A 56,359-nucleotide genomic window follows, 5' to 3' on the forward strand; every position below is an offset into this window, starting at 1 on the left:
TGACCGCCCAGGACGCCGGCGTCGCGTCCGTCGCGCTGCACGGCCGCACCGCCGCCGACTACTACTCCGGCACCGCCGACTGGGACGCGATCGCCACCCTCAAGGAGGCCGTGACCGACATCCCCGTGCTCGGCAACGGCGACATCTGGTCCGCCGAGGACGCCCTGGCGATGGTCGCGCACACCGGCTGCGACGGCGTCGTCGTCGGCCGTGGCTGCCAGGGCCGCCCGTGGCTGTTCGCCGACCTCGCCGCCGCGTTCGCCGGCTCCGACGAGCGCATCCGCCCCGGCCTCGGCGAGGTCGCACGGGTCGTGCGCCGTCACGCCGAGCTCATGGTCGACCACTTCGGCGAGGAGTCGAAGGCGCTGCGCGAGATGCGCAAGCACATGGCCTGGTACCTCAAGGGCTACGTCGTCGGTGGGGAGACCCGGGCCGCGCTCGGGCTGGTGTCCTCCCTCGCCGAGCTCGACGACCGCCTCGCGGGCCTCGACCTCGACCAGCCGTACCCGGGCGACGCCGCCGAGGGCCCGCGCGGGCGTGCCGGCTCCCCGAAGCGCCCGATCCTGCCCTACGGGTGGCTGGACTCGCGCGAGCTGTCCGAGGACTTCCGCCGCGACCTGCACGAGGCCGAGCTGTCCGTCTCCGGCGGCTGAACCGGCCGCCTCACCGGGAACGGACCTCGACGCAGCCGGCGAGAGCCGCGACGGCCTGCGCGCTCGCCCCCGGCGCGCCGAGCCCCTCCTGCCCGACGGCCAGCGCCCCGGTGGCCGCGGCCCGTGCCAGCGCCCCCGGCACGGGCACGCCCGTCAGGGTGGCCTGCAGCAGCCCCGCCACGAACGCGTCGCCGGCGCCCTCGGCGTGCACGTCGCCGTCCACCGGGGCGGTCCCGACCTCGAACCACCGCTCCCCGTCGCCGTCGTGCGCCAGCGCGAGAGCCCCGGCGGCGCCCAGCGTGCACACGGCCAGGCGGGCGCCCTCGGCGACCCGGGCGCGCAGGTACGCGGCCGGGTCGTCCAGGCGCACGGCGCTCGCGACGACGACGTCGGCCGCCGCCGTGAACGCCCGCGCGTACCCGTCGGCCGCGCCGTCGTCGTCGTGCACGTCGCACCACAGCGGCACCCCGCGCCCGCGGGCGGCGACCAGCAGCGGCCGGCTGTGCTCGGCCAGGTCGGCGACGGCGGCGCCGGCACCGTCGAGCGCCGGCCCCAGGTCGACGGGCCGCACGGGTACGGCCGCCTCGGGAAGCGTGAGGTAGAGCGACACGCGGCCGCCCGTGGGGTCGAGGAGGTTCAGGTGCCGCTCGGTCGCACCGTCACGGGCCGGCAGGGCGTGCAGCGTCAGACCCGGCCGGTCGAGCGCGGCCCGCACCCGCCGGCCCGCGTCGTCGTCGCCGAGCAGGGTGCGCAGGTGCACGTCCACGCCCAGCGCCGCGAGCGTGACGGCCTTGCCGGCCGACGTGCCGCCGAGCCCGTCGGCCCATCGCTGCGCGAACGCGGTGTGCGGTCGGGGCTCGGGCAGCCGCGCCACGTGCACCACCGTGCTCCACGACGCGGGACCGGTGACCAGGACGCGGGGGAGGGCGCTCACGGGGGCGGGCCGAGGATCGTCCGTCATGCGCGCCGGCGCCGGTGGCAGCAGACTCGTCCCTCATGCGGACCGTGGGCGTCGAGGAGGAGTACCTGCTGGTCGGGGCGGGCGGAGAGCCGGCGCCGGCGGCGGACGAGGCGCTGGCCTCCGACGGGCGGACGCACCCGGAGCAGCGCGACGACGGGCGCCCCGGCGGCGTCCTCGAGCACGAGCTGAAGGCCGAGCAGCTGGAGACCGGCACGCACCCGTGCACCGACCTGCCCGCGCTGCGGGCCGAGCTGCGGGAGGGCCGGTCGCGGGCCGCCGCGGCCGCGGCCGACGCCGACGCCCGGCTCGCAGCGCTGGCGACGTCGCCGCTCGCGGGGGAGTCGCGCACCACGCCCGGGTGGCGGTACCACCGCATGGTCCGCGAGTACGCGGTGGTCGCGCGCGAGCAGCTCACCGGTGGCTGCCACGTGCACGTGGGCGTCGCCGACGACGAGGAGGGCGTGGCCGTCCTCGACCGGATCGGCGCGTGGCTGCCCGTGCTCCTCGCGCTGAGCGCGAACTCCCCGTACTGGCACGGCGAGGACACCGGCTACGCCAGCTACCGCTCGCAGGTGTGGCACCGCTGGCCGACCGCCGGCCCGACGGCACCGTTCGGGTCCGCGACGGCCTACCGGGGCGTCGTCGACGCGCTGGTGACCAGCGGCGCGGCGCTCGACGAGGGGATGGTCTACTTCGACGCCCGGCTCTCGCACCGGTACCCCACGGTCGAGGTGCGCGTCGCCGACGTGTGCCTGCGCGCCGACGACGCGCTGCTCGTCGCCGCGCTGACCCGAGCGCTCGTCGAGACCGCGGCGCGCGAGGCGGCCGACGGCGTCGCCCCGGCGACCGACCGGGAGGAGCTCCTGCGCGCCGCGACCTGGCGGGCCGGCCGGTCGGGCCTGACGTCCGAGCTCGTGGTCCCGCCCGCCTTCGCGCCGGTCAGCGCGCAGGCGGGGGTCCGTGCGCTGCTCGACCACGTGGGCCCGGCCCTCGACGACACCGGCGACACGGCGCTGGTCGCCGACCTCCTCGGCGCCGTCTGGGTGCGGGGCACGGGCTCCGCCGAGCAGCGCCGCTGGGCCCGCGACGGCGGCCTGTCCCGCGTGGTCGAGCACGCGGTCGAGGCCACCGTCGCGTGACACGGTCACGTCAGTCCTGCGCGCGCAGCCACACGGTGGTGCCGGCGGGCAGCCGCGGGTCCGCTGAGGTGCCGCCGAGGGGGTCGGAGGTCAGCAGCACCTGCGCGCCCGCGGGCAGCGGGTGGTCCTCCTCGGAGAGGTTCGCGACCACCACGACGTCGCCGTTGCGGAACGCGAGCACGTGCTCGTCGGTCACCTCCGGCAGCCACGCCATGCCGCCGCTGCCCAGCGCGCGCTCGCGGCGCAGGCGCAGCGCGGCCTTGTAGAGCTCGAGCGTCGACCCCTCGACCCCGCGCTGGCGGTCGGCGGCGAGGTCGGCCCACGCCGCCGGCTGGGGCAGCCACGTCGCCCCGGTCGGCGAGAAGCCCAGGCCCGGCGCGTCGCCCTCCCACGGCAGCGGCACCCGGCACCCGTCCCGGCCGCGCTCGGCACCACCCGTGCGGAAGAACGCCGGGTCCTGGCGCAGGTCGTCGTCCAGGGACGTGTGGTCGGGCAGGCCCAGCTCCTCGCCCTGGTACAGGTACGCCGACCCCGGCAGGCCCAGCATGAGCAGCGTCGCGGCCCGCGCCCGGTGCAGCCCCAGCGCGGCGTCGGGCTGCTCGTCGCCCGCGCCGATGCCGTTGGGCCGGTGCGTCGGGTCCGACAGGCCCAGGCGCGACGCGTGCCGCACCACGTCGTGGTTCGACATCACCCACGTCGTCGGCGCACCCACCGCGTCGTTCGCGGCGAACGACGCGGCGATCACCCGGCGCAGCGACGGCCCGTGCCACCCGGCCGCGAGGAACGCGAAGTTGAACGCCTGGTGCATCTCGTCGGGGCGCACGTACCGGGCCAGCCGCGACAGCGGCTCGACCCACGCCTCCGCGACCATCGCGCGCCCCGCGTACCCGTCCAGCACCGCACGCCACGCCCGGTAGATCTCGTGCACGCCGTCCTGGTCGAACATCGGCCCGTGGTTGCCGGACCCGTCGACCGCCTCGGTCGCGTCCGCGTCGTCGGTGCCCTCGATCATCGACACGTGCCCGTGCCAGTCGGGCAGCCCCGGCTCCTTGACCATGCCGTGCGCGACGTCGACGCGGAACCCGTCCACGCCCCGGTCGAGCCAGAACCGCAGCACGTCCTCGAACTCGGCACGCACCTCGGGGTTCTCCCAGTTGAGGTCCGGCTGCTTGGCGTCGAACAGGTGCAGGTACCACTGGCCCGGCGTGCCGTCGGGGTTCGTCGTCCGGGTCCACGCGGGCCCGCCGAAGATCGACTCCCAGTTGTTCGGGGGCTCGTCGCCGCCCGGTCCGCGGCCGTCGCGGAACAGGTAGCGCTCGCGGGCCGGCGACCCGGGGGCCGCGGCGAGCGCCTCGACGAACCAGGCGTGCTCGTCCGACGTGTGGTTCGGCACGAGGTCCACCACGACGCGCAGGCCGAGGGCGTGGGCGCGGGCCACGAGCGCGTCGGCGTCGGCGAGCGTGCCGAACAGGGGGTCGACGTCGCGGTAGTCGGCGACGTCGTACCCGGCGTCGGCCTGCGGCGAGCGGTAGAAGGGGGACAGCCACACGGCGTCGACGCCGAGGTCGACGAGGTGGTCGAGGCGGGCGGTGATGCCGGGCAGGTCGCCGACGCCGTCGCCGTCGCCGTCCGCGAACGAGCGCGGGTACACCTGGTAGATGACGGCGTGCCGCCACCAGGGGCTGTCGTCACCGTCCGGGCGGTGGACGAGCGTGTCGGGGAGGGTCTGCGTGGTCACGGGGGACGTGCCTCTCGTCGGGTGCGGGGAGGGTGCGTCGCCGGGACGGCCGGGTGCGCCGGCCGTGCTGGGGCGTGCGGGGGCTGGGTCTGGGGACGCGGTGCGGGTGGTCGGGCGGGCGTGCGGCTCAGGCGGTCGCGTCGGCGGTGGGCGCGGCGGCGTCCTCGCCGGCGGGGGCCGGGGCGGCGCCGGTGGACCCGCGCACCACGAGCTCGGGGTGGAACAGCAGCTCGGCCCGGGCGGCACGGTTGCCGGTGATCTCCGCGACCAGCGCGGAGACGGCGGCGTGGCCCATCGCGGCGACCGGCTGGCGCACGGTCGTCAGGGGCGGGTCGGTGAAGGCGATCAGGGGCGAGTCGTCGAACCCGACGACCGACACGTCCTCCGGCACGGACAGCCCCATGCTGCGGGCGGCGCGCACGGCGCCGAGCGCCATGAGGTCGGACCCGCACACCACGGCCGTGTGCCCGGACGCGAAGAGCTCGGCGGCGGCGGCCTGCCCGCCCTCGACGGTGAACAGCGTCGAGACGACGTGCGCGTCGGGGTCGCTCACGCCCAGGTGCTCGGTGAGCAGGGCGACGAACGCGTCGCGCTTGCGCCGGGACGGCACGAACCGGGTGGGGCCGACGGCCAGGCCGATCCGCCGGTGCCCCAGCTGGTACAGGTGCCGGAACGCCTGCTGCATGGCCGCGGCGTCGTCCGTCGAGACCGACGGCGCGTCGACGCCCTCGGCGAACCCGTTGACGAGGACGACCGGGATGCCGCGCCCGCGCAGGCGGTGGTACCGCTCCTTGCCGGCGGACGTGTCGGCGTGCAGCCCCGACACGAACAGGATCCCGTCGACCCCGTGCTCGAGCAGCAGCTCGACGTACTGGTCCTCGGTGGTGCCGCCGGGCGACTGCGTGCACAGCAGCGGGGTGTAGCCGCGGTCCGTGAGCATGGTCTCGATGACCTGCGCGAACGCGGGGAACACCGGGTTCGTCAGCTCGGGGACGACGAGGCCGACGAGGCCGGCCGAGCGCATCCGCAGCTTCTCGGGGCGCTCGTAGCCGAGCACGTCGAGCGCGGCGAGGACCGCCTGGCGGGCCTGCGCGGACACGCCGTGCTTCCCGTTGAGCACGCGCGAGACGGTCGCGGTGCTCACGCCCGCCTGCTCGGCGAGGTCGGTCAGTCTGGTCCGCACATGCGGCAGCGTACTGGGGTGCACCGAACCTCCTCGTCCTCGTCCGTGGGTGTCGGGCCGTTCTCGGTCCCGCCGGGGCGTCCGGCGGGCCGACGAGGACGTCGGGCCCCGCTGCCGGATCGTTACCGTAACGACTTGCAACGGCGTACGCAACGCCGTTACGGTCCGTTTCATCAGGCCAGCGTCGGCCAGGCCCACGGGCCGGCCGCACGGGGCGAACCACCGTGAACCATCCGGGAGACACACGATGCGACGGAGCATCCCGACCACCGCGGCGGCGCTGGGGCTCACCCTCGCCCTCGCCGCCTGCTCGTCCGGCTCGGGCGAGGAGGCGGAGGCGACCACCGAGGGGGCCGCCACCGCCGAGGGCACCCTGACGATGTGGGTCGACGACACCCGCATCACCGAGATGGAGCCCGTCGTCGCGGCGTTCACCGCCAAGACCGGTGTCGAGGTCGAGCTCGTGCAGAAGGCCTCGGGCGACATCGGCAAGGACTTCGTCGCCCAGGTGCCCACCGGCGAGGGCCCGGACGTCATCGTCTCGGCGCACGACGGCCTCGGCGAGTGGGTCAACAACGGCGTCGTCGCGCCCCTCGAGCTCGGCGACCAGGCGGCCGCGTTCTCCCCGGCGGCGATCGCCGGCGTCACCTACGACGGCGCGACCTACGGCACGCCCATCTCCATCGAGAACATCGCGCTCGTCCGCAACGACGCGCTCGACCCCGAGACCACCGCCACGACCTTCGACGAGCTCGTCGCCGAGGCCAAGGAGGCCGGCACGGACTTCTCCGTGCTGATCCAGCAGGGCGACGCCTCCGACCCGTACCACCTGTACCCGCTGCAGACCTCCTTCGGCGCCCCGGTGTTCGAGTCCACCGCCGACGGCTCCTACACGGACACCCTCGCCCTCGGCGGCGAGGCCGGCGACGCCTTCGCCGCCTACCTGGCCAAGCTCGGCCAGGAGCAGGTCCTCGACCTCGCGATCGACGGCGACAAGGCCAAGCAGGCGTTCCTCGACGGCCAGGCGCCGTACATCATCACCGGGCCGTGGAACACCTCGGCGTTCCTCGAGGCCGGCATGGAGATCTCCGTGCTGCCGGTGCCCAGCGCCGGCGGGGAGCCCGCGCAGCCGTTCGTCGGCGTGCAGGGCGTGTTCGTCTCCGCCAAGTCGGCCAACCCGGTGCTCGCCAACGAGCTCGTCGTGAACTTCCTCGCCACCGAGGAGGCCCAGGACATGCTCTACACCGAGGGCGGCCGCATGCCGGCCCTGACGGCCTCGGCCGAGAAGGTCGACGACCCGATCCTGCAGGGGTTCAACGAGGCCGGCGCGACCGGTGCGCCGATGCCCGCGATCCCCGCGATGAGCTCGGTGTGGGCGTCGTGGGGCGCCACGCAGGCGCAGATCGTCGGCGGCCAGGCCGGCGACCCCGCCGCCGCGTGGGAGGCGATGGTCGGCACCATCCAGGACGCGATCGACCAGGCCTGACCGGCCCGACCCGGCCCGCGGGACACGACGTCCCGCGGGCCGGGTCGTGCTCGGGGCGCGCACCGACGCCCCGACGACCGGCTCCTTCCCCCGCACACGCCCCCGCACGCCACCCCTCGCACGCCCCGCGCGCACCGCGCCCGCCCGGAGGACCCGCATGAGCGACCCGCAGGCCGTCACCACGGCCGCGCCCCCGCCGACCCTCGGCGGCGGCACCGTCACCCCGCACGCCCGCCGACGGCCGAGCCCCGGCTTCTTCGTCAAGCTCGCCCTGGTGGCCACCGTCGACGCCCTCGGCGTCTACGGCGTCCTCGCCGCTGCCGCGGTCGCGTCGTGGGGGATCGTGACCTTCCTGGTGCTGGCCCTCGTGGTCGTCAACTGGGCGTACTTCTCGCCCCGGGCGCTGCCGGCCAAGTACCTCGTGCCCGGCCTGGTCCTGCTGCTCGTGTACCAGATCTTCACGATGGCCTACACGGGCTGGGTCGCGTTCACCAACTACGGCGACGGGCACAACTCGACGAAGCAGGACGCGATCGCCTCGATCGCCGAGCAGAACGAGACCCGCGTCGAGGGGTCGCCGACCCTGCCGCTGAGCGTCGTGGAGCGGGACGGCGAGCTGGGCTTCGCGGTCGTCCAGGAGGGCGTCGTCGAGGTCGGCACCGCGCAGCAGCCGCTCGCGCCCGCGCCCGACGCGAACGTCGAGGCCGGTCGGGTCACGGCCGTCCCCGGGTGGGACGTCCTGCAGTTCGTCGACGTCGCCGGCCGCCAGGACGAGGTGACGGTGCTGCGGGTGCCGTTCTCCGACGACCCCGCGGACGGCTCCGTGCGCACCCAGGACGGCTCGACCGGCTACGTGTTCCGCCCCACCCTGGAGTACGACGAGGCCACGGACACGTTCGTCGACACCGTCGACGGGACCACCTACGCACCGTCGGACGGTGGGAACTTCGTCTCCGCGGACGGCACCGTCCTGACACCGGGCTGGCGGGTCGGCGTCGGCCTGGACAACTTCACGCGCGCCTTCACCGACTCCCGCCTGTCCGGCCCGTTCGTGCAGATCACGGCGTGGACGTTCGCGTTCGCGTTCCTGTCCGTGGCCACGACCTTCGCGCTCGGGCTGTTCCTCGCCATCGTCTTCAACGACGGCCGGGTCCGTGGGCGCAAGGTCTACCGGTCGCTGCTGATCCTCCCGTACGCGTTCCCCGGGTTCCTCTCGGCGCTCGTGTGGCGCGGGATGCTCAACGAGAAGTTCGGGTTCGTCAACGAGGTCCTGCTCGGCGGTGCGCAGGTGCCCTGGCTGCAGGACCCGTGGCTGGCCAAGGTGTCGATCGTCCTGGTCAACCTGTGGCTCGGCTTCCCGTACATGTTCCTGGTCTGCACCGGGGCGCTGCAGTCCATCCCGGCGGACACCGTCGAGGCGGCCCGCATCGACGGTGCCGGGCCCGCCCGGATCCTGCGCTCGGTCACGCTGCCGCTGCTCATGGTGTCGGTCGCGCCGCTGCTGATCTCGTCGTTCGCCTTCAACTTCAACAACTTCTCGCTGATCTACATGCTCACCGGCGGCGGCCCGAACTTCGTCGGCACGCCCGTGGTCGTGGGCCACACCGACATCCTCATCTCGATGGTCTACTCCGTGGCCTTCGAGAGCGGGACCAAGCAGTACGGGCTGGCCAGCGCCCTGTCGATCCTCATCTTCGTCGTCGTCGGGGTCGTGTCCTGGCTCGGGTTCCGGCGCACCCGCACCCTGGAGGAGATCTGATGTCCCGCACCGCGTCCGCACCGGTCCTGCGGGGGAGGCGCTGGTGGGCCGAGGTCGGCTGGCGGCACGTCGTCGGCGTCGTGATGATCGCCGTCTGCGTGCTGCCGCTGGTGTACGTGGTGTCGGCGTCGCTGAACCCCGGCGGCACGCTCACCGGCTCCAACGACCTGTTCCGCACCGTCGACCTGCGCAACTACGCCGACCTGTGGGGCCGGGGGTACGGCGGCTGGTTCGTCGGGTCGCTCGTGGTGTGCACGGCCACGTCCGTCGGCACCGTGCTCATGGGCTCGGCCGCCGCCTACGCGTTCTCCCGGTTCCGCTTCGCGGGGCGCCGCGGCGGGCTGACGTTCCTGCTGCTGGTGCAGATGTTCCCGCAGATGCTCGCGTTCGTCGCCGTGTTCCTGCTGCTGCTGTCGATCGGCGACGTGTTCCCCGCGCTCGGCCTCAACAGCCGGCTCGGCCTGGTCGCGGTCTACCTGGGCGGCGCGCTCGGGGTCAACGCGTTCCTCATGTACGGGTTCTTCAACACCGTCCCGCGCGAGCTCGACGAGGCGGCGAAGATCGACGGCGCCACCCACGGGCAGATCTTCTGGACGATCATCCTGCGGCTGGTCGCCCCGATCCTCGCGGTCGTCGGGCTGCTGTCGTTCATCGGCAGCTTCGGCGAGTTCATCATCGCCAAGGTCGTGCTGCAGCGCCCGCAGGAGTACACGCTCGCGCTCGGTCTGTACTACTGGGCCGCCGACGAGCGGACCGCGCGCTGGGGTCTGTTCGCCGCCGGTGCGGTGCTGGCCGCGATCCCCGTGGTGCTGCTGTTCCTCTTCCTGCAGAAGTACATCGTCTCGGGCCTGACCGCCGGGTCGGTCAAGGGGTGAGCGCCGCGCCCGTGCCCCACCTGCTCGACGACCCCCACCACGACGGCTCGGAGATCTACGTCCCGCCCGGCACGCCCGCCCTGGGCGACGAGGTGCCCGTGCGGGTGCGCGTCCCCGCGGGCGGCACCGAGCGGGCCGTGTGGGTGCGGGTCGTCGAGGACGGCGAGCCCCGCGTCGTGCCCGCCCGCCTCGACCGCGCCGACGCGCACGAGCGCTGGTACGTGGCCACCGTGCGCGTGCACAACCCCGTCACCGGCTACCGGTTCCTGCTCGACGAGCCCGGCGGGTACCGGTGGGTCGACCAGCGCGGCGTGCACGCCCGCGACGTCACCGACGCCCACGACCACCGCCTGTCCGTGCACGCCGCCGCCCCGGCGTGGATGCACGACGCGGTGGTCTACCAGGTGTTCCCCGACCGGTTCGCCCGCTCCGCGCACGCCGACGCCCGCCCCCTGCCGGACTGGGCCGCACCCATGGGCTGGGACGACGAGCCCGTCGCCACCGGCGACACGGGTCGCCAGCTCGCCGGCGGCGACCTGCGCGGCGTCCAGGACCGCCTCGACCACCTCCAGCGCCTCGGCGTCGACACCCTGTACCTCACCCCCGTCTTCCCCGGGCGCTCCAACCACCGCTACGACGCGACGAGCTTCGACCACGTCGACCCCCTCCTGGGCGGCGACGACGCGCTCGTCGCCCTCTCGGCGGCCGTGCACGCGCGCGGCATGCGGATCGTGGGGGACCTGACGACCAACCACACGGGCGCGGGCCACGACTGGTTCCGCCGCGCCCTGGCCGACCCCGCGAGCGAGGAGCGGTCCTTCTACTACTGGACCGCGCAGGAGCCCGGCTACGTGGGCTGGCTCGGGCACCGCTCGCTGCCCAAGCTCGACCACGGCGCCCCCGGCCTGGCCCGGCGCCTGACCGCCGGCGACGACTCGGTCGTCGCCCGCTGGCTGCGCGGACCCGTCGCGCTCGACGGCTGGCGCATCGACGTCGCCAACATGACCGGCCGGTACGGCGCCGACGACCGCACCCACGAGGTCGCCCGGACCATCCGCGCCACCATGCGCGCGGTGAACCCCGACGCGGTGCTCGTGTCCGAGCACTTCCACGACGCGGGCACCGACATGACCGCCGGCGGCTGGCACGCCAACATGAACTACTCCGGGTTCAGCCGCCCGGTGTGGACGTGGCTCGCCGACCCGGCCGGCGGCACCCCGGCGCTGGGGCTGCCCGTCCCGCTCCCGCGCCGCCCCGGTCCCGACGCCGTCGCCGCCATGCGCGACGTCGACGCCGCCGTGCCGTGGGCCGTCACCACGCACCAGTGGAACCTCCTCGCGTCCCACGACACGCCCCGCACCCGCACCGTCGTCGGCACCCGCGCGCTCCAGGAGGTCGCCGCCGGCCTCCTGCTCACCTACCCCGGCACGCCGGTGGTCTTCGCCGGCGACGAGGGCGGCCTGACCGGCACCACCGGCGAGCACGCGCGCGTGCCCATGCCCTGGGCCGACGTCGACGCCGGCGGCGGGCCGCGGTGGGACGCCGCGACGTTCGCGACCTACCAGCGGCTGATCGCGCTGCGCCGCTCCTCGCGCGCCCTGCGCGAGGGCGGCATGCGGTGGGCCGTCGTGGCCGACGACGCCCTCGCGTTCGTCCGCGAGACCGCCGACGAACGCGTCCTCGTGCTCGCCGCGCGCGCCCCCTGGGCCGGGGCCGAGCTGCCCGCGTGGCTCGCCCCCGACGGAGCGGAGAACCTCTACGGCGGCGCCGCGCTGGACCGCGTCGAGGGCACCGGCCCGGACCGCGGACCCGTGCTGCGCCTGCCGGGCGACGGCCCCGGCGTGCAGGTCTGGCGGCTGCGCTGACCACGGTCGACGCCGCCGGACGCCACCGGGCGCTCCGGCGGCGAGCCTCTACCCTGGGCACGTGACCGCACCCGACCGCACCCGACCGGGCGTCGACGGGTACGCCGACGCCGACCGGGAGCGCTGGGTCGAGGAGGGGCGCAAGTCCGGCGCCCGCACCCCGTTCGAGCGGGACCGGGCGCGCGTCGTGCACTCCTCGGCGCTGCGCCGGCTCGGCGCCAAGACGCAGGTCCTCGGACCGTCCTCCGACGACTTCGTGCGCACCCGTCTCACGCACACCCTCGAGGTCGCCCAGGTCGGCCGCGAGATCGCCAAGGCCCTGGGCTGCGACCCCGACGTCGTCGACACCGCGTGCCTCGCGCACGACCTCGGCCACCCCCCGTTCGGGCACAACGGCGAGCGCGCCCTGGCGACCGTCGCCCGCGACGTCGGTGGGTTCGAGGGCAACGCCCAGACCCTGCGGCTGCTGACCCGGCTCGAGCCCAAGGTCGTGCACGCCGACGGCACGTCCGTGGGCCTCAACCTCACGCGTGCCTCGCTCGACGCGTCCGTGAAGTACCCCTGGCGGTTCCGGCAGGGGCCCGTCAGCCCGGCGTCCGGGCGCCCCACCCACAAGTTCGGCGTCTACGAGGACGACCTGCCCGTGTTCGCGTGGCTGCGCCAGGACGCCCCGGACGGGCGCAAGTGCCTCGAGGCGCAGGTCATGGACCTCGCCGACGACATCTCGTACTCCGTGCACGACGTCGAGGACGCGGTCGTCGGCGGCCGGTTCGACCTCGACGTGCTCACCGTCCCCGCCGAGCGTGCCCGCGTCGTCGACGCGATCGAGACCTGGTACGGCGACCAGGTCGGCCCCGGCGACCTGGAGGGGGCGATGGACCGGCTGCTCGCCGCGCAGCTGTGGCAGCCGCGGTTCGACGGGTCCCGGCGCGCGCTCGCGGGGCTCAAGGACGCGACGAGCCAGCTCATCGGCCGGTTCGCCAAGGCCGCGCAGGTCGCCACCCGGGAGCGCTACGGGCCGGGGCCGCTGACGCGGTACGCCGCCGAGCTCGTCGTGCCGCCCGAGACGGTCGCGGAGATCCACGTGCTCAAGGGCCTGGCGGTCGCGTACGTCATGGCGCCGCGCGAGCTCGAGCCGCTGTACCACCGGCAGCGCGAGGTCCTCACCGACCTGGTCCGGTACTTCTGCGACCGGGGGCCGGACGCGCTCGAGCCCTCGCTCGCCGCGGACTGGCACGCGGCCGCGGACGACGCGGCCCGGCTGCGGGTCGTCGTCGACCAGGTCGCGTCGCTGACGGACGTCTCCGCGCTGGACCTGCACGCGCGGCTGGTGCGCGGCCGGGGCTGACGCGCGGGTGCCGCGGGCCCGCCCCGGCCGGGCGTCACAGGCCCAGCGGCCAGACGGGGCGCACGTCGATGCGGCCCGCCCGGGCCATGGGGTGGGCCGCGGCGACCTCCAGCGCCTCCTCCAGGGTCGCGCACTCCAGCACGTCGAACCCGCCGATGACCTCCGCGGCCTCCGCGAACGGACCCTCGGTCACGAGCGTGGCGCCGCCGCGCCGGCGCACGGTGCGCGAGTCCGCGCCGGGACGCAGGCGGTCGCCGGCCAGCCACACGCCGCGCCGGTCGACGTCGGCTCCCCACTCCTCGATGGTCAGGTCGCCGGGCGCCGCCGGCTCGCCCTGCGGATCGGTGCACACGAGCATCAGGAACTGCACGGGAACCTCCTCGTCCGTGGGGTGCGGCACGTCGCCGACCCCGGCACCGGCACGACGCGCGGGCCGGCCGGATCTCGACACTCCCGCACCCACGGGTGCCGGGCACGTGCGCCGGTGCCATCGTGCCGGGGCGTCGCCCGGGCGCACGGACCGGCGCGCCCGGACGACGACCTAGACTCCAGGGCGTGGCAGGACGCATCCGGCGGGAGGACGTGGAGGCCGTCCGCGAGCGCGTCCGGATCGAGGAGGTCGTCGGCGCGCACGTCGCCCTCAAGCCCGCGGGCGTGGGTTCCCTCAAGGGCCTGTGCCCCTTCCACGACGAGCGGTCCCCGTCGTTCCACGTGCGCCCCCAGGTGGGGCGCTACCACTGCTTCGGGTGCGGCGAGGGCGGCGACGTCCTCGACTTCGTGCAGAAGGTCGACGGGCTCGGCTTCACGGACGCGGTCGAGCACCTCGCCGCGCGGGTGGGCCTGCAGGTGCGGTACGAGGACGGCGGCCCGACCCGCCCGGGCGAGGAGCCGGGGCGTCGGCGGCGGCTGCTGGACGCGCACGGTGTCGCGGAGGAGTTCTACCGCGAGCAGCTGCTGACGCCGCAGGCCGCGGTCGCCCGGACGTTCCTGGCCGAGCGCGGCTTCGACCGGCAGGCCGCGGAGGACTTCGGCGTCGGGTTCGCGCCGCAGGGCTGGGACGGGCTGCTGCGGCACCTGCGCGGGCGCGGGTTCACCGAGGCCGAGCTGACCGCGTCGGGCCTGGTCAGCCAGGGGCAGCGCGGCGTGTACGACCGGTTCCGCGGGCGGCTGGTCTGGCCGATCCGCGAGGTCACGGGCGAGACCGTGGGGTTCGGTGCGCGTCGGCTGTTCGAGGAGGACTCCGGGCCGAAGTACCTCAACACCCCGGAGACGCCGCTGTACCGCAAGTCGCACGTGCTGTACGGCATCGACCTGGCCAAGCGCGAGATCTCCCGGGCCAAGCAGGTCGTGGTCGTCGAGGGGTACACGGACGTCATGGCGATGCACCTGTCGGGCATCCGCACGGCCGTGGCGACGTGCGGCACCGCGTTCGGCGCCGACCACGCGCGCATCGTGCGGCGTCTCGTCGGGGACGCCGGGGGAGCGGGCGGCGTGCAGCTCGCGGCCGGCACCTCGGTGGGCGGGGAGATCGTCTTCACGTTCGACGGCGACGCGGCGGGGCAGAAGGCCGCGCTGCGGGCGTTCGGCGAGGACCAGTCCTTCAGCGCGCAGACGTTCGTGGCGGTGGAGCCCTCGGGCATGGACCCGTGCGAGCTGCGCCAGGCGCGCGGTGCGGACGCCGTGCAGGCGCTGGTCGCGTCCCGGCAGCCGCTGTTCGCGTTCGTGATCCGCTCGACGCTCGACGCACACGACCTGCGCACGGCCGAGGGGCGGGTCGCGGCCCTGCGTGCCGCCGCACCGGTGGTCGCGGGCATCCGTGACACGGCGCTGCGCCCGGAGTACGAGCGGCTCCTGGCGGGGTGGCTCGGCATGGACGACCAGGCCGCGGTGCGTCGGGCCGTGGCGGGGGCCTCCCGTCGTCCTGCCCGCCCGTCGGCCCCGGGCCGGGAGCCCGACCGCCGCGGGGGCGCGCGCGACGCCGCGCCGGAGCCCGTGCCGGTGGCCCGCATGGCCGCCCCCGACCGCCGCGACCCCGTCGCGCAGGTGGAGCGCACGGCCCTCGAGGTGGCGCTGCAGCACCCCGCGCTCGTGCCGGAGGAGTTCGACGCCCTCGCCCCGGACGCGTTCGCGGCGCCCGCGTACCGCGCCGTGCACGAGGCCGTGCGGGCCGCCGGCGGCGTGGCGGCCGGGCGGGCCCTGGTCGCGGCCGCGGGCGGCGAAGACGCGTCCGGGTGGGTCGGCGCCGTCCTGGAGGAGGCCGCCGAGCCGGTGCGCCCCCTCGTCACCGAGCTGTCGGTGGCGCCGATGCCCGAGGACCGGCCCGAGATGGTCGGCGGCTACGTGCGCGGCGTCGTGCTCCGCCTGGTCGAGATCGGCTACACCCGGCACATCGCCGAGCTGCGCGGCCGCCTGCAGCGCATGGACGCCACCGTCGACCCGGTCGCGTACAACGCCGCGTTCGCCGCGCTGCTCGACGTCGAGACGCGCCGCCGGTCCCTGCGCGAGAGCGCCTGAGGGGCGGCCGGTCCCGGCGCCCGGGGTGGTGACCCGGACGCCGCGGTGGTCGGGCTGCTCAGCGCAGCGCGACCAGGCCCGTCCCGTCGTCCTGCACGCGCGCGTCGGTGACGGCGGTGACCGTCATCGTGCGCAGGCGCAGGCTGCCGCCGTAGTACGAGAGGAACGCCGTGTCGGTCGCGTCCCGGCCGGTGGCGATGCGCAGCATCGTCGGGCGCGGGGCGAGCCGGGTCGCGTCGACCACGTGCCACGCACCCTCGACGTACGCCTCGGCGACCGCGTGGAAGTCCATGGGCCGCAGCCCGGGGGCGTACACCGCCGCGAGGCGCGCGGGCACGTCGAGCGCCCGGAGCATCGCCACGACGAGGTGCGCGAAGTCCCGGCACACGCCGCGCCGCTTGAGCAGGGTGTCCGTCGCACCGTCCGTGGGCAGGCTCGACCCCGACAGGTACGTGACGTGCCGGGCGACCCACTCCACGACCGCGTCGAGCAGCTCGGCCCCGGCCAGGCCGCGGAACTGGTCCCGGGCGAAGGCCAGCAGCCGGTCGGAGTCGGCGTAGCGGCTCGGCCGCCGGTACTCGACGAGGTCGAGGTCCTCCACCGGTGCGGGGCCGGCCTGGCCCGTCACCGTCGCCTGGTAGTCGACGACCACGCGGCCGGCGGGCGCCAGGACGCGGTGCACACGTGTCCCCGTGGGGCCCTTGATCTCGGTGACGTCGAGCGGCTCGTCGTCGGTCCGCACGAGCATCTGCTCCGAGCGTTCGTACGGGCCGTCGGCGACCGCGACCGCCAGCAGCATCTCGAGGGGTTCACGCACGTCGAGGGTCAGGTGGCAGGCCACGGAGCGCAGCACGGACGACGCTTCCTTCTCCGGCCGGCGGCCGGTCAGCGGGGCCACCGCGCCGACCGGGTCGTCGACGTCGTGGCAGAGCGGGAGGGGAGGGCGGTGCAGGGGTCGGGCGACGCCGGCGCGGGGCCGGTGCAGGGTCGTGCGGGGTGCCGTGCGAGGTGCTGTGCGAGGGTGCTGCGGTGGTGCGACGTGCGTGCTGCGGGACCGTGCGCGCCACGCCTGGCCCGGGGGTCGTCAGGGCAGCACGAGGTGGGGTGGAGCACGTGGTGACCCTCCGTGGCGCGCGGAGGTGAGGCAAGTGTGAGGCCGATGCGGTCGTTCGTCCAGCCCTCGGACGGGCGAAGGTGTCCTCGCAGGTCAGAGGTGGGTTCGACCGGTTCAGGCAGGCCGTGCGGCGGGCCGCGCGCCACCGTCGCCGCGGCGCTTCTCGCGCAGCACCAGGAACGGCAGGAAGAACGTCGCGAGCGCGGTCACGAGCCACACCACGAGGGAGGCGAGCACCCAGGTGCTGACGCCCTCGATCGTGAGCCCGTCGGTCAGCGCGGAGGCCAGCAGCAGCGCCACGAACGCGGACAGCAGCCCGATGCCCCCGAGGAACGCCGGCGCGTACCGGTTCGCCATCTTCGCGATGAACGGCGCGAGCACCGACTGCGCGAGGGCGAACACCAGCACCGCGACCACGAACCCCGACGGGTGCACCTCGAACCCGTCCAGCAGCAGCGACGCGGCCAGCAGGCCGAGCGCGGCGGAGGCGAGGAACACGACAGCCCGCAGCAGGAGGCGCACCATGAGGTCACGGTAGACCCGTGTGACGTCGGGCACATCCGGACGCGTCGGGGCCCTTCGGGCGGACGAGGCGCCCGCCGACGGCTCCGCGCCCGCGCCGCCCCCCATCGGACGGGAGCCCCGTCACGGCGTCCGGGAACGGCGAAGGCCCCGACCGTGGTGCATGATCGGGGCCTTCTGACGCTCCCTCGACTGGACTCGAACCAGTAACCGTCCGATTAACAGTCGGATGCTCTGCCAATTGAGCTACGAGGGATCGTGCGGGCAGAAACTCTAGCAGCAGCGCAGCCGTGCCCGTGACCACCTGCTCAGCGCAGCCCCGCCTCCTCGCGCACGCGCCCCTCGCCGGCCTCGACCGCGCGCCGCACGTCCGGGTCGTCGAGGTCCACCGTGCCCGCACCGAGCGTCTGCGTGAACAGCGTCCCGTCCTCCGCGCGTCGCAGCGCGACCCGCACCACGACCTTCTCGCGGTCGTCGACCGGCACGTGCACCACGTGCACCACCGACTGCTGCACGCGCTCGCGGAACACCTGCGCCAGGTCCCGGCTGGCCCGCGAGTCGTCCGCCAGCACCAGGTCGGTGCGCGCCCCGCTGACCCACCGCACCGTGAGCGTGCGTGTCTGAGCGTCCAGCGACCCGTGGTCCACGTCCGCCCACGCCGTCCGCGCAGGCGCCGCGTCGTCGCGGACGAGGTGCAGGGCCCGCCGGCTCGCCACCACCCACCCCGCGGGGCTCAGCGGTGCGGCGGCCAGCACGGCGTCGCCGCCCAGGTCGAGCCCGCGTCGCACGTCGTCGGGCAGGCGGTCACGGCGGGGGAGCAGGCGCACGCCGCCACGCTACCTCCGGCGCAGGGGTGGGCGCGGGGTGGGCCTTCTCGGCCCCGGGTGGGCCAGGTGGGGCTTGAACCCACGACCGACGGATTATGAGTCCGCTGCTCTGACCGGCTGAGCTACTGGCCCGGGGCGCCGCGGCGCCGCGTCGAGACTAGCGGCCCGACCGGCGCGCGCGGCGTCGTCGTGGCGGTCAGCGACCCCGCACGATGTGGTGCAGCACGACGTCGTGCACGTGCCGCGCCTTCTCGACCCCGCGGAACTCCGCCTCGTGCACGGTCCCGCCGGCGTCGACCGCGATCGTCGCGCCGGAGAAGAACCCGCCCGTCCAGGACTTGTCCGTCACGATCGAGACCGAGCGGACCTGCTTGTACGGGACGGACGTGATCGCCGTGCGCTTGCCGACGAAGCTGTTGTCCTGGAACACGATGCGCAGGTCGGTCAGGCCGACGAAGCCCGTGCCCGTCCCCGTGCAGTCGTAGACGGCCAGCACCTGCTCGCCCTCGAGCAGCCCCTCGCGCACCTTGTCCAGCTGGTCCCGCTTGTCGTGCGGCACGTCGGCCATGGACTCCTCCTCGTCCTCGGGTCGTCACCGGGGCACGGGCGCGCCCCCGACCGGCACAGTCTGCCGGGCCGGCGCGCCGGTCGTGACCGGTTCGTCCCCGTCCCGTCGTGCACGCCGCCGCCCGGGCCGCCACACTCTGCGCATGCCTGCAGGCCGACGGTCACCGGGGACGGCCCCCGCGGCGCCCGCGGGGGCGCTGCCCTGGGTCGCGCTGGGCTCGGTGCTGCTGGGGTGGCTGACGGTCATCGGCCTCGTGTCCATCTTCTACGGCCTCGACCGCGGCACCGCCGGGCTCGCCGACGCGCGCGTGGTGCGCAGCGACCTGCTCGCGCCGCACGTCGGCGGCCTCGTCGTCGCGGTGCTCGTCCCCGCGCTGTGGGGCCGGGCCCGTGACGTGCGCACCGAGCGCCGCACCGTCGCGCGCACCTGGTGGCTCGTGCCCGCCGCCGTCGTGGCGTGGGCGGCCTGGGCCCTCGACGTCGGCACCCTCCGGGCCTCCGGGCCCGGGCTGACCGTGGCGCTCGTCGTCGCGTGCCTCGTCGTCGCCCTCGACCTGGAGCTCGTGCTGCGCGGCTTCGTCGTGACGTTCCTGCGCGACCGCTGGGACGAGCCGTCGGTGGCGGTCGGCAGCGTGCTGGTCAGCGGCGCCGTGCTCCTGCTGCTCGGCCCGGGCGACGCCCCCGTGCGGGCCGGCTACGCGGTGGCCGCGGGCGTCCTGCTGTACTGCGCCCGCCGCGTCGGCGGCGGGCTCCTCGCCCCCGTCCTGCTGCACGCGGCGATCCTGGTGGCGCTGTGGTCCCAGGCGGTGGGCGACGCCGCCCTGCGCGCGCCGGGGCGGGTCGTCGACGTCGTGGTGCTCCTCGCGCTGGCCGCGGCGACGACGGTCGCCGGCGTGCTCGTGCTCCGTCGCGGCTGGCGCTGACCGGCGCGCGGACCCGCCGGGCCGCCGTCTCCGGTCGCCGACCGGGCCGGTCGCTGCGACCATCGTCGCGGGTGCTGGCGCGAGGCCAGGGGGTGGGGGCCCGAGACCCGAAGGAGCCGCGTGACCACGCTCGCCGCACGTCATCCGCAGCACGCCTGGGAGGTCGGCGCACGCGCCGGCTACGCCGTGAGCGGGCTGCTGCACGCCCTGATCGGGGTGCTCGCCCTCCAGCTGGCGCTGGGCTCGTCGTCCGCCGACGCGGACCAGTCGGGTGCGCTCCAGGCCGTCGCGGGCTCGCCGTTCGGCGCTGTCGTGCTGTGGTTCGCCGTCGTGGCGTTCGTCGCGCTGGGGGCCTGGCAGGCGGCCGCCGCGCTGCGCGGTGCCGGCCAGGACACCGCGGACCGCGTGAAGGCCGGGGCCAAGGCCGTCATGTACCTGGCGCTCGCCGCCACCTCGTACGCGTTCGCGCAGGGGTCGGGGTCGTCGAGCAGCGGCCAGACGTCGGACGCGACGGCCCAGCTGATGCAGGCGCCGGCGGGGAGGTTCCTCGTGGGTGCGGTCGGCCTGGGTGTCGTCGCCGTGGGCGTCTACCACGTGGTCAAGGGTGTGCGGAGGAAGTTCCTCGACGACCTGCGCAGCCTGCCGTCCGGTCGCGCAGGTCGTGCCGCGCGCTGGTGCGGCGTGCTCGGGTACGCCGCCAAGGGTGCTGCCCTGGTGGTCGTCGGCGGGCTGTTCGTCGTCGCCGCGGTGCAGCAGGACCCCCAGGAGGCCACCGGTCTGGACGGAGCGCTCACGGCGCTGCGCGACGCGCCGATGGGGACGGTGCTGCTCGTGCTGGTGGCCGCCGGTTTCGTCCTGTTCGGGGTGTACTGCTTCGTCCGGGCACGCTTCGGAAGCCTGTGACGTTTCACCCGCACTCGTCCCGCACGGTTGTTGCGTGGATGTCCCGTATGGGGCATAGTCATTCGTGTCAGCGACAACGGCAAACCCGCTGCAAGGCGGGGACGCAAAGCCACGGGGCCCACAGGGCCAGCCGAGCTACCGAACGACGAAGGAGCATGACCATGTCTGTCGACATCCCCGCCGCCCCCCTCTCGCAGGGTTCGCTCCTCACGCCTGGTGAGGTCGCGGTGCTCTTCCGGGTCGACCCGAAGACGGTCACCCGCTGGGCGCAGGCCGGCAAGCTCTCCGCGGTCCGCACCCTCGGCGGGCACCGCCGCTTCCACGAGGCCGAGGTCCGCCAGCTCCTCACCGGTGTGCCGCAGCAGCGCATCGGCCAGTGAGGTCCCGCCGCCCGCGCGGCGGCCAGCACGGCATCGGACGCCGGTGGTGACATCTGTCACCACCGGCGTCGTGCTGTGCGCCCCGCGGGTCGCCGGCCTGCGGGCAGGGCCCGCCCTGGTGGCCTCACCGGGTCGGGCGGCGGCTCCCGACATGAAAGGATCGCCCCATGGCTCTGCGTGAGATCCGCACCGTCGGCGACCCCGTCCTGCGCACCCCGTGCGACCCGATCACCGTGATCGACGACCGGGTGCGGACCCTCGTCGACGACCTCCTCGAGACCGTCGACATGGACGGCCGGGCCGGGCTGGCCGCGAACCAGATCGGCGTCGGCCTGCGGGCGTTCTCCTGGAACATCGACGACGAGATCGGCTACGTCCTCAACCCCGTCATCGTCGAGCTCTCCGAGGACGAGTACCAGGACGGTGACGAGGGCTGCCTGTCGGTCCCCGGCCTGTGGTACCCGACGCGGCGCGCCTGGTACGCGCGGGTCGTCGGGACCGACCTCGACGGCAAGGAGGTCACGGTCGAGGGCGTCGAGCTGATGGCCCGCTGCCTGCAGCACGAGGTCGACCACCTCGACGGCAAGCTCTACCTGGACCGCCTCGAGCGGTCGGTGCGCAAGAAGGCCATGCGCGCGATGCGCGAGCAGCTCTGACGGCACGGGTGCGCCCGCGCGGGTGATGCCGCGCGCGGCGTCTGGTGCAACCGGGCTCCCTGGTGCATCCTGTGCTCAGCACGCCGTGTGCGCTGTGACGTACTCCTGCACGGGTCCGAGGTCGTTGGGGAAGGCGACCCTCGAACCGCTCAAGGAGGACGACATGGCTGGTGGACTCACCCGCGGTGTACTTTTCGTGCACTCGGCGCCCCGTGCGCTCTGCCCCCACGTCGAGTGGGCGGCGGGCAACGTGCTGGACGCCCGCGTGAGCATGGACTGGACCGCGCAGCCCGCGGGCCCGGGGTTCTACCGGGCCGAGCACTCGTGGCAGGGCCCCGCGGGCACCGGCGCGCGCCTGGCGTCGGGCCTGCGCGGCTGGGCGCACCTGCGGTACGAGGTCACGGAGGAGCCGAGCACCGGGGTCGACGGCTCGCGCTGGAGCCACACGCCCGAGCTGGGCATCTTCCACGCCCAGACCGACGTGCACGGCAACGTCGTGGTGCCCGAGGACCGCATCCGCGCGGCGCTCGAGCACGCGGGCGACGCCCAGCGTCTGCGTGCCGAGCTGGACCTCGCGCTCGGCCAGGCCTGGGACGACGAGCTCGAGCCGTTCCGGTACGCCGGCGCCGGCGCGCCCGTGCGGTGGCTGCACCGCGTCGGCTGACTCCACGGCCTGAGCCAGGTCCCGGGACCTGCGTCCCGGGACCTGGCGCGCACCCAGGACTACCCTTCGCTCCTCCCAGGGATCCCCCAGGGAGCGCTCGTACGTTCTCCCATGCCAACGCTCCGCGCGACCCCGCGCCGCCGAGAGGGGAACACCCGATGCGCCCGACCACCCGCCGCCGCTCCTTCGCCCTGCTGTCCGGGATCGCCGCCGCGACCGTCCTCGCCGGCTGTGCCACCAGCTCCGCGACCGAGACGGGCTCCGGCACCGACGACGGCTCGACGCAGACCGGGACCGACGAGGCCGGCACCGACGACACCGCGGCCGGGACGGCCGACGGCACGGCGGACGACGACGCGGCCGCGACCGGCTCGACGTACACGGACGGCACCTACAAGGCCACGGGCGGCTACACGTCGCCCGGCGGGCCCGAGACCGTCGCGGTGAGCCTCACGCTCGCCGACGGCGTCGTCACCGCCGTCGAGGTCACCCCCGAGGCCACCAACGCCACGTCCCGGCAGTACCAGACGCAGTTCGCGTCCGGGATCGCCGACGAGGTCGTGGGCGTCGCGATCGACGACCTCGACGTCACCACCGTGTCCGGGTCCTCGCTGACCAGCGGCGGGTTCATGGACGCCGTCGCCCAGATCTCCGCCGATGCGGCCGCCTGAGACGACGTTCGACGCGATCGGCACCCGGTGGCGGATCACGACGCCGGAACCGCTCGCGGACCGGGTCCTGGCCCGGGTGCACGCCGTGATCGACGCGTACGACCGCACGTGGTCGCGGTTCCGTGACGACTCCGTCGTGGCCGCGATGGCCCGCGAGCCCGGCACGTACGTGCTGCCGGTGCACGCGGCCGCGCTGCTCGACCACTACGACGTCCTCACGGCGTGCACCGACGGGGCGGTGACCCCGCTCGTCGGCCGCAGCCTGGAGCGCCTCGGCTACGACGCCGCCTACTCGCTGCAGCCGGCGGGGGATCCGGTGCCCGCCGCGGCGCCCGCCGCCGTCAGCCGCGACGGGCACGTGCTGCACGTGCACGAGCCCGTGCTGCTCGACGTCGGCGCCGCCGGCAAGGGGCAGCTGGTCGACCTCGTCGGCGCCGAGCTGATCGCCTGCGGCGTCGGGACGCACACGGTCGACGCCGGGGGCGACGTCCTGCACCGCGGTCCCACGCCCCTGCGGGTGGCCCTGCAGCAGCCGGGAGACCCCACGCGCGCGATCGGCGTCGTCGAGGTCCGTGACGGTGCCGTCTGCGGGTCGGCCGTCGACCGGCGGACCTGGGGCGACGGCCTGCACCACGTGCTCGACGCGCGCACCGGGTCACCGGTCCGCGACGTCGTCGCCACGTGGGCGCTCGCCCCCACCGCCATGGTCGCCGACGGCCTCGCCACGGCGCTGTTCCTCGCCGACCCCGACCGTCTTCAGGCGCGCTACGCGCACACCTACGTCCAGCTGCACGCCGACGGCCACGCGCGCTACGCGCTGGCCCTGCCCGGGGAGCTCTGCGCATGAGCCACGTCGACGGCCTCCTCGGCCGCCTGAGCATGTACCGCCTCGTCACGGTCGCGCTGGCCGCGATCGTCCTCGCCGCTCTCGTCGGCGCGGCCACCGGCGCCGTCGGCGTCGACCCGTGGGGGATCCTCGCCGGCACGGCCGTCGCGATCGGTGCCACGGCCGTCGTCAGCGCGGTCGGCGGGCGCCTCGTGCGGCGCCCCGCGCACCTGGAGTCCTCCGTGATCACCGGGCTCATCCTCGTGCTGCTGTTCCAGCCGTCCCTGGAGCCGTCCGCCCTGGCGACCCTCGCGGGCGCCGGTGCGGTGGCCGCAGCCTCCAAGTACCTCGTGGCCGTCCGGGGCCGGCACGTGGTGAACCCGGCGGCGTTCGGCGCGCTCGTCGCCGGTGTCGTCGGGTGGCCGCTCCTGGGCACCTTCGGGGCGTTCTGGTGGGTCGCGACCCCGTTCCTGCTGCCCGTCGTCGCGGTCGTCGGGCTCGCCGTGGTGCTGCGCACGCGGCACGTGGCCCCCGTCGTCGCGTACCTGCTCACGGGGGTCGCCGTCGTGCTGCAGCAGCAGGTGTCGCTCGGGACCGCGCCCACTGACGCACTGTGGTCCGCCGTGGCGCAGTACCCGCTGGTGTTCGCCGCCACGATCATGCTCACGGAGCCGCTGACCCTCGCGCCCCGGCGCGGGCAGCAGATCGGCCTCGCGGTGCTCGCAGCGCTGCTCGCGTTCGTGCCGTTCCACCTCGGCCCCGTGTCGAACACCCCGGAGCTGGGCCTCGTCGTCGCCAACGTCGTGGCCTTCGTGCTCGGCCAGCGCGGCGGCGTGCGGCTGCAGGTGGCCGCGCACACCGCCGTCGGCGGCGGGGCGCACGAGGTCCTGCTGCGCCCCGCACGGCCCGTGCGCTGGCGGCCCGGCCAGTGGGTCGAGCTGCACGTCCCGCACCGTGCGGACGGACGCGGGGAGCGGCGCACCTTCTCGATCGTGGGCGCCCCGTCCGACGGCCCCACCGCCGACGCCCTCGCGGTCGCGTTCACCGTCCCCGCGGAGCCGAGCTCGTTCAAGCAGACCCTCGCCGCGCTGCCCGTGGGGGCCACCCTGCACGCCACCGGTGTCGGCGGCGACCTGCTCCTGCCGCGGAGCACGACCACGCCGCTGCTCCTGGTGGCCGGTGGCATCGGCGTCACGCCGTTCCTGCCGATGCTCGAGGCGGGCACGCACCCCGATGCGGTCCTCGTCCTCGTGCTGCGCACCCACGACGCCCCGCCGTACCTCGAGCGGCTCGCCGCGACGGGCGTGCGCACGCTCGTGGTCGGGCCGACCACGGGTGGACCGCAGGACACGGACGACGCCGGCTGGGAACTGCCCGACGGGTGGCACCGCATCGGTGCGCGGCTGACCGCCGAGGACCTCGCCGAGGCGGTGCCCGACGCGGACCAGCGGCGCGCCTACGCGTCGGGGTCGCCCGCCATGCTGGCCGGCACCGTGCCCGTGCTGCGTGCCGTCGGCGTCCGCCGGGTGCGCCGCGACGTGTTCAGCGGCTACACCGGCGGACGCCGACGCCCGGTCACGCGGGGTCGGGCGGACGCGCAGGGTCAGACGGAGGTGACGACCAGCGCGACGTTGTGACCGCCGAACCCGAACGAGTTGTTCACGGCGGCGACCTGCCCGGCCGGCAGCGCGCGCGGGGTGTCCCGCACCAGGTCGAGGACGAGCTCGGGGTCCGGGTTCGCCACGTTGATCGTCGGCGGCGCCAGCCGGTCGTGCAGGGCCAGCACCGTGAAGATCGTCTCCAGGGCTCCGGCACCACCGAGGAGGTGGCCGGTCATCGACTTCGTCGCCGAGAGCACCGCGTGGTCGGCCTCGTCGCCCAGCACCTCGCGGATCGAGCGCGCCTCGATCAGGTCGCCGACGACGGTCGACGTGGCGTGGGCGTTGACGTGCACGACGTCGCGCGCGGCCACGCCCGCGTCGGCCAGCGCGGAGCGCATGGCCCGGACCTGGCCGCGGCCCGACGGGTCGGGAGAGGTGATGTGGTAGCCGTCGGCGGACAGGCCGACACCCGCGAGCCGCGCGTACACCCGGGCGCCGCGGGCCGCGGCGTGCTCGGCCGACTCCAGGACCACGACGCCGGCGCCCTCACCGATGACGAAGCCGTCGCGGTCGACGTCGTAGGGGCGTGAGGCGCCCGCGGGGTCGTCGTTGCGGGTCGAGAGCGTGCGGGACGCCGCGAACGCGGCGATGGGCATCGGGTGGATGACCGCCTCCGTGCCGCCCGCGACGACGATGTCGGCACGGCCCGCGCGGATCATGTCCGCCGCGTAGCCGATGGCCTCCGCGCCGGTGGCGCACGCGGACACCACGGCGTGGGCGCCGGCGCGCGCACCGAGCTCGAGCGAGACGTACGCCGTCGCCGAGTTCGGCATGAGCATCGGCACGGTCATGGGCAGGACGCGGCGTCCGCCCTTCTCGCGCAGCGTGTCCCACCCGTCCAGGGTGGTCCAGATGCCGCCGATGCCCGACGAGACGACCGAGCCCAGCCGGTCGCCGTCGACCTCCGGCGCGCCGGCGTCGGCCCAGGCCTCGCGCGCCGCGATGATCGCGTACTGCGACGACGGGTCCATGCGCTTGATCTCGGGCCGCGGGAGCACCTCCGACGGCGGGACGCGCAGCTGCGCGGCGAAGTTCACGCCGATCTCGTAGGTGGTCGCCCAGTCGTTGTCCATGGGGCGCGCCCCGGACTCGCCGGCGAGCGCGGCGCGCCAGGTGCTGGGCACGTCACCACCGAGGGGGGTGGTGGCGCCCAGGCCGGTGACGACGACCTCGGGGACGGTGCTCATGGGTGCTCCTCGCGGGTACGGACGACGGAAGGCTCGGGCGGTGCGCGCAGCGGGGCGGCGCGCACCGCCCGGTGGGGCCACCGGGGTGGCCCGGGGGCCTCAGGACTGGGCGCCCGTGATGTACGTGACGGCGTCGCCGACGGTGGCGAGGTTCTTGACCTCGTCGTCGGGGATGCGCACGTCGAACTTCTCCTCGGCGAGCGTGACGATCGTCATCATCGACAGCGAGTCGATGTCGAGGTCGTCCGTGAAGGACTTCTCCGGCAGGACGGAGTCGGTCGGCAGACCGGTCTCCTCGCTGACGATCTCGGCCAGGCCGGCGAGGATCTCCTGCTCGGTGTACGCCATCGGTGACTCCATTTCGTGTGGGTGGTGGGACGAACGTGTCGAACGGTACCGGCCGTGCGGGACGCTCCCGGGGCGGTTCCGTCCGGACCGGCTCAGGGCAGGACGACGACCTGGGCGGCGTAGACGAGGCCCGCGCCGAACCCGATCTGCAGGGCGATCGCGCCCGAGGACACCTGGCCCTCGCGCAGGAGGCGCTCGGTGGCCAGGGGGATCGAGGCGGCGGACGTGTTGCCGGTGTCGGCGATGTCCCGGCCGACGACGACGCGCTCGGGCAGCTTCAGCTGCTTGATCATCTGGTCGATGATGCGCATGTTCGCCTGGTGGGGGATGAACGCGTCGATGTCGTCGGGCGTGACGCCCGCGGCGTCCATCGCCTTCTGCGCGACCGGCGCCATCTGCCAGACCGCCCACTTGAAGACCGACTGGCCCTCCTGCCGCAGCGTCGGCCAGCCCGCGCCCTCGTCGCGCGTCGCGAGCCAGGAGTGCGTCTGACGGATCGCCTGCGCCTGCGCGCCGTCCGACCCCCAGACGGTCGGGCCGATGCCGGGGGTGTCGGACGGGCCGACGACGACCGCGCCCGCGCCGTCGCCGAGCAGGAACGAGATCGACCGGTCCGTCGGGTCGACGAAGTCGCTCATCTTCTCGGCGCCGATGACCAGCACGTGGCGGGCCGACCCGGCGCGCACCAGCGCGTCGGCCTGGCCGATGCCGTAGCAGTAGCCGGCGCAGGCGGCCGAGATGTCGAACGCGGCGGCGGGCGTCGCGCCGATCCGGTCGGCGATGATCGCGGCCGCGGACGGCGTCTGGTGGAAGTACGTGACGGTCGAGACGATGACGGCGTCGATGTCCGCACCCGTCAGGCCGGCGTTCTCCAGTGCCGCGCGGGCCGCGCCCTCGGCGAGGTCGAGCACGTCGGTGCCCGCACCCGCACGGCGGCGGGTGACGATGCCGGTGCGCTGGCGGATCCACTCGTCGGACGAGTCGATCGGGCCGACCAGGTCGTCGTTGGGCACGACGTTCTCGCCGCGCACACCCCCGAGTCCGAGGATGCGGGTGTGGGCGGGACCGGTGGCCTGCGTGAGGGTCGGACGGGTCACGACGGGTTCTCCTGTGCGGTGAGGTCCTGGGACGCAGCGGGACCCGCGTGGCGTCGCACGAGGTCACGGGCGGCGTCCAGGTCGGCAGGCGTCTTCAGGGCGACGGTCTCGACCCCGGGCAGGGTACGCCGGGCCAGGCCCGTCAGGACACCGCCCGGAGCGACCTCGAGGAGCGCGGTGACGCCGAGGTCGGCGAGGGTGGTCTGGCACAGGTCCCAGCGCACGGGGCGCGCGACCTGGGCGACGAGACGGGCCAGGGCGTCCTCGCCGGACGCCACGGCCGCGCCGTCCGCGTTGCCGAGGAGCGTGAGCGTCGGGGTGCCCGGCGTGACGCGCCCCGCGGCGGCCGCGAGCTCGTCGACCGCGGGGGCCATGTGCCGGGTGTGGAACGCGCCGGCGACCTGCAGGGGGATGACGCGGGCCCGTGCCGGGGGGTCGGCGGCGAGCGCGGCCAGGGCGGGCAGCTCGCCGGCGGCGACGACCTGGCCGGCGCTGTTGACGTTCGCGGGGACCAGGTCGAGGTCGGCGAGCCGGGCGAGGACCTCGTCGGGGTCGCCGCCGAGGACCGCGCTCATGCCCGTCGGCGTGACGGCGGCGGCCCGTGCCATCGCGGACCCGCGGACCGCGACCAGCGCGAGGGCCTCGTCGTCGGTGAGCACGCCCGCGACCGCCGCCGCACCGAGCTCGCCGACCGAGTGGCCCGCCACGACGTCGACGGCTCCTCCGGTCAGCTGCGCGAACGGGGTGCCTGCCGGGGCGTCGAGCACCGCGCGCAGGCTGGCCAGCGCGCTCGCCACGAGGAGGGGCTGGGCGACCGCGGTGTCACGGATCGTCTCCGCGGACGACCTGGTGCCGTGGCCGACCAGGTCGAGGCCGACGACGTCACCCGCGTGGGCGAGGTCCGCGGCGAACCCCGGCAGCTCGAGCCACGGGGTGAGCATGCCGGGGGACTGGGCCCCCTGGCCGGGGCAGGCGACGACGAGCACCCGACCACTGTGCCGGTCCCGCCGGGCCTCACCCGGTCACGGCACGTACGAACCTTGCGACCGCGTCTTGTCGTACCCCGACAAAGCGCGCGGGCCGCCGCGCCCGTCGTCAGGCGGTGCCGGCGCCGTCGAGACGTCCGACGGCCAGCGCCGTCTGCAGCACGTACGACTCCCGCGCGTCCAGGGGGTCCCAGCCGGTGACGTCGCTGACGCGGCGCAGCCGGTACCGCACGGTGTTGGGGTGCACGTACAACGTGCGGGCCGCCGCCTCCAGCGACCGCCCCGTCCCCAGGTACGCCGAGAGCGTCTCCAGCAGGGAGCCCTGGCTCGCCGCGAGCGGGGCGAAGGCGCGCTCGACGAGGGCGCGGCGCGCGTCGGCGTCACCGACGAGGACGCGCTCGGGCAGCAGGTCGTCGGCGAACACCGGCCGTGGCGCGCCGTCCCACGCCGCTGCCGCCGCCAGCCCGTGCAGCGCCGCGCGCACCGACCGCGTCGACTCCACCAGCCCGTCCGCCGTGGGGCCGATCACCACCGGACCCGGCCCGAACCGGGGGAGCAGGGTCAGTGCGGCAGCCCGCAGGTCGCCCCGCCCGCCGAGGAACACCAGCAGCCGGTCGCCGAGGGTCCCGACGAGCGCGTCGTCCGCCGCGTGCCGGGTCTCGCGGCGCAGGTCCGCCGTGCGCACCTCGTCCATGTGCGCGCCGGCCGTGCCGACGACCACGAGGGTCGGGCCCTGTCCGGTCCACCCGAGCGCGGCCACGCGCGAGCGCACCGCGTCGCCGCCGTCCCCGCGCACGAGGGCGTCGACGACGAGGGCCTCGAGGCGCGCGTCCGACGCGCCCCGGACCTCGGCCGCCCGGGCATAGACCTCGGCCGCGGAGAACGCGACCTCGCGGGAGTACCGCAGGACCGCCTCGCGCAGCTCACGCTCCTCGCCGGGCGCGGCCAGGCGGTCGCTGTGCGTCTCGACGACGTCGACCACGACGCGCACGAGCTGCAGCGTGTGCTGCAGCGAGATCGACCGGGTCAGCTCCGGGGGTGCGGCGGCGAAGATCTCCCCGACGCCGTGCGGCGGCTTCGTCGGGTCCGCGTACCAGGTGACGAACGCGGTGATGCCGGCCTGCGCGACCAGGCCCACCCACGACCGGTCCTCCGCGGGCAGGGCCCGGTACCAGTCGAGGTCGGCGTCGAGGCGGCGCATCGCCGCGGCGGCGAGCAGCCCCGCGCCGTCGCGCACGCGGCGCTGGGTCTCGGTGACCGGCTCGCGCAGGGGGGCGGCGGCCCGTGGGCGCGCGTGCCCGCGGCGGGGGTCCGCGTCGCCGGGCGTGCCGGCGTCGGTGGTCTGCGCAGCGGCCTGCGCGGCGGTCTGCGCAGCGGCCGGCACGACGGTCTGCGCGGGAGCCTTCGCGGGGGCCTTCGCAGGGGCGGTGCGCCCCGCCCGGGAGGTCGACATGCGGCTGAGCATAGGCGGCCGTTGTGGGATGCCGACAAAGGGTCCACGCCTCGTGCGGCTCGCATGCCGGTCGTGGCGCGCCCGCCCCGGGTGCGTCGGGGAGAGAGCCGATAGGGTCGCGACATGGCTCTCCTGCCCCGACTGCGCCAGCTGATGCGACGACCGTCCTCGGCCTCCCGGGTCGGTGCGCGCCGTCCGACGAAGGCCTCACGCCGGGGGGACACCCTCCACGAGGACGCGCTGCGCTCGATGCTGAGCGACGACCCGAACAACGAGCGCGCGTTCCAGGCCCTCGCCGAGATCGTGCGCCGCCGGGCCACCGAGCAGGTCCACGAGGAGGACCCGCTGACCGCCCCGAACGTCGAGCACGAGCGGGAGCGCGCCGCGGAGCTCGCCGTGTGGGCCCTCGGCGAGGAGCTCGCCGGCAACCCGCGTGCCTGGTACCCGCTCATCGAGCTCGCGCGCCTGTCCGTCGACGACGACCACGACGGCACGATCCGGCGGCTGACGACCGCGTCCGAGCGCGACGCCTCCGGCACGGCGCTGGCGCAGGCCCTGGCGCTCCTGTGCGAGGCGGGCCAGCCCGTCGAGGCCCTCAACCTCGGTGTCGGTCACTGGCGGCCCCGCGAGCACGACCCCGCGGTGGCTCGCCAGCTCGTGCGTGCGGCCGTGCAGGCGGGCCGGCCCCTGGAGGCCAAGCAGCACCTCGCGTCCCTCGACCTGTACCCCGACCAGGGGCGGATCGCGGGCCTGCGGGCCGAGCTGACCCGTGAGGTCGCCCGTGCGGAGCAGTCGATCACGGGCACCTGACCGCGCAGCGGACGAACGACGAGGGCGCCCCGGCCGGTCGGCCGGGGCGCCCTCGTCGTCAGGGGGCGACGCGCGTCAGGCGTCGCCGCCGGTGTTGCCCGACGTGCCCGCCGTGACGTCGTGCAGGCGGTACCGCTCGACGGCCTGCGCCACCACCGACGGGTCCACCGCGCCCTCGAGCGCGAGCTGCTGCAGCACGCGCACTGCGGTCGACGGGCCGTCGATCTTGAAGTGGCGGCGTGCGGCGGCGCGCGTGTCAGAGAAGCCGAAGCCGTCCGCACCGAGCGTCGCGTAGCGGCCCGGGACCCACGCGCGGACCTGGTCGGCCACGAGGTGGTCGTAGTCCGTCGTCGCGACGAACGGACCCTGGGCGCCCTGCAGCTTCTGCGTCAGGTACGGCGTGCGGACCGCCTCGCCCGGCTGCAGGAACGCGTGCTGCTCGGCGGCCAGCGCGTCGCGGCGCAGCTCGTTCCAGCTCGTCACCGACCACACGGCGGCGCGCACGCCCCAGTCGTCCGCCAGCAGCTGGCGGGCCTCGAGCGCCCACGGCACCGCGACGCCGGAGGCGAGGATCTGGGCCTGCGGGCCCTCGCCCTCGACCGCCGCCACCTGGTGGATGCCGCGCAGGATGCCCTCGACGTCGACGTCCTCCGGCTCGGCCGGCTGGACCATCGGCTCGTTGTAGACCGTCAGGTAGTAGATGACGTCCTGGTCGCGACCGTCGGAGCCGTCGCCGTACATGCGGGCGATGCCGTCGCGAACGATGTGCCGGATCTCGTACCCGTACGCCGGGTCGTAGTGCACGACGTGCGGCATGGTGCCCGCCAGCAGCGGGGAGTGGCCGTCGGCGTGCTGCAGGCCCTCGCCCGTCAGCGTGGTGCGCCCGGCCGTGGCCCCGATGAGGAACCCGCGCGCCATCTGGTCGCCGGCGGCCCAGAACTGGTCGCCGGTGCGCTGGAACCCGAACATCGAGTAGTAGAAGTAGAACGGGATCAGCGGCTCGCCGTGCGTGGCGTACGCCGTGCCGACGGCCTGGAACGCCGCCGCCGACCCGGCCTCGTTGATGCCGGTGTGCATGATCTGCCCGGAGGTCGACTCCTTGTAGGACAGCATCAGCTCACGGTCGACCGCCATGTAGTTCTGGCCGTTGGTGTTGAAGATCTTCGCGCTCGGGAAGATCGAGTCCAGGCCGAACGTGCGCGCCTCGTCGGGGATGATCGGCACCAGGCGGTGGCCGAACTCCTTGTCCTTGAGCAGGTCCTTGAACAGGCGCACGAGCGCCATGGTCGTGGCGACCTCCTGCGTGCCCGAGCCCTTGGCGAGGCTCTCGTAGGACTTGTCGCCCGGGAGGGTGAGCTTGGTGTGCTCGGTGCGCCGCTCGGGGACGAAGCCGCCGAGGGCCCGGCGCCGGTCGAGCATGTAGCGGATCGCCTCGTCGTCCGGCCCCGGGTGGTAGTACGGGGGCAGGTACGGGTTCTCCTCGAGCTGGGCGTCCGAGATCGGGATGTGCAGCGAGTCCCGCAGCGCCTTGAGCTCGTCGACCTTGAGCTTCTTCATCTGGTGCGTGGCGTTGCGCCCGGCGAAGCCCGAGCCCAGGCCGTAGCCCTTGATGGTGTGCGCGAGGATGACGGTCGGCTGACCGGTGTGCTCGCGCGCCGCCTTGTAGGCCGCGTAGAGCTTGCGGTAGTCGTGCCCGCCGCGCTTGAGGGCCCAGATCTCGTCGTCGGTCATCTTCTCGACGAGCTGCTTCGTCCGCGGGTCGCGGCCGAAGAAGTGCTCGCGGATGAACGCGCCGTTCTCGGCCCGGAACGTCTGGAAGTCGCCGTCCGGGGTGGTGTTCATCAGGTGCACCAGGGCGCGGTCCTTGTCGGCGTTGAGCAGGACGTCCCACTCGCGGCCCCAGATGACCTTGATGACGTTCCAGCCCGCGCCGCGGAACTGCGCCTCGAGCTCCTGGATGATCTTGCCGTTGCCGCGCACCGGGCCGTCGAGGCGCTGCAGGTTGCAGTTGACCACGAACGTCAGGTTGTCCAGGCCCTGCTGCGCCGCGTGCTGGAGCATGCCGCGCGACTCGGGCTCGTCCATCTCGCCGTCGCCCAGGTACGCCCACACGTCCTGCTGGCTGGTGTCCTTGATGCCCCGCTCGTGCAGGTACTTGTTGGTCCACGCCTGGTAGATCGCGCCGGCCGGGCCCAGGCCCATCGACACCGTGGGGAACTCCCACAGCTCGGGCGCCAGCCGCGGGTGCGGGTACGACGGCAGGCCGCCGCCGGCGTGCGAGCGCTCCTGGCGGAACCCGTCGAGCTGGTGCTCGGTCAGACGCCCCTCGAGGAAGCCGCGGGCGTAGACGCCGGGGGAGGCGTGGCCCTGGAAGTAGACCTGGTCGCCGCCGCCCGGGTGGTCCTTGCCGCGGAAGAAGTGGTTGAGGCCGACCTCGGTGAGCGTCGCCACCGACGCGTAGGACGAGATGTGCCCGCCGACCGCCACGCCGGGACGCTGCGCACGCGTGACCATGACGGCCGCGTTCCAGCGGATCCAGGAGCGGTACCGGCGCTCCATGACCTCGTCACCGGGGAAGTACGGCTCGTTGTGCACCGCGATCGTGTTGACGTACGGCGTGTTGAGCGAGGCCGGGATCGCCACGTTCCGCTGCCGCGCGTGGCGCAGCATGCTCATCAGGACGTACCGCGCGCGCGGGCCGCCCTTCTCGTCGATCAGGCCGTCGAGCGAGTCGACCCACTCCCCGGTCTCCTCCGGGTCGATGTCGGGGACCTGGCTGAGCAGGCCGCCGATCAGCGGGCCCGTCTCGTCGATGGAAGCCACCGGTGCTCCTTCGCGTCTCGTGCGCGCCCGGCGGTCCCGCCACGGCGCGCCATCTCGTCCCGGCCCGGCCTCCGGCGCGGTGGCGCCTGGGGCCGCGGGTGCGGGTGATCGATCCATTCTCGGTCCTCCCCGCCCGGAAAGTCACACCGACGGGGCCCCGTCGGGCCGTGACGTCCGTGACACGCGCGGGACGTCCACGACAGGGCTTCCCGGGGCCGTCGACCTCCCGGTGGGCTAACGTGTGCCCACATCAGAGGTCCCGCGCAGGCGTGGGCCACCGGGGGAAAGAAGGGAACGGGCCGGACGTGTCTTCCACTGCGGACGATGCCGCGACGCACGCGGCCGCTCGTCTGGGCTTCGAGTCCGGGCAGGTCATCCAGGAGCTGGGCTACGACGACGACGTGGACGAGGCCCTGCGCGCAGGGCTGGAGGCCACCACCGGCTCGGCGCTCGTCGACGAGGACTACGACGACGTCACCGACGGTGCCGTGATCTGGTTCCGCGACGACGACGGCGACCTCACCGACGCGCTCGTCGACGCGATGACGGTGCTCGAGGACAACGGGCCGATCTGGGTGTTCGTGCCCAAGGCCGGACGCCGGGGCCACGTGCCCCACAGCGACATCGAGGAGGCCGCGACCACGTCCGGCCTGCACGCGATGACGACGTTCTCCGTCGGTCCCGACTGGTCCGCGACGCGGCTGGCCACGCGGGGTCGCGGCAAGTGACGGGTGCGACGCCCGGGGCCCTGCTCGTCGGTGAGCCGGCCCCGGACGTCACGCTGCCCGACACCCACGGCACGCCCGTGACCCTCTCCGCGCTGCGGGGGGGCCCGGTGGCGGTGGTGTTCTTCCCGTTCGCGTTCTCCGGCATCTGCTCCGGCGAGCTGTGCGAGCTGCGCGACAACCTCGCGATGTTCGACGCCGCCGGCGTGCGGCTGCTCGGCGTCTCGTGCGACCCCATGTTCGCGCTGCGCGCGTGGTCGCAGCAGGAGGGCCACGGGTTCGACCTGCTCTCCGACTTCTGGCCCCACGGTGCCGCGGCCCGTGCCTTCGGCGTCTTCGACGAGGACCACGGTCTGGCCCTGCGCGGGTCGTTCCTCCTCGACGCCGACGGCGTGGTCCGCTGGTCGGTGGTCAACCCCCGCGGCGAGGCCCGCCCGTTCGCGGCCTACCGCGAGGCCCTCGCGACCCTGTGACGCTCCCCGGGGAGCGGCTCGCCGCTGCCTGCTGATCGGCCCGCCCGGCGCGGCTGCCGCGACGGGTCCGGCCGGACGGGTCGCGAGCTGCGCCGGCTGCTGCGGGGCGGGCACGGGCGAGAGAGGTGCACTCATGGACAGGGCCGAGGTCGATGCGCTGGCTGCGCGCACCCGGCAGCGCATGGCCGACGGCGAGGTGCTCGATCCCCGTGCCGAGGCGCTCGGCTGCCGGTTCCTCGGTCACAGCGTGATCGAGTCCGTCTACTTCTTGCGTCAGGCCTTCGACGTCCCCCTCGGGGAGGGCAAGGAGCTGCTGTTCGAGCTGGCCTGGTCGGGGGACGACAGCCTGCCGGACAACGCGGCGCAGCACCTGCCGATCGCCGGGCTGGGCAGGTGCCACCGGCTGGTGGCGGGCCTCGCGTACCGGCTGCCCGAAGAGCTCGGCCTCGCGCTGTTCGCCCAGGCGAGGTCGGCGATGGTGCTCGATGCGCGTCCGGCGACGCGCATGGACCTGCTCGTCGACGTGCAGGAGGGGCGGCTCGTCGTCCCGGACGGGCCACTCGAGCCCGTCCCGTTCGTCGTCGACGCGCGCGGCGAGCGCGTCGGGCGGCTGCTGCTCGTCGTGCGGGGCGGCGTCCTCGTGCGCCTGGAGCAGACGTGGACGGGCGACGCCGTGCCGGAGGCCTGGCCGACACCCGACCGTCTCGACTTCGGCGACCGGCGCGCGACGCTGTGGGGCCCCGCCGACGAGTCCGCCGCGCTCGTCCACCCCCGCCCCGGCGGCGGGGCGCCCCGTGGGCCCGCCGCCGCGTGGGAGGTCGAGCACCTCCGCGCGTCGGGTGAGCTGAGCGTCGGCGCCGCAGGTCGTCTCGGAGAGCTCCTGGCGGCGCGGTCGCGGGGGCACGCACGCGTGCTGGCCCGCGGTCTCCTGGCTGATCTCGTCCTCGCGTCGGGTGCCCCGTCGCACGATGCGCCGGCGGCCGTGACCGTGCTCGTCGCCGGGCTGCCGCACCTCCACCCTGCGGTCCGCCCGAGCGCCCTCCTGCTCCTCACGCAGATCGACCTGGCGGCGGCGCGGGTGGACGGGGGGCACGCCACCGAGTGCCGCCGGCGGATCGCCGAGGCGCTGCCGGTGGTCGCTGCCACGCTCGCGGCGGGCGGCGACGCGGAGCGCGCCCAGGGTGTCGACCTGCTGGCCGCTGCCGCGTCGTCCGGGCCGGGTGCCCGCGCGCGGGCGGAGCTCTACCTCGCCCGCATCGTCGACGGGTCGACCGGCGACGTCCGGGCACGTGCCGCGTGCGCGCTCGACGGGCTGCGCGGCACGGCCACGTGAGGCGAGGGGCACCCGGTGCGGGTCGCCCGGGTGGGAGGTGGTGGGCCCGGCCGGTCTCGAACCGGCGACCTCCGCGGTGTAAGCGCGGCGCTCTGACCAACTGAGCTACAGGCCCGAAGAGCGTCGGACAGCCTACCGGCGCCGTAGGCTGCGCGGGTGCGCGCAACCCTCCTCCACGGTCCCGGTGACGTCCGCGTCGAGCAGGTGCCCGACCCGCAGGTGCGCCGGGCGCACGACGCCGTGGTGCGCGTCGTCGCCACCTGCGTGTGCGGGTCGGACCTGTGGCCCTACCGCGGGGCGCGGCCGGTGCCCGAGCCGCGGCGCATCGGGCACGAGCTCGTCGGCGTGGTCGAGGAGGTCGGCGCCGACGTGCGGACGGTGCGGCCCGGTGACTTCGTCGTGGCGCCGTTCTCGCTGTGCGACGGCACGTGCGTGCACTGCCGCAACGGCGTGCACACCTCGTGCGAGAACGTCGCGTGGTGGGGGTCGCCGGACCAGGACGGCGAGCCCGTCGACGCCGCGCAGGGCGAGTACGTGCGCGTGCCGATGGCCGACGGCACGCTCGTCGTGACCCCGGAGCACCCCGACGAGGCGCTGCTGCCGCACGTGCTGACGCTGACGGACGTCATGGGCACCGGGCACCACGCGGCGCGGTCGGCCGGTGTGGGACCGGGCTCGACCGTGGCGGTGGTGGGCGACGGTGCCGTGGGGCTGTGCGCCGTGATCGCCGCGCGCCGGCTCGGAGCCGAGCGGGTCGTGGCCATGTCCCGGCACGCGGCCCGGCAGGAGCTCGCGCGCGGGTTCGGTGCGACGGACGTCGTCGCCGAGCGTGGTGACGAGGGGGCGGCGCACGTGCGCGACCTGTTCGACGGCGTCGGGCCGGACGCGGTGCTCGAGTGCGTCGGGACCAAGGAGTCGATGGCGCAGGCCCTGGCCACCGTGCGGCCGGGCGGGCGGATCGGCTTCGTCGGGGTGCCCGCGGGCGGGCCCGAGCTGCCGGTGCGGCAGCTCTTCGACACCAACGTCACCGTCGGCGGCGGGATCGCACCCGTGCGCGGCTACATCCCCGAGCTCATGGCCGACGTGTGGTCCGGGGCGATCCGGCCCGGGCTGGTGTTCGACGGCACCTTCGCGCTCGACGACATCGCCGACGCCTACGCCGCGATGGACGCCCGGACCGTGACCAAGGCCCTCGTGCGGCCGTGACGTGCGTGCGGGGCGGGGTCGGCGACCCGGCGGCCAGCCGGTAGGTTGCCGCGTGTGAGCACCATCGCGACCGTCCGCGACGTCGTCGCCGCCCTCGACCGGCGGTACCCGCCCGGGACCGCCGAGCCCTGGGACCGGGTCGGCCTCGCGGTCGGGGACCCCGACGCCCCCGTGCGCCGGGTGCTGCTCGCCGTCGACCCCGTCGCCGCCGTCGTCGACGAGGCGCTCGGCTGGGGTGCCGACCTGCTGCTGACGCACCACCCGCTGCTGCTGCGCGGCGTGCACTCCGTCGCCGCGACGACCGCCAAGGGCGCGCTCGTGCACCGCCTGGTGCGGGGCGGGTGCGCGCTGCACACCGCGCACACCAACGCCGACGCGGCCGTCGACGGCGTCGCCCACGCACTCGCCGACGCCATCGGCGTGCACGGCACCGTCCCGCTCGTGCCCGCGGGCGTGCCGGCGCTCGACAAGCACGTGGTCCTGGTGCCGAGCGAGCACGCCGACGCGCTCGTCGACGCGCTGTCCGCGGCCGGTGCCGGCGCGCTCGGCGCGTACGCGCGGTGCGCGTGGACCACCGTGGGGGAGGGCACGTTCCTGCCGCTCGACGGCGCCACGCCCGCGGTAGGCGTTGTCGGCGAGGTCGCCCGGGTGCGCGAGACCCGCATCGAGATGGTGGCCCCGCGCCGGTCGCGGTCGCAGGTCGTGGCCGCCGTGCGGGCGGCGCACCCGTACGAGGAGCCCGCCTTCGACGTCCTGGAGCTGGCGTCCCTGCCCGGGCAGACGGGGCTCGGGCGCGTCGGCACGCTGGACCGGCCCCTGCCGCTGGCGGACTTCGCCGAAGCCGTGGCCCGCGCCCTGCCCGCCACCGTGCAGGGCGTGCGCTACGCGGGAGACCCCGCGATGCCGGTCCACCGGGTCGCCGTGCTCGGCGGGTCCGGGGACTCGCTGTTCGACGCCGTCCGCGCGGCCGACGTCGACGCCTACGTCACCGCGGACCTGCGCCACCACCCGGCGTCCGAGCAGCAGGAGCAGGCGCTGTTCGAGGCGAAGGGGGCCGCCCCCCGGCCCGCGCTCGTCGACCTCGCGCACTCGGCGTCGGAGTGGCCGTGGCTCGCCCGCGCGGCCGACGCGCTGCGCGCCGACCTGGCCGCCGCGGGCACTACGGTGGAGACCCGCGTGAGCACGCTGCGCACCGACCCCTGGACGGGCCGTGTGCCGCAGCCCGCCCGCACCCAGCCGGAAGGAACCCCGTGACGAGCGCCCCCGTCGCCGACCAGCGTCGCCTGCTCGAGGTCCAGGACCTCGACACCCGCCTCGACCAGCTCGCCCACCGCCGTCGCACGCTGCCCGCGCTCGCGCGGCTGACCGAGCTCGACGCGCAGGTCGGCGACCTGTACACCGCCCTCGTGACGTCGCGGACCGCGGCCTCGGACCTGCGGCGCGAGCTCACCAAGGCCGAGGCCGACGTCGCCCAGGTCCGCACCCGTGCCGCGCGCGACCAGCAGCGGCTCGACCAGGGCCAGGTCTCCGCGAAGGACGCGCAGGCGCTGACCAGCGAGCTCGAGAGCCTGGCGCGCCGCCAGTCCGACCTCGAGGACGTCGAGCTCGAGGTCATGGAGCGGCTCGAGGCCCACGAGTCCACGCTCGCCGAGCTGGAGACGGCCCACGCGGCGCTCGCGTCGGACCGGGCAGCCGTCGTCGCCGAGCGCGACGCCGGCTGGGCCGAGGTCGACGCCGAGGCCGACCGCGTCCGGGCTGCGCGCGAGAAGGCCGTCGCCGGCCTCGACGAGCGTCTCGTCGCGCTGTACGAGCGCCTGCGCGGGCAGCTCGGCGGCCGGGGCGCCGCCCCGCTGCGCGGCAACCGCTGCGACGGCTGCCGCCTCGAGCTCAACCCGCTGGACCTCGAGGCCATCCGTGCGCGTCCCGAGGACGCGGTCGTGCGCTGCGAGGAGTGCGGGCGGATCCTCGTGCGGCTGCCCGCCAACGCATGAGCCCGGTCGAGGAGCCGCGCGGGACGCCCGGCCGGCCGTCGGCCCAGCCCGGGGACGCCGGTGCGACGGGTCGCCGGCGGACCGCCGGACCCTCAGGGGCGGGTGTGCGGTTCGACGAGGAGCGGCCCGTCACGGTCGTCCTCGTCCGCCACGGGCAGACCGCGATGACGGTCTCGCGCGGCTACTCGGGCTCCTCCGAGCCGGGCCCGCCGCTGGACGCGACCGGTCGGGCGCAGGCGGCGTCCGCGGCGGAGCTCGTCGACCGTGTCGGCCGCGACCTGTGGGGCGACGTGCCCTACCCGGGGGAGGTCGTCGCCTCGCCGATGGTCCGGACGCAGGAGACCGCGGGCGTCGTCGCCGCGCGGCTCGGCCTGCCCGTGCGCACCGACGCCGCGTTCCGCGAGGCCGACTTCGGCGCCTGGCAGGGGCTGACCTCCGACGAGATCGAGCAGCACTGGCCCGGCACGCTCGAGCCGTGGCACGTCGACGGGCACGTGCGCCCGCCCGGCGGGGAGTCCGTCGCGGACGTGGGGGAGCGGTTGCGTGCCGCCCTCGACGGGCTGCGCGGCGGCGGCGAGCGGACCGTCGTGGTGGTCTCCCACGCGGTCGCGATCCGCGCCGCCCTCGGCGTGACGCTCGGGTCCGCCCCCGGCACGTGGAGCCAGCTGCGCGTCGCGCCGGCGTCGGTCAGCATCGTGCGGCTGTACACCGACCGGCGCGACGAGGTCGCCGTCGCCGGTGCGCCGAGCGAGGGCTGGGGTCCCGCAGCCCGCTGACCGGACGGGGGCGTTCCCCGACGTCAGAGCACGACGAGGCGGCGCGGTCAGGCCACGACGAGGGAGAGCGTGCGCGCCCCGCGCCGCGGCGGGCCCGCCAGCTCGACCGCCGTCAGCGCCGTCCCGACGAGTGCGCTCGCGGCGTGCGCCAGGTCCTCCGCGTCCCGCGGGGCGTTGCCGCGGCGGGTCACCAGGTGCCGGGTCAGCACGCCGCGCGTGTGCTTGGCGTGGTGCGAGACCACCGACCGGCGCCCGTCGACCTCGCGCAGCACCCGCACGTCCACCCACGTCGCGCCCGCGGGCGGGGTCCACGCGGCCCGGTAGGCCGCCGAGCGGCAGTCGACCACCAGGTCCTCGCCCTCCCCGGCCAGCGCCTCGGCGAGCGGGCCACGCCACGCGGCGGCGAGCGGCCCCACGCCCGGGAGGTCGGTGCCCATCGACAACCGGTACGCGGGCACCACGTCGTCCACCGTCAGGACGCCCCACAGCGCGCTGACGACCCGGACGGACCGCACCGCGCGTGCCCGCGCCGCCGGCGTCAGGTCGTCCAGGCCCGCCGCGCCGTACAGCACCCCGGTGTACACCCGGGACGCCCGCGCGGCCGGGGCGTCGCGCAGGCCCGTGTTGCGGGCGACCTCGGCGGCCAGCCCTGGCGAGACACCCAGCACCGCGCACGCGTCGTCCTGGGCGCCGACCGCGACGAGCGCGTCGAGCACCTTCTCCCGCCACGGCGTGAGCCCGGGGTGCGCGAGCGCGCCGAGGTCGACCGGCGGGGCGCCGACGGGCGCGGGCGTCTTGCCCTCCGAGGGCGGCAGCAGCACGAGCACCGCTGCACTGTACGGTGCGGTCCTGCCCGTCCGACGACCCCGCAGGAGTGCCGTGGCTCACGTGAAGGTGTACGGCCGCCGCTCGGCCTGGGGCCACCGGCGGGCCGAGGTCTCCGACGCCCTGCACGCGGCCCTCGTCGACGCCTGGGGCATCCCGTCGACCAAGCGGTTCCACCGGTTCCTGCTGCTCGACGACGAGGACCTGGTCGCACCGCGCGGGCACGACTACCTCGTCGTCGAGGTCGTCGCCTTCACCGGGCGCAGCCCCGCCGCCGTGCGGGCCCTGCTCGCGGCCATGACCGACGACGTCGCCCCGGCGCTCGGCCTGGCGCCCGACGACCTGGAGGTCGTCGTGCTGGAGAGCCCGCCCACGCACTGGGCGATCCGCGGCACCACCGGCGACGCTCTCCAGCTGGACTACCGCGTCGACGTCTGACCGTGCCGCACCCCCCCGGCGCGACGGGTAGGCTGGGCGCGCGGACGAGTCAGCCAGGCGGCCGCGTCAGGGCCTTCGTGGTCCTGCCGAGGAACGTCCGGGCTCCGCAGGGCAGGGTGGTGGGTAACGCCCACCCGGGGTGACCCGCGGGACAGTGCCACAGAGAACAGACCGCCACGTCGCATTTCGGTGCGACGGGGTAAGGGTGAAACGGTGGTGCAAGAGACCACCAGCGCACCGGGTGACCGGTGCGGCTAGGCAAACCCCACCCGGAGCAAGGCCAGACAGGGAGCGTCCGAGGGCTGCCCGCCCGAGCTCCCGGGTAGGCCGCTGGAGGCGTGCGGCGACGCACGTCGTAGATGGATGGTCGCCACCCGCGCGTGGGCAACCGCGCACGGGGACAGAACCCGGCGTACCGGCTGACTCGTCCGCCCCTCCGGGGTGCCCGCGCGGCGCCCGCCGGAGGGGTCCCGGGCCGGCGACCTCCTCAGGCGGCGTGCCCGGAACGGCTCTGCCGCTGGCGCGGCACGAAGGGCAGGCGCGGCAGGTCCGCGTGCCCCGCGACCTGCGGGCGGCTGTCCCGCTGCTGGCCGGTGCGCGCGCGGGCGGGCCGGGGGACGAACGGCAGACCGGGTCCCCGGGCCGTCCGGCTCGCGTCGTCGTGGCGCTGGTCGCCTGCCATGGTGTCCCCCTCGTCACCGTGCCGTGCTCTCACCACCACGGTAGGAGCCCGTGGCGCACGCACCAGGGACCGCCCGCGACCCCAACCCGCGTGCGCGGGTGAGATCCGTCGGGTGCCGCGGGCGGAGGGGACGAAGGTCCCGCCCGCGCCGTCAGCCCGCCTGCGCCCGGGCGAGGTCGGCGGGCGTGCTGCGCAGGAGGCAGAACTCGTTGCCCTCGGGGTCGGCCAGCACGTGCCAGGTCACGTCCTGCTGGCCCACGTCCACGGGTGTCGCACCGAGCTCGAGCAGCCGGGCGAGCTCGGTCGCCTGGTCCGAGCCGTCGGGCGGGCGCAGGTCCGGGTGCAGGCGGTTCTTCACGCGGCGTTCGTCGGGGACGCGCACGAAGAGCCACCCCGTCGCGGAGCCGTCGGCGGGCGCGAGCTCGACCTCCTCGCCGTCGCCCTCCTCGTCCGTGACCGTCCACCCGAGGACCCGCGACCACCAGCGCGCCAGGGCGGTCGGGTCGGCGGCGTCGATCGACAGCTGCGAGACGATCAGGTGCATGGCACGACGCTAGGGGCTGACGCGCCCGCAGGCATCCCCGGGCGCGTCAGGCGCGGTAGCGCGCGACCATCGGGCAGTCGAACGGGTCGCGCGCCTGCAGGCCGACCTCGTTGAGGTACTCCACGACGCGGCGGTACGACTCCACCAGCGTCGTCTGCGTGTACGGCATGCCGACGCGCGCGCAGTGCTCCCGGACCAGCTCACGGGCACGGGCCAGGTGCGGGCGGGGCATCGAGGGGAACAGGTGGTGCTCGATCTGCGCGTCGAGCCCGCCCATGAGCGCGGTCACCCAGCGGCCGCCGGAGATGTTGCGCGACGTCAGCACCTGCTTGGACAGGAAGTCCAGCCGGCTCTCGGCCGGGATGATCGCCATGCCCTTGTGGTTCGGGGCGAAGGACGCGCCCATGTACACGCCGAACACCGCGAGCTGCACGGCGAGGAACGCGGCGGCCATGCCGAGCGGGAGCTGCCACACGACCAGGGCGACGTACCCGACGAGGCGGACGGCCATGAGCACCAGCTCGGTGGTGCGGGCGCGGCTGGGGGCGGACGCGAGCGCCGAGCGGATCGACACCACGTGCAGGTTGAGGCCCTCGAGCGTCAGGAGGGGGAAGAACAGCCACCCCTGGCGGCGGGTGAGGGCGCCCATGAAGCCGCTCTGCTGCGCGGCGTCCTCGGGCAGGAACGAGATCGTGTCCCGCTCGATGTCCGGGTCCTTGCCGCGGCGGTTCGGGTTCGCGTGGTGGCGGTTGTGCTTGGTCGTCCACCAGCTGTGGCTGATCCCGACGACCGCGTTGGCCAGGACCCGCCCGAGCCTGTCGTTGGCCGGTCCGGTGCGCAGGACCTGGCGGTGGGACGCCTCGTGCGAGACGAACGCGACCTGTGTGAGCACGACGCCGAGCGCGGCGGCGACGAGCAGCTGCCACCACGACGGGCCGATGACGACGAGCGCGGTGAGGAGCGCGGCGAGGGCGACGCCCAGACCCGTGAGCAGGCCCACGTAGAACCGCGGCGTGCGCTCGAGGAGGCCCGCCTCCCGGACGGCGGCAGCCAGCTCGTGGTAGCTGCCGGTCGCGGCCTCCTGACGGGGGCGCGGTCGCGTCGGGGTAGGGGCGAGCGTCACGGGGCCTCCAGGGCGTGGGTCGACTTCCCAGCCGTGGGGGTGAGCGGTCGCTCGGCGGTACGGATGCCCTCGAGAGTACGTGCCGTTCAGGCCGGTGGTAAGGGGCGTGCCGGGTGGTGGACGGGGAGGTCCTGTGCACGTGCGGCCGGCGGGCCGCCGACCTTGCCCGGTCCGTCTCCTGGCGTCAGTGCGCGCGGTCGGCGGCCAGGCGGGCCGCCCCGACGATTCCCGCGGCGTTCCGCAGGCGGGCGGGGACGATCGGCGTGCGCAGGTCCAGCAGCGGCAGGAACTCCGCGTGCTTCTTGCTCACGCCGCCGCCGACGACGATGAGGTCGGGCCACAGCAGGTTCTCCACGACCGTGAAGTACCGCTGCAGCCGCTGCGCCCACTGCTCCCAGCTGAGGTCCTCGCGGTCGCGGACGGCCTCCGACGCGCGGGTCTCGGCGTCGTGCCCGTCGATCTCGAGGTGGCCGAGCTCGGTGTTGGGCACCAGCACGCCGTCGACGACGAGGCAGGTGCCGATTCCGGTGCCGAGCGTGACGACGAGGACGACGCCGTCGACGTCCTGCGCCGCGCCGTACTCGACCTCGGCGTACCCGGCGGCGTCGGCGTCGTTGACGGCGAACACCTTGCGGCCCGTCGCCGCGCCGACGGCCTTCTCGACGTCCGTCCCGATCCAGCTCTTGTCGACGTTCGCGGCCGACTGCGCCACGCCGTGCAGGATGACCGCGGGGAAGGTCACGCCGATCGGCACGTGCTTGTCGAGGTCGAAGGAGTCGACGACCTCGGCGACGGTCTGCGCGACCGCCGCGGGCGTCGCCGGCTGCGGGGTCGGGATCCGCAGCCGGTCGGCCGCGAACTCCCCGATCCGCAGGTCGACGGGGGCGCCCTTGATGCCGGACCCGCCGATGTCGATGCCGAACGCCGTGTCGTGCTTGGTGTGCTTGGTCATGGGAGCGTCAGGACCTCCGCGCCGGTGTCGGTGACGAGCAGGGTGTGCTCGAACTGGGCGCTGCGGCGCCGGTCGGCGGTGACGACGGTCCAGCCGTCGTCCCACATCTCCCAGTCCGCCGTGCCGAGGTTGAGCATGGGCTCGATGGTGAAGACCATGCCGGGCTCGATGACCGTGGCGTGGTCGGGGGCAGCGTCGTAGTGCGGCACGACCAGCCCGGTGTGGAACGCGGGGCCGACGCCGTGCCCGGTGAAGTCGCGCACCACGCCGTAGCCGAACCGGGCGGCGTACTTCTCGATGACCCGGCCGACCACGTTGATCTCGCGCCCGGGCCGGACGGCCTTGATCCCGCGCTCCAGGGCCTCGCGCGTGCGCTCGACCAGCAGACGGGTCTCCTCGTCGACGTCCCCGGCGAGGAACGTGGCGTTGTTGTCGCCGTGGACCCCGTCGACGTACGCGGTGACGTCGACGTTCACGATGTCGCCGTCCTCGACGACCGTCGAGTCGGGGATGCCGTGGCAGACGACCTCGTTGAGCGACGTGCACAACGACTTGGGGAAGCCGCGGTAGCCCAGCGTCGAGGGGTACGCGCCGTGCGCGACGAGGAAGTCGTGCCCGATCGCGTCGAGCTCGTCCGTCGTGACGCCGGGGCGTACGTGGCGGCCGACCTCCTCGAGGGCCTGGGCGGCGATCCGCGCGGCGACCCGCACACGGCCGACCGTCTCGGGGTCCAGCACGTCGGACCCGCGCCACGGCGCCGGTGCGGGCCGGTCGACGTACTCGGGCCGCGCGATCGCGGCGGGGACGGGACGGCGAGGGCTGACGCGCCCGGGGGACAGGGCGGCGCGCGACGCGTGGACCGGCGACATGCCTGGCAGTCTACGGACGTGCGGAGCGCCGGCACCTCGCGGGCGCCGCCGGAGAGGAGCCCGCCGTGGCCGAGGAGTACTGGTTCAACACCCGCACGCACGAGGTCGAGGCCGGCCGGCGCAGCGACTGGAGCCAGGTGATGGGCCCCTACGCGACGCGGGAGGAGGCCGAGCGGGCGCTGGAGACCGCGCGCCGGCGCACCGAGCGCTGGGACGCGCAGGACGCCGCCGACGACTGAGGGCGCGCCGAGCCCGGCGGGGTGGTCGGACCCGGCTGCGCTCAGGCGTCGAAGCGGTGCTCGGCGTCGGGGAAGGTGCCGGCGCGGACCTCGTCGACGTACGCGCGCGCCGCGGACGACAGCGCGGCGCCGACCTCGCCGAAGCGCTTGGCGAAGCGCGGCGACCAGTCGGTCATGCCCGCCATGTCGACCCACACGAGCACCTGGCCGTCGCAGCCCTCGCCGGCGCCGATCCCGATGGTCGGCACCCGCACGACCTCGGTCACGCGGGCCGCGAGCGGGGCGGGCACCATCTCCAGGACCACGGCCACGGCGCCCGCCTCGACGACGGCGACCGCGTCCTGCTGCAGGACGTCGGCGGCGTCGCCGCGCCCCTGCACCCGGGGTCCGCCGAGCAGGTGCTCGGACTGCGGCGTGTAGCCCAGGTGCGCCACGACGGGGATGCCCGCGTCGGTCAGCGCACGGATCTGCGCGGCCACGCGCACGCCGCCCTCGATCTTCACGGCCGAGACCCCGGCCTCCTTCATCATCCGCACGCCCGACGCGAGGGCCTGCTCGGGGCCCGCCTCGTAGCTGCCGAACGGCAGGTCCGCGACGACGAAGGCCCGCCGTGCGGCCCCCGCCACCGCCCGGGCGGCCACGACGAGGTGGTCCAGCGTGACCGGCAGGGTCGTGTCGAACCCGAGCATCGTGTTGCCCACCGAGTCGCCCACCAGCAGCATGTCGACGCCCGCGTCGTCGAAGATGCGCGCCGTCACCGCGTCGTACGCGGTGAGCATCGTCAGCTTCTCGCCGCGGTCCTTGGCCGCCTGCAGGTGGTGCACGCGCACGCGCGTCGGGCGGGGGGTCGGCTCGGTCATCGTGCTGCTCCGCGGGGCCGGGGTCTGGGGGTCGGGCGCGGGTCGCGCGCCGCCGTCGAGCCTAGTCCGCACCCGACCGTGCACCCGGTCGGGGGGACCTGGGGCCCGGCCGGTGAGCCGTGCCGCGCGCACCCGCCACGATCAGGCAGGATGTGCACCATGGACAGGCAGCAGGAGTTCGTCCTCCGCACCGTCGAGGAGCGGGACATCCGCTTCATCCGTCTGTGGTTCACGGACGTGCTGGGGATGCTCAAGTCGGTCGCCGTCGCGCCCGCCGAGCTCGAGTCGGCGTTCGCGGAGGGCATCGGCTTCGACGGCAGCGCGATCGAGGGCCTCACGCGGGTGTACGAGGCCGACATGATCGCCAAGCCCGACCCCTCGACGTTCCAGGTGCTCCCGTGGCGCGGCGAGCGGCACGGCACGGCGCGGATGTTCTGCGACCTCCTGACGCCCGACGGCGAGCCGTCGCTCGCGGACTCGCGGTACGTGCTCAAGCGCGCGCTGCACCGCGCCAGCGACCGGGGCTTCACCTTCTACACGCACCCCGAGGTCGAGTTCTACCTCTTCGACGCCCCGGCCGACCCCGAGCGCCCCCTGGTGCCGGTCGACCAGGGCGGGTACTTCGACCACGTGCCGCGCGGCACCGCGCACGACTTCCGGCGCGCGGCGATCACGATGCTCGAGTCCATGGGCATCTCGGTGGAGTTCTCCCACCACGAGGCCGGCCCGGGCCAGAACGAGATCGACCTGCGCTACGCCGACGCCCTGACGACCGCGGACAACATCATGACGTTCCGCACCGTCGTCAAGGAGGTCGCGCTCGAGCAGGGCGTGTTCGCCTCCTTCATGCCCAAGCCCCTGGCCGACCAGCCGGGCTCGGGCATGCACACGCACGTGTCGCTGTTCGAGGGCGACCGCAACGCGTTCTACGAGGCCGGCGCCGAGTACCAGCTGTCCAAGGTCGGGCGGCACTTCATCGCCGGCCTGCTGCGGCACGCCGCCGAGATCACCGCGGTCACCAACCAGTTCGTCAACTCCTACAAGCGGCTGTGGGGCGGGTCCGAGGCCCCCAGCTTCATCTGCTGGGGCCACAACAACCGGTCCGCGCTCGTGCGCGTGCCCATGTACAAGCCCGGCAAGGGCAACTCCAGCCGCATCGAGTACCGCGGCGTCGACTCCGCGACCAACCCCTACCTGGCGTTCGCGCTCATGCTCGCCGCCGGGCTCAAGGGCGTCGAGGAGGGCTACGAGCTGCCCGAGGGCGCCGACGACGACGTGTGGGAGCTCACCGACGCCGAGCGTCGTGCGCTCGGGATCGAGCCGCTGCCGACGTCGCTCGAGGCGGCGATCACGGTGATGGAGCGGTCCGAGCTCGTCGCCGAGACCCTCGGAGAGCACGTCTTCGACTACTTCCTGCGCAACAAGCGGCAGGAGTGGGAGGAGTACCGGGCTCAGGTCACGCCGTACGAGCTGCGGCGGTTCCTCCCCCTGGTGTGACGCGATGAGCGTCGCGGGTCGCGAGCAGACCCTCGCCGGGCGGCTGCGCCGTGCCGGCGTGGGCGACGTGCCGCGCGCCGAGCGGCTGCTCGCCGACCCCGCGCTCCTGGCCCTGCAGCCCGACCTGGACTCCCTCGTCCCCGCCCTGCGGGACGTCGGCGACCCAGACCTCGCACTGCTCGCCCTCGCCAAGATCGCCGGCGCCGTGCAGCGCGACGCGGAGCTGAGCGGCCTCCTGCGCGACATGCTCGCCGGCGAGGGGGAGGCCCGCACGCGGCTGCTCGCCGTGACCGGGGCGTCCCTCGCGCTCGGCAACACGCTCGCCGCCGACCCCCGGGCGCTGCACGTCGTCGTCGACCCGACCCCGGGCACCGGCGTCGACGCCGGAGAGGTCCGGGCCGAGCTGCTGCGTGCCGTCGACGCCGACCCCGACGCCCCCGTGCCCGTGGCCGGCACCGCGGGCGCGGCCGGGGTCGACGCCATGCGCCGCGCCTACCGGCGGCGCCTGCTGCGCATCGCCGCCACCGACCTCACCGTCGACGACCCCCTCAGCCGGCTGCCGGGCGTGGCGGCGGCGCTCGCGGACCTGGCCGCCGCCGCCCTCGAGGCGGCCCTGGCGCTGGCCCGCGCCGACCTGGACGACCACGGCGCGGGCGTCCGGCTGGCCGTCATCGGCATGGGCAAGACCGGTGGCCGCGAGCTCAACTACGTCTCCGACGTCGACGTCGTCTACGTGGCCGAGCCCGTCGACGGCACGCCCGAGGACGAGGCCATGGCCGTCGGGGCGCGACTGGCCGCCGGGCTCGCGCGTGCGTGCTCCGTCCCCTCGGGCGAGCCGGCGCTGTGGCCAGTCGACGCGGCGCTGCGCCCCGAGGGCAAGGACGGCCCGCTCGTGCGGACCCTCGCCAGCCACCGGGCGTACTACGGGCGCTGGGCGAAGACGTGGGAGTTCCAGGCGCTGCTCAAGGCCCGCCCGCTGGCCGGCGACCGCGACCTCGGCCGCGCCTACGTCGAGACCGTCAACCCGCTGGTGTGGTCGGCCGTCGAGCGCGAGAACTTCGTCGAGGACTCCCAGGCCATGCGCCGACGCGTCGAGCAGCACGTGCCCCGCGCCGAGGCCGACCGCCAGCTCAAGCTCGGCGTCGGCGGTCTGCGGGACGTGGAGTTCACCGTGCAGCTGCTCCAGCTCGTGCACGGACGCGCGGACGAGGCCATCCGCAGCCCCAGCACCCTCACCGCGCTCGCCGCGCTCGCCGCAGGCGGGTACGTGGGCCGCGAGCACGCCGGCCAGCTCGCGGTCTGCTACCGGTGGATGCGCGCCATGGAGCACCGCATCCAGCTGTACCGGCTGCAGCGCACGCACCTGGTGCCCACGGCCGACGGCGACCTGCGGCGGCTGGCCCGCACCCTCGGCATGCGGGCCGAGGGCCCCGACGGGCTGCTCGAGCGGTGGCGCAGCACCCGCCGCGACGTGCGGCGCCTGCACGAAGAGCTGTTCTACCGCCCCCTGCTGCCCGCCACGGCACGGCTGTCGACCGAGGAGGCCAGCCTCGCGCCCGACGCCGCCCGCGCCCGCCTCGCCGCGATCGGCTACCGCGACCCGGCCGGGGCCCTGCGGCACATCGGCGCGCTCACCGACGGCGTGACCCGGCGCGCGGCGATCCAGCGCCAGCTGCTGCCCGTCATGCTCGGCTGGTTCGCCGAGGGCCCCGACCCCGACGGCGGGCTGCTCGCGTTCCGGCGCCTGTCCGAGCAGCTCGGCACGACGCACTGGTACCTCAAGCTGCTGCGCGACTCCGGCACGGCCGCGCAGCGCCTCGCGACGCTGCTGTCGACGTCGCGCTACGCCGCCGACGCCCTCAGCCGCTCCCCGGAGTCCGTCACGTGGCTCGCGGCCGACGCGGACCTCGCTCCCCGGACCGCCGAGCGGCTCGCGGCCGAGGCCGACGCGGTCCTGCGCCGCGCGCACGAGCCCGTGCCCGCCGTCACCGCGCTGCGCGCCCTGCGCCGCCGCGAGCTGGCCCGCACGGCGGTCGCCGACGTGCTCGGGGTCGTCACCGGGGTCCGTGCCTCGCAGAGCCTGACCGTCGCGGCCGACACCGTGCTCGCCGGCGCCCTGCGGGTCGCCCAGGCCGAGGCGTGCGCGGTCCGCGGCCTCCACGAGGCACCGACCCGCCTGCTCGTGGTGGCCATGGGTCGGCTCGGCGGCGGCGAGGTCGGCTACTCCTCCGACGCCGACGTGATGTTCGTCCACGACCCTCTCCCTGGCGCCGACCCCGCCGTCGCCCAGGACGTGGCCCTGGCCACCGCGACCGGCCTGCGGCAGCTGCTCGGCGCCGTGGGCCCCGAACCCACGCTCGCGGTCGACGCCGACCTGCGCCCCGAGGGTCGCAACGGCCCCCTGGTGCGGACGTTCGACGCCTACGCCGAGTACTACCAGCGCTGGTCGTCCCCCTGGGAGTCGCAGGCGCTGCTGCGGGCCCGGCCCGTCGCCGGTGACACCGCCCTCGGCGAGCGGTTCGTCGCCCTCGTCGACCCGCTGCGCTACCCCGTCGACGGGCTCGACGTCGCGACCACGCGCGAGGTGCGCCGCATCAAGGCCCGCGTCGAGGCCGAGCGCCTCCCGCGCGGCGTGGACCCCACCCGGCACGTCAAGCTCGGGCGGGGCGGCATCGCCGACGTCGAGTGGACCGCCCAGCTGCTCCAGCTCCAGCACGCCCACGCCGTGCCCGCGCTGCGGACCACCTCGACGCTCGGGGCGCTCACCGCCGCGACCGACGCGGGCCTGCTGCACGCCGACGATGCGCAGGTGCTGCGCGAGGCGTGGGAGATGGCCTCGCGGGTCCGCGACGCCAACGTGCTGTGGACCGGTCGCGCCGAGGGCGCGCACGCGGACGTCCTGCCGCACGACCGGCAGGCGCTCGCCGGCGTCTCCCGGGTCATGGGGTACCCCGCCGGGTCGGGCGGCGCGCTCGAGCAGGACTACCTGCGCACCGCCCGCCGGGCCAGAGCCGTCGTCGAGCGCGTCTTCTACGGCTGACACGCCCGTCCGGGCCTCTCGCGCGCAGCGGCGCGCGGTGGGATGCTCGCTCGCAGGGCGGCGAAGCAGCGGCCCACGGCGCACGTCGGCGGGGGACCGGATGGCCGGCAGCAGCAGCACGAGCGGACGGCCGCCGGGCGCGCCCACGGACCACGCCCAGCCCGACGAGCACGACGACCACGCCGTGCTGCGCGCGCGCGTCGCGGCGCTGGAGGCCGAGAACGCCCGCCTGCGCGCCGCCACGCGCACCCCGCCCGCCGTCGCGCCCGGCGCCCCCGGCGCACCCGCCGCGTCGGCCGGCGGCGCCCCGCGTCGTGCCCGGCGGGTCGCCCGGGGCAGCGTCGTGGTCGCGCTCGTCGTCGTCGCGTCCCTGCTCGCGCCGGTCGCTGTCGTGTCGGCGTGGGCGCGCGGCGTCGTCGTCGACACGGAGCGCTACCTCGCGACGGTCGCACCGATCATCGACGCCCCCGCCGTGCAGGACGCCGTCACCCAGCGCGTCACCGTCGCCGTCGTCGAGGGCATGCGGCTCGAGGAGCTCGCCGCCGACCTCACCGCCGCCGTCGGCGAGCTGGGCCTGCCGCCACGCCTCGGCGTGCTCGCCGCGTCGCTCGAGGGGCCGTTGGTGGACGCCGTGACCGGGCGGGTGCGGCAGGCCGTGCACCGGGTGGTCACGTCGGACGCCGCGTCGTCCGTGTGGGCGCAGGGCCACCGGACGGTGCACGCCCAGCTCGTCGCCGTCCTGCGGGGCGACCCCGACGCCGTCGCCACGCTCGACGCGGACGGCACCCTCAGCGTCGACCTCGGCCCGGTCGTGGACGAGGTGCGGGCCGCGCTGGTCGCATCGGGCTTCACGCTCGCCGAACGCATCCCCGCGATCAACCCCACCTTCCCGCTGGTCTCCAGCCCCGACCTGCTGACCCTGCGGCAGGGGTACCGGGCGCTCGACGTGCTCGGCACCTGGCTGCCGTGGCTGGTGCTCGCGCTCTACGCGGCGGCCGTGCTCGCGGCCGTGCACCGGGCCCGGGCCGTGCTGGCCTGCTCGCTGGCGCTGGCCGGCACCATGGTGCTCCTCGCGGTCGCCGTCGCCGTCGGCCGGCAGGGGTTCATCGGTGCGCTCCCGCCAGACGTCCAGCGCCCCGACGCGGCGGTCGTCGTCTTCGACCAGGTCGTCTCGCTGCTGCGGGTGTCCCTGCGCGCGGTCCTCGTCCTGGCCCTGGTCGCCGCGGCCGTCGCCTTCCTGTCCGGGCGGTCCGCCGCGGCCGTCGCCGTGCGCGAGGGCGCCGCTGCGGCCGCCGCGTGGCTGCGCGGGGCGGGGGAGCGGCGCGGGCTGAGCAGCGGACCCGTCGGGGCGTGGCTGCACGACCAGCGTGTCCTCGTCCGCTCCTCCGTCGTCGTCCTGGCAGCCGCCGTCCTCGTCCTCGTGGACCGCCCCACGGCGGGGACCGTGCTGACCGTGTGCGCGGTCGCCGGGGCGGTCCTGCTCGTCACCGGGCTCGCCGCCCGCCCGCCCCACCCCTCCTGACCGCACGCCCCCTTCAGACCGCCCCGCCCCTCCTGACCGAGTCGAGCAGCGTCCCCGCAGACCGTGACCTCGTCGTGCGGTGCGGACCTGGACGTCGTCTGTGTGGAGGCTGTGCCGCAGACGTTCACGGGGCAGCACCCGATCGCCACCGAACTCCCGCACGAACACGGGCCGCGACGTCCTCCGGATCCCTAACGTCACGACCATGAGCCCTGACGGTGAGACCGGCCCCGAAGCCGCACCCGGAGCGGAACCCGCTCCCGCACCCGACGCCGCGACGCCTGCCCCGGCGCCCGGCCCCGCCCCGGCGTCCACAGCAGCGCGGGCACCTGCGCCCGCGACGTCCGCCGCACCCGCGACGTCCGCCGCACCCGCGACGGTTGCCGCACCCGCGACGGTCGCGGCGGAACCGCCTTCGCCGGCCGGCGCCGACGCCGTGCCCGGCCCCGTGCCGGTGGCCGTCGCCCCCTCGGCCCAGGACCGGCGGGCCGCGGTCGTCCACCCGCCGTACGGGCAGCGCCCGCCCTTCGTCCCGCCGCCGCCCGGTCCCGTCGACCGGGCGCTCGCGGCCTTCTGGGCGCACGGCCGCGAGCCTGCCGGGGTCCGCGTGCTCGGGCTGTGCGGTGCCGCCGGGATCGCGGGCGGCGTGCTGCTCGTCGGCCAGGAGCCGGGGCTGGGCGTCGCGCTCGCCGCCGCGGTGGTCTGGGCGGGCGCCCTGCCGGCCCTGTGGCGTCGGCGTGACGCCGTGGACCTGCTGGTCGTGACGCTGTCGGTGCTGCTCGTCTCGGTCGTGGCCGTCCGCTCCGCGGGGTGGGTCGTGTGGCTGTGCCTGCTCGCCGCGGCCTGGACGGCGACGTCCGCCGCGTCGGGCGCGCGCGCCGGGTGGGCGGTCGTCGCCGCACCGGCGACGTGGGTCGCGGGTGCCCTGCGGGCTCTGCCGTGGGTCCGCCACGGGCTCGGGCAGGCGGTCGGGGGTCGGCGGGCGCAGGTGCTCGCGTGGCTGCGGACGCTCGGGCTGACCACGGTGCTCCTCGTCGTGTTCGGTGCGCTCTTCGCGTCCGCCGACCAGGTCTTCGCCAGCTACCTGCCCACGTTCTCCTGGGGCGACCTGCCGGCACGCGTGGTCGTCGCCGTGCTCGTCGCCCTGGCGGCGGCGGCGCTGGCCACGCTCGCCCTGCACCCGCCCGTGTGGTCGACCGCGCGGGTCCCGGAGGGCCGGCCGGCCGAGCGGACGGCCTGGCTGACACCCGTCGTCGCCCTCGACGCCCTCGTGCTCGCGTTCGTGGGCGTCCAGGTGGGTGGCGTGCTCGGCGGGCACCAGCACGTCCTCGAGACCGCGGGCCTGAGCTACGCGCAGTACGCCCGCGCCGGGTTCGGCCAGCTCGTCGTCGTCACGGTGCTGACGCTCCTCGTCGTCACGGTCGCCGCCCGGCACGCCCCGCGGGCCACGCGCCGTGACCGCATCGTGGTCCGCGCCGCCCTGGGCACCCTGTGCCTGGGCACGCTCGGCGTGGTCGCGTCGGCGCTGCGCCGCCTCGACCTGTACGTCGAGGCCTTCGGGCTGACCCGCCTGCGGATCACCGTGGCCGTCGCCGAGGTGGTCATGGGGGCCGTGCTGGTGTTGCTGCTGGCCGCCGGGGTGCGGTGGAGCGCCCGCTGGGTGGCCCGCACGGTCCTCGTGGTCGCGGCCGTCGCGGTGCTGGGACTGGCCGCCGTCAACCCCGACGCCCTCATCGTCCGCAACAACACGACCGCGGACCTCGTGGTGCCGCTGGACGTGGACTACCTGCGCGGGCTGTCCGCCGACGCCGTGCCCGCCGCCGCCGAGCTCGACGAGCCGCTGCGCTCGTGCGTGCTCTCCGGCATCCGGACCGAGCCCGCCGAGGACGGCCTGGGCTGGAACCTGGCCCGGGAGCGGGCGACGTACACCCTGCTCAACACGGGTCTGCTCGACGCGTCGGTGCCCTGCCAGGGGGTCTCGCGCCCCTGACGGACCGTCTCGACCAGGGTCGGGCCGCCGCCGTCGGGCGGCAGGACGGCGGCACCCCCGCCGCCACGAGGGCGACGGGGGTGCCGGTCCAGCAGGCCCACGGCCCCTGGGAGCAGCCAGGGGCCGGGACGATCAGACGTCGAAGTAGAGCTCGAACTCGTGCGGGTGCGGCCGCAGACGGATCGGGTCCACCTCGGCGGAGCGCTTGTAGTCGATCCACGTCTGGATGAGGTCCGGCGTGAAGACGTTGCCGGCGGTCAGCCAGTCGTGGTCGGCCTCGAGGTTGTCCAGCACCTCGGCGAGCGAGCCGGGGACCTGCTGGATGAGGGCGTGCTCCTCGGGGGGCAGCTCGTAGAGGTCCTTGTCGACCGGCTCCGGCGGCTCGATGCGGTTCTGGATGCCGTCGAGGCCGGCCATGAGCATGGCCGCGAACGCGAGGTACGGGTTCGACGACGGGTCCGGCACGCGGAACTCGATGCGCTTGGCCTTCGGGTTCGAGCCCGTGACGGGGATCCGGATGCACGCGGAGCGGTTGCGCGCCGAGTACACCAGGTTGACCGGGGCCTCGAAGCCGGGCACCAGGCGGTGGTACGAGTTCACCGTCGGGTTGGTGAACGCGAGCAGCGCGGGCGCGTGCTTGAGCAGGCCGCCGATGTACCAGCGCGCCATGTCGGACAGGCCGCCGTAGCCCTTCTCGTCGAAGAACAGCGGCTCGCCGTCCTTCCACAGCGACTGGTGCACGTGCATGCCCGAGCCGTTGTCGCCGAAGAGCGGCTTCGGCATGAAGGTCGCGGTCTTGCCGGCCTCGTGCGCGACGTTCTTCACGACGTACTTGAAGAGCTGGACCTTGTCGGCCGACTTGGACAGCTCGTCGAAGCGGTAGTTGATCTCCGCCTGGCCGGCCGTGCCGACCTCGTGGTGCGCACGCTCGACCTGCAGGCCGAGGGCGTCGAGCTGCAGCGAGATCTTGTCGCGCAGGTCGGCGAAGTGGTCGACCGGCGGCACGGGGAAGTAGCCGCCCTTGTAGGGCGTCTTGTGGCCGAGGTTGCCACCCTCCTCGACGCGGCCGGTGTTCCAGGCCGCCTCGATGGAGTCGATGTAGTAGTACGACGCGTTCTGCTTCGTCTCGAAGCGCACGTCGTCGAAGATGTAGAACTCGGCCTCGGGCGCGAAGAACGCGGTGTCGGCGATGCCGGTCGACTTCAGGTACGCCTCGGCCTTGGCGGCGACCTGGCGGGGGTCGCGGCTGTAGGGCTCGTCGGTGTACGGGTCCACGATGTGGAAGTTGATGTTGAGCGTCTTCTCCGTGCGGAACGGGTCCACGTAGGCGGTCGT

The 56,359-nt window shown here is 75.3% G+C and carries 52 protein-coding genes, 3 tRNA genes, 1 other RNA gene and 1 riboswitch (2 of these 57 cut by a window edge); of the genes, 31 read left to right on the plus strand and 25 right to left on the minus strand.

The genetic code is table 11. The features are described from left to right. On the plus strand, positions 1–653 hold the 3' portion of the coding sequence (gene dusB / locus FBY24_RS14585) for a tRNA dihydrouridine synthase DusB (RefSeq protein WP_142161677.1). The gene continues 550 nt to the left of window position 1, outside the view; only the last 653 of its 1,203 coding nucleotides appear in the window; its start codon lies off the left edge, out of view; its stop codon occupies positions 651–653. 10 nt (positions 654–663) lie between these two features. Here the strand turns inward: dusB and FBY24_RS14590 are convergent, their stop codons facing one another. Next, on the minus strand, positions 664–1,587 hold the full coding sequence (locus FBY24_RS14590; protein WP_255432412.1) for a carbohydrate kinase family protein: 924 nt from the start codon (positions 1,585–1,587) through the stop codon (positions 664–666). 62 nt (positions 1,588–1,649) lie between these two features. Between FBY24_RS14590 and FBY24_RS14595 the strand changes: the two genes are divergently transcribed. Then, positions 1,650–2,753 (plus strand): glutamate--cysteine ligase, encoded by a 1,104-nt coding sequence (locus FBY24_RS14595; RefSeq protein ID WP_142161681.1) that lies wholly within the window; start codon positions 1,650–1,652, stop codon positions 2,751–2,753. 10 nt (positions 2,754–2,763) lie between these two features. On the opposite strand, the gene FBY24_RS14600 is transcribed toward FBY24_RS14595, so the two are convergent. Both FBY24_RS14600 and FBY24_RS14605 read right to left on the minus strand, forming a co-directional pair. Further along, on the minus strand, positions 2,764–4,491 hold the full coding sequence (locus tag FBY24_RS14600) for a glycoside hydrolase family 13 protein (RefSeq protein ID WP_142161683.1): 1,728 nt from the start codon (positions 4,489–4,491) through the stop codon (positions 2,764–2,766). Between the two features lie 127 nt (positions 4,492–4,618). Further along, entirely contained in the window at positions 4,619–5,674 is a 1,056-nt protein-coding gene (locus FBY24_RS14605; protein ID WP_255432413.1) for a LacI family DNA-binding transcriptional regulator, read from the minus strand. Positions 5,675–5,921: 247 nt separating this feature from the next. On the opposite strand from FBY24_RS14605, the gene FBY24_RS14610 reads away from it, so the two are divergent. The 5 genes from FBY24_RS14610 (at position 5,922) to FBY24_RS14630 (ending at position 13,007) form a co-directional block, all read left to right on the plus strand. Next, a complete protein-coding gene (locus FBY24_RS14610) occupies positions 5,922–7,160 on the plus strand; it encodes an extracellular solute-binding protein (protein WP_142161687.1) in 1,239 nt (412 codons plus the stop codon). Positions 7,161–7,317: 157 nt separating this feature from the next. Further along, positions 7,318–8,919 (plus strand): ABC transporter permease subunit, encoded by a 1,602-nt coding sequence (locus FBY24_RS14615; protein WP_142161689.1) that lies wholly within the window; start codon positions 7,318–7,320, stop codon positions 8,917–8,919. Next, positions 8,919–9,794, plus strand: a complete 876-nt coding sequence (locus tag FBY24_RS14620; protein ID WP_142161691.1) for a sugar ABC transporter permease — start codon at positions 8,919–8,921, stop codon at positions 9,792–9,794. The genes FBY24_RS14615 and FBY24_RS14620 overlap by 1 nt, the downstream gene beginning before the upstream one ends. Beyond that, positions 9,791–11,659 carry a glycoside hydrolase family 13 protein gene (locus FBY24_RS14625; RefSeq protein WP_222117256.1) on the plus strand — a complete coding sequence of 623 codons (1,869 nt, stop codon included), beginning with the start codon at positions 9,791–9,793 and terminating at the stop codon, positions 11,657–11,659. Before FBY24_RS14620 ends, FBY24_RS14625 begins: the two co-directional genes overlap by 4 nt. A gap of 61 nt (positions 11,660–11,720) precedes the next feature. After that, a complete protein-coding gene (locus FBY24_RS14630) occupies positions 11,721–13,007 on the plus strand; it encodes a deoxyguanosinetriphosphate triphosphohydrolase (RefSeq protein ID WP_142161693.1) in 1,287 nt (428 codons plus the stop codon). A 34-nt stretch (positions 13,008–13,041) separates the two neighbouring features. Here FBY24_RS14630 and FBY24_RS14635 read toward each other — a convergent pair whose 3' ends face one another. Further along, positions 13,042–13,407: a YciI family protein gene (locus FBY24_RS14635; RefSeq protein WP_255432415.1), complete on the minus strand. Its 366-nt coding sequence runs from the start codon at positions 13,405–13,407 to the stop codon at positions 13,042–13,044. A 155-nt stretch (positions 13,408–13,562) separates the two neighbouring features. On the opposite strand from FBY24_RS14635, the gene dnaG reads away from it, so the two are divergent. Further along, a complete protein-coding gene (dnaG, locus tag FBY24_RS14640; protein WP_142161695.1) occupies positions 13,563–15,521 on the plus strand; it encodes a DNA primase in 1,959 nt (652 codons plus the stop codon). Between the two features lie 58 nt (positions 15,522–15,579). On the opposite strand, the gene FBY24_RS14645 is transcribed toward dnaG, so the two are convergent. The 6 genes from FBY24_RS14645 to FBY24_RS14670 all read right to left on the minus strand — a co-directional run bounded on the left by FBY24_RS14645 (position 15,580) and on the right by FBY24_RS14670 (position 18,552). Beyond that, positions 15,580–16,374: a transglutaminase family protein gene (locus FBY24_RS14645; protein WP_174243567.1), complete on the minus strand. Its 795-nt coding sequence runs from the start codon at positions 16,372–16,374 to the stop codon at positions 15,580–15,582. 375 nt (positions 16,375–16,749) lie between these two features. Next, on the minus strand, positions 16,750–17,160 hold the full coding sequence (locus FBY24_RS14650) for a phage holin family protein (RefSeq protein WP_142161697.1): 411 nt from the start codon (positions 17,158–17,160) through the stop codon (positions 16,750–16,752). 180 nt (positions 17,161–17,340) lie between these two features. Continuing rightward, positions 17,341–17,413 (minus strand) — tRNA-Asn (locus tag FBY24_RS14655). A 52-nt stretch (positions 17,414–17,465) separates the two neighbouring features. Next, positions 17,466–17,984 carry a hypothetical protein gene (locus FBY24_RS14660; RefSeq protein ID WP_142161699.1) on the minus strand — a complete coding sequence of 173 codons (519 nt, stop codon included), beginning with the start codon at positions 17,982–17,984 and terminating at the stop codon, positions 17,466–17,468. A 58-nt stretch (positions 17,985–18,042) separates the two neighbouring features. Further along, positions 18,043–18,116, minus strand: a tRNA-Ile gene (locus FBY24_RS14665). Between the two features lie 64 nt (positions 18,117–18,180). Continuing rightward, entirely contained in the window at positions 18,181–18,552 is a 372-nt protein-coding gene (locus FBY24_RS14670) for a PH domain-containing protein (protein WP_142161701.1), read from the minus strand. A 142-nt stretch (positions 18,553–18,694) separates the two neighbouring features. Between FBY24_RS14670 and FBY24_RS14675 the strand changes: the two genes are divergently transcribed. The 8 genes from FBY24_RS14675 (at position 18,695) to FBY24_RS14710 (ending at position 25,211) form a co-directional block, all read left to right on the plus strand. Continuing rightward, positions 18,695–19,474, plus strand: coding sequence for a type II CAAX prenyl endopeptidase Rce1 family protein (locus tag FBY24_RS14675; protein ID WP_142161703.1), 780 nt, complete (start codon positions 18,695–18,697; stop codon positions 19,472–19,474). 120 nt (positions 19,475–19,594) lie between these two features. Next, entirely contained in the window at positions 19,595–20,377 is a 783-nt protein-coding gene (locus FBY24_RS14680; protein WP_142161704.1) for a DUF1206 domain-containing protein, read from the plus strand. Positions 20,378–20,445: 68 nt separating this feature from the next. Beyond that, positions 20,446–20,520, plus strand: a riboswitch (cyclic di-GMP riboswitch). A gap of 18 nt (positions 20,521–20,538) precedes the next feature. After that, positions 20,539–20,757: a BldC family transcriptional regulator gene (locus FBY24_RS14685; RefSeq protein WP_140458695.1), complete on the plus strand. Its 219-nt coding sequence runs from the start codon at positions 20,539–20,541 to the stop codon at positions 20,755–20,757. A gap of 167 nt (positions 20,758–20,924) precedes the next feature. Next, positions 20,925–21,413: a peptide deformylase gene (gene def / locus FBY24_RS14690; protein ID WP_142161705.1), complete on the plus strand. Its 489-nt coding sequence runs from the start codon at positions 20,925–20,927 to the stop codon at positions 21,411–21,413. A gap of 163 nt (positions 21,414–21,576) precedes the next feature. Then, positions 21,577–22,077: a DUF3145 domain-containing protein gene (locus FBY24_RS14695; RefSeq protein ID WP_142161706.1), complete on the plus strand. Its 501-nt coding sequence runs from the start codon at positions 21,577–21,579 to the stop codon at positions 22,075–22,077. Between the two features lie 158 nt (positions 22,078–22,235). Beyond that, complete coding sequence (locus tag FBY24_RS14700) at positions 22,236–22,748, plus strand: FMN-binding protein (RefSeq protein ID WP_142161707.1); 513 nt, start codon at positions 22,236–22,238, stop codon at positions 22,746–22,748. Next, complete coding sequence (locus tag FBY24_RS14705) at positions 22,735–23,595, plus strand: FAD:protein FMN transferase (RefSeq protein WP_142161708.1); 861 nt, start codon at positions 22,735–22,737, stop codon at positions 23,593–23,595. Before FBY24_RS14700 ends, FBY24_RS14705 begins: the two co-directional genes overlap by 14 nt. Then, a complete protein-coding gene (locus FBY24_RS14710; RefSeq protein ID WP_142161709.1) occupies positions 23,592–25,211 on the plus strand; it encodes an FAD-dependent oxidoreductase in 1,620 nt (539 codons plus the stop codon). The genes FBY24_RS14705 and FBY24_RS14710 overlap by 4 nt, the downstream gene beginning before the upstream one ends. On the opposite strand, the gene fabF is transcribed toward FBY24_RS14710, so the two are convergent. The 5 genes from fabF to FBY24_RS14735 all read right to left on the minus strand — a co-directional run bounded on the left by fabF (position 25,178) and on the right by FBY24_RS14735 (position 30,306). Next, a complete protein-coding gene (gene fabF / locus FBY24_RS14715) occupies positions 25,178–26,422 on the minus strand; it encodes a beta-ketoacyl-ACP synthase II (protein WP_142161710.1) in 1,245 nt (414 codons plus the stop codon). The genes FBY24_RS14710 and fabF overlap by 34 nt on opposite strands. Before the next feature lie 99 nt (positions 26,423–26,521). Beyond that, positions 26,522–26,770, minus strand: a complete 249-nt coding sequence (locus tag FBY24_RS14720; protein ID WP_140458702.1) for an acyl carrier protein — start codon at positions 26,768–26,770, stop codon at positions 26,522–26,524. Between the two features lie 92 nt (positions 26,771–26,862). Next, complete coding sequence (locus FBY24_RS14725) at positions 26,863–27,867, minus strand: beta-ketoacyl-ACP synthase III (protein WP_140458703.1); 1,005 nt, start codon at positions 27,865–27,867, stop codon at positions 26,863–26,865. Then, positions 27,864–28,853: an ACP S-malonyltransferase gene (locus FBY24_RS14730; RefSeq protein ID WP_142161711.1), complete on the minus strand. Its 990-nt coding sequence runs from the start codon at positions 28,851–28,853 to the stop codon at positions 27,864–27,866. The genes FBY24_RS14725 and FBY24_RS14730 overlap by 4 nt, the downstream gene beginning before the upstream one ends. 109 nt (positions 28,854–28,962) lie before the next feature. Then, complete coding sequence (locus tag FBY24_RS14735) at positions 28,963–30,306, minus strand: CdaR family transcriptional regulator (protein ID WP_255432417.1); 1,344 nt, start codon at positions 30,304–30,306, stop codon at positions 28,963–28,965. Between the two features lie 123 nt (positions 30,307–30,429). Between FBY24_RS14735 and FBY24_RS14740 the strand changes: the two genes are divergently transcribed. Next, positions 30,430–31,116, plus strand: coding sequence for a hypothetical protein (locus tag FBY24_RS14740; RefSeq protein ID WP_174243501.1), 687 nt, complete (start codon positions 30,430–30,432; stop codon positions 31,114–31,116). 75 nt (positions 31,117–31,191) lie between these two features. Here the strand turns inward: FBY24_RS14740 and aceE are convergent, their stop codons facing one another. Beyond that, complete coding sequence (gene aceE / locus FBY24_RS14745; protein WP_142161712.1) at positions 31,192–33,939, minus strand: pyruvate dehydrogenase (acetyl-transferring), homodimeric type; 2,748 nt, start codon at positions 33,937–33,939, stop codon at positions 31,192–31,194. 305 nt (positions 33,940–34,244) lie between these two features. Between aceE and FBY24_RS14750 the strand changes: the two genes are divergently transcribed. The 3 genes from FBY24_RS14750 (at position 34,245) to FBY24_RS14760 (ending at position 36,470) form a co-directional block, all read left to right on the plus strand. Further along, entirely contained in the window at positions 34,245–34,667 is a 423-nt protein-coding gene (locus tag FBY24_RS14750; RefSeq protein WP_140458707.1) for a DUF3052 domain-containing protein, read from the plus strand. Next, on the plus strand, positions 34,664–35,137 hold the full coding sequence (locus tag FBY24_RS14755) for a peroxiredoxin (protein ID WP_142161713.1): 474 nt from the start codon (positions 34,664–34,666) through the stop codon (positions 35,135–35,137). Before FBY24_RS14750 ends, FBY24_RS14755 begins: the two co-directional genes overlap by 4 nt. A 133-nt stretch (positions 35,138–35,270) precedes the next feature. Next, positions 35,271–36,470 carry a hypothetical protein gene (locus tag FBY24_RS14760; protein ID WP_142161714.1) on the plus strand — a complete coding sequence of 400 codons (1,200 nt, stop codon included), beginning with the start codon at positions 35,271–35,273 and terminating at the stop codon, positions 36,468–36,470. Positions 36,471–36,508: 38 nt separating this feature from the next. Here FBY24_RS14760 and FBY24_RS14765 read toward each other — a convergent pair. Continuing rightward, positions 36,509–36,585 (minus strand) — tRNA-Val (locus tag FBY24_RS14765). Between the two features lie 41 nt (positions 36,586–36,626). Here FBY24_RS14765 and FBY24_RS14770 point away from each other — a divergent pair. From FBY24_RS14770 to FBY24_RS14785, 4 genes are all read left to right on the plus strand, one after another. Further along, a complete protein-coding gene (locus FBY24_RS14770) occupies positions 36,627–37,676 on the plus strand; it encodes a zinc-dependent alcohol dehydrogenase family protein (protein WP_142161715.1) in 1,050 nt (349 codons plus the stop codon). 54 nt (positions 37,677–37,730) lie between these two features. Next, complete coding sequence (locus tag FBY24_RS14775; protein ID WP_142161717.1) at positions 37,731–38,930, plus strand: Nif3-like dinuclear metal center hexameric protein; 1,200 nt, start codon at positions 37,731–37,733, stop codon at positions 38,928–38,930. Then, a complete protein-coding gene (locus tag FBY24_RS14780) occupies positions 38,927–39,667 on the plus strand; it encodes a zinc ribbon domain-containing protein (protein WP_142161719.1) in 741 nt (246 codons plus the stop codon). The genes FBY24_RS14775 and FBY24_RS14780 overlap by 4 nt, the downstream gene beginning before the upstream one ends. A 104-nt stretch (positions 39,668–39,771) precedes the next feature. Further along, positions 39,772–40,443, plus strand: a complete 672-nt coding sequence (locus FBY24_RS14785) for a histidine phosphatase family protein (protein ID WP_255432418.1) — start codon at positions 39,772–39,774, stop codon at positions 40,441–40,443. 47 nt (positions 40,444–40,490) lie between these two features. Here FBY24_RS14785 and FBY24_RS14790 read toward each other — a convergent pair whose 3' ends face one another. Then, positions 40,491–41,270, minus strand: a complete 780-nt coding sequence (locus FBY24_RS14790) for a YaaA family protein (RefSeq protein WP_142161723.1) — start codon at positions 41,268–41,270, stop codon at positions 40,491–40,493. A gap of 52 nt (positions 41,271–41,322) precedes the next feature. On the opposite strand from FBY24_RS14790, the gene FBY24_RS14795 reads away from it, so the two are divergent. Next, the gene (locus FBY24_RS14795) at positions 41,323–41,706 is read left to right on the plus strand and encodes a tautomerase family protein (RefSeq protein ID WP_142161725.1); all 384 of its coding nucleotides are present in this window, start codon (positions 41,323–41,325) and stop codon (positions 41,704–41,706) included. A 45-nt stretch (positions 41,707–41,751) separates the two neighbouring features. Beyond that, positions 41,752–42,137: RNase P RNA component class A (gene rnpB, locus FBY24_RS14800), an RNA gene on the plus strand. A gap of 56 nt (positions 42,138–42,193) precedes the next feature. Here rnpB and FBY24_RS14805 read toward each other — a convergent pair. From FBY24_RS14805 to map, 5 genes are all read right to left on the minus strand, one after another. Next, entirely contained in the window at positions 42,194–42,388 is a 195-nt protein-coding gene (locus tag FBY24_RS14805; protein ID WP_142161727.1) for a hypothetical protein, read from the minus strand. Between the two features lie 151 nt (positions 42,389–42,539). Beyond that, on the minus strand, positions 42,540–42,932 hold the full coding sequence (locus tag FBY24_RS14810; RefSeq protein WP_142161729.1) for a VOC family protein: 393 nt from the start codon (positions 42,930–42,932) through the stop codon (positions 42,540–42,542). A 46-nt stretch (positions 42,933–42,978) separates the two neighbouring features. After that, the gene (locus FBY24_RS14815) at positions 42,979–44,055 is read right to left on the minus strand and encodes an acyl-CoA desaturase (protein ID WP_142161730.1); all 1,077 of its coding nucleotides are present in this window, start codon (positions 44,053–44,055) and stop codon (positions 42,979–42,981) included. Between the two features lie 184 nt (positions 44,056–44,239). Further along, positions 44,240–45,007, minus strand: coding sequence for a polyphosphate--glucose phosphotransferase (ppgK, locus tag FBY24_RS14820; protein WP_142161732.1), 768 nt, complete (start codon positions 45,005–45,007; stop codon positions 44,240–44,242). After that, complete coding sequence (gene map, locus FBY24_RS14825) at positions 45,004–45,876, minus strand: type I methionyl aminopeptidase (protein WP_142161734.1); 873 nt, start codon at positions 45,874–45,876, stop codon at positions 45,004–45,006. The genes ppgK and map overlap by 4 nt, the downstream gene beginning before the upstream one ends. A gap of 65 nt (positions 45,877–45,941) precedes the next feature. Here map and FBY24_RS14830 point away from each other — a divergent pair, with 65 nt between their 5' ends. Beyond that, positions 45,942–46,115: an SPOR domain-containing protein gene (locus tag FBY24_RS14830; RefSeq protein ID WP_142161736.1), complete on the plus strand. Its 174-nt coding sequence runs from the start codon at positions 45,942–45,944 to the stop codon at positions 46,113–46,115. 41 nt (positions 46,116–46,156) lie between these two features. Here the strand turns inward: FBY24_RS14830 and panB are convergent, their stop codons facing one another. Next, positions 46,157–46,975 carry a 3-methyl-2-oxobutanoate hydroxymethyltransferase gene (gene panB / locus FBY24_RS14835; protein WP_142161738.1) on the minus strand — a complete coding sequence of 273 codons (819 nt, stop codon included), beginning with the start codon at positions 46,973–46,975 and terminating at the stop codon, positions 46,157–46,159. 159 nt (positions 46,976–47,134) lie between these two features. On the opposite strand from panB, the gene FBY24_RS14840 reads away from it, so the two are divergent. The 4 genes from FBY24_RS14840 (at position 47,135) to FBY24_RS14855 (ending at position 55,024) form a co-directional block, all read left to right on the plus strand. Next, positions 47,135–48,472, plus strand: coding sequence for a glutamine synthetase family protein (locus FBY24_RS14840; RefSeq protein WP_140458722.1), 1,338 nt, complete (start codon positions 47,135–47,137; stop codon positions 48,470–48,472). Between the two features lie 4 nt (positions 48,473–48,476). Then, positions 48,477–51,512, plus strand: a complete 3,036-nt coding sequence (locus FBY24_RS14845) for a bifunctional [glutamine synthetase] adenylyltransferase/[glutamine synthetase]-adenylyl-L-tyrosine phosphorylase (protein ID WP_142161740.1) — start codon at positions 48,477–48,479, stop codon at positions 51,510–51,512. A gap of 100 nt (positions 51,513–51,612) precedes the next feature. After that, a complete protein-coding gene (locus tag FBY24_RS14850) occupies positions 51,613–53,034 on the plus strand; it encodes a hypothetical protein (RefSeq protein ID WP_255432419.1) in 1,422 nt (473 codons plus the stop codon). A gap of 436 nt (positions 53,035–53,470) precedes the next feature. After that, positions 53,471–55,024, plus strand: coding sequence for a DUF4153 domain-containing protein (locus FBY24_RS14855; RefSeq protein ID WP_255432420.1), 1,554 nt, complete (start codon positions 53,471–53,473; stop codon positions 55,022–55,024). Between the two features lie 132 nt (positions 55,025–55,156). Here the strand turns inward: FBY24_RS14855 and glnA are convergent, their stop codons facing one another. Beyond that, positions 55,157–56,359 carry the 3' portion of a type I glutamate--ammonia ligase gene (glnA, locus tag FBY24_RS14860; RefSeq protein ID WP_142161744.1) on the minus strand. The gene runs 222 nt beyond the window's last position, so only the last 1,203 of its 1,425 coding nucleotides appear in the window; the start codon falls outside the window, past its right edge; it ends in the stop codon at positions 55,157–55,159.

Source organism: Cellulomonas sp. SLBN-39, from assembly GCF_006715865.1.
Classification (GTDB): Bacteria; Actinomycetota; Actinomycetes; order Actinomycetales; family Cellulomonadaceae; genus Cellulomonas.

Bases quoted from the DNA above. Each gene is read 5' to 3' on its own strand.
- FBY24_RS14595 (WP_142161681.1), top strand. From the start codon at position 1,650: ATGCGGACCGTGGGCGTCGAGGAGGAGTACCTGCTGGTCGGGGCGGGC.
- FBY24_RS14610 (WP_142161687.1), top strand. From the start codon at position 5,922: ATGCGACGGAGCATCCCGACCACCGCGGCGGCGCTGGGGCTCACCCTC.
- FBY24_RS14615 (WP_142161689.1), top strand. From the start codon at position 7,318: ATGAGCGACCCGCAGGCCGTCACCACGGCCGCGCCCCCGCCGACCCTC.
- FBY24_RS14620 (WP_142161691.1), top strand. From the start codon at position 8,919: ATGTCCCGCACCGCGTCCGCACCGGTCCTGCGGGGGAGGCGCTGGTGG.
- FBY24_RS14650 (WP_142161697.1), bottom strand. From the start codon at position 17,160: ATGGTGCGCCTCCTGCTGCGGGCTGTCGTGTTCCTCGCCTCCGCCGCG.
- FBY24_RS14670 (WP_142161701.1), bottom strand. From the start codon at position 18,552: ATGGCCGACGTGCCGCACGACAAGCGGGACCAGCTGGACAAGGTGCGC.
- FBY24_RS14675 (WP_142161703.1), top strand. From the start codon at position 18,695: ATGCCTGCAGGCCGACGGTCACCGGGGACGGCCCCCGCGGCGCCCGCG.
- FBY24_RS14685 (WP_140458695.1), top strand. From the start codon at position 20,539: ATGTCTGTCGACATCCCCGCCGCCCCCCTCTCGCAGGGTTCGCTCCTC.
- def (WP_142161705.1), top strand. From the start codon at position 20,925: ATGGCTCTGCGTGAGATCCGCACCGTCGGCGACCCCGTCCTGCGCACC.
- FBY24_RS14695 (WP_142161706.1), top strand. From the start codon at position 21,577: ATGGCTGGTGGACTCACCCGCGGTGTACTTTTCGTGCACTCGGCGCCC.
- FBY24_RS14700 (WP_142161707.1), top strand. From the start codon at position 22,236: ATGCGCCCGACCACCCGCCGCCGCTCCTTCGCCCTGCTGTCCGGGATC.
- FBY24_RS14705 (WP_142161708.1), top strand. From the start codon at position 22,735: ATGCGGCCGCCTGAGACGACGTTCGACGCGATCGGCACCCGGTGGCGG.
- FBY24_RS14710 (WP_142161709.1), top strand. From the start codon at position 23,592: ATGAGCCACGTCGACGGCCTCCTCGGCCGCCTGAGCATGTACCGCCTC.
- fabF (WP_142161710.1), bottom strand. From the start codon at position 26,422: ATGAGCACCGTCCCCGAGGTCGTCGTCACCGGCCTGGGCGCCACCACC.
- FBY24_RS14720 (WP_140458702.1), bottom strand. From the start codon at position 26,770: ATGGCGTACACCGAGCAGGAGATCCTCGCCGGCCTGGCCGAGATCGTC.
- FBY24_RS14735 (WP_255432417.1), bottom strand. From the start codon at position 30,306: ATGTCGACCTCCCGGGCGGGGCGCACCGCCCCTGCGAAGGCCCCCGCG.
- FBY24_RS14740 (WP_174243501.1), top strand. From the start codon at position 30,430: ATGGCTCTCCTGCCCCGACTGCGCCAGCTGATGCGACGACCGTCCTCG.
- FBY24_RS14760 (WP_142161714.1), top strand. From the start codon at position 35,271: ATGGACAGGGCCGAGGTCGATGCGCTGGCTGCGCGCACCCGGCAGCGC.
- FBY24_RS14805 (WP_142161727.1), bottom strand. From the start codon at position 42,388: ATGGCAGGCGACCAGCGCCACGACGACGCGAGCCGGACGGCCCGGGGA.
- FBY24_RS14810 (WP_142161729.1), bottom strand. From the start codon at position 42,932: ATGCACCTGATCGTCTCGCAGCTGTCGATCGACGCCGCCGACCCGACC.
- ppgK (WP_142161732.1), bottom strand. From the start codon at position 45,007: ATGACCAAGCACACCAAGCACGACACGGCGTTCGGCATCGACATCGGC.
- map (WP_142161734.1), bottom strand. From the start codon at position 45,876: ATGTCGCCGGTCCACGCGTCGCGCGCCGCCCTGTCCCCCGGGCGCGTC.
- panB (WP_142161738.1), bottom strand. From the start codon at position 46,975: ATGACCGAGCCGACCCCCCGCCCGACGCGCGTGCGCGTGCACCACCTG.
- FBY24_RS14840 (WP_140458722.1), top strand. From the start codon at position 47,135: ATGGACAGGCAGCAGGAGTTCGTCCTCCGCACCGTCGAGGAGCGGGAC.
- FBY24_RS14845 (WP_142161740.1), top strand. From the start codon at position 48,477: ATGAGCGTCGCGGGTCGCGAGCAGACCCTCGCCGGGCGGCTGCGCCGT.
- FBY24_RS14850 (WP_255432419.1), top strand. From the start codon at position 51,613: ATGGCCGGCAGCAGCAGCACGAGCGGACGGCCGCCGGGCGCGCCCACG.